This window comes from Thermoplasmata archaeon, assembly GCA_038851035.1.
GTDB lineage: Archaea > Thermoplasmatota > DTKX01 > VGTL01 > VGTL01 > JAWCLH01.
Genome location: JAWCLH010000010.1, coordinates 45,279 through 86,752, shown reverse-complemented (window position 1 = coordinate 86,752; position 41,474 = coordinate 45,279). Strand labels below are relative to the sequence as shown.

Sequence of the window (41,474 nt, the reverse complement as noted above, 5' to 3'; positions counted from 1 at the left end):
ACTCCGTTCTGGCGCTCCGGGGGGACGCAATAACAAATGCCACAAGTGAGGGAATCAGGTTCGAGGACACGAGGGCCTGCATGGCCGGCGTGAGCTTTGAGGAGGTCTCATCTCCAAAAGTGGAGCTCGAGAGCAGCAACATCACCTCCGTGGGCTGCGCCCTGCTCGGAAGCGAGGTAGGCGTGGACTCAACATCCATAATCCACATGAGGAACTATCTCGAGGTGAATTTAAAGGACAGGAGCGGAAGCTTTATTAGCGGCGGGAGCGCAATAATAAAGGAGGACGGCGGTCTGGAAGTGCTCGAACGGACCCTTGATTCGGGCCATGCGCTGATTCAGGCCAGGTACTGCACGAAGGACAGCTCGGGGACCGTCAATCACACGCCGCACAATGTAACTGCACAAAAGCTAAACATAACGAAATCCGAAGAAAGAACGATGAACCAGAGCCAGCTCGTCTATTTCGAGTTCCCGAGCCTGGACCTGAGGCTGATACACCTCGATGTGTCCGATGATTACCCGCTGGTCAGCAGCATAATCACCATAAACGCTACCATCTACAATGATGGATACGAAAACGCGAACTCAACATTCACCGTCAGTTTCTATCTTAACAACACCGAGAGCGAGACTCTGATAGAGAACCGGACAGTGGGCGGCCTGGGTGCATGGGGCGAAACGGGCCTCCAGGACGTTAATACGACTTTAAACGAGACAGGATATCAATATCTCGTTATAAAAATTGATTTGGGCGAAAATATCACCGAGGACAATGAGACCAATAATATCGTCCATCACAAGATACTGGTGTGTGACGAGAGGAAGGAGGACTGGAGCGTTGGAGCGGAAACGGAATACGATGGCAAGGTTGTCGTTGCCGACAGCCTCTCCGTTTCATCGAGCCTGACCTTCGACAACGGAATTCTGGAGGTTGTCGAGGGAGAGATTATCATTTCATCCGAGGGCGCTCTGGAGACATACAACACAACTATGACGGGAAATGATTTGGAGGTGGATGGCTGCCTTAATATTATAGTTACTTACCTAAATATCACAGGTAATCTATCTATAAATGGAGATATAAGCGCCGACAATGTCACCGTTCAGGTCAACAGCGAATGGACGGGCGAGCATGGAATATCGCTGGCGCAGGGCTCCACGGCCGCGATCAACAATACCCTTTTCTTCTCCGGTGTAGAGAACAGGTACTTCGACATAAATATCCTCGGCACGGCCACAATCACGAATACCACATTCGCCCACATGAACAATGGATTATTAATTAATTCGCCGAATGTGGAAATCTCAGACATCGGAATTCACTACTGCAATGAGTACGGGATGCAGATAATCTCATCCGAAATATCAATCACAGATTCAATAATCATTAACAACAATGGCGCTGACATCAGGATTGAGGGGTCCAATGTCGTCATGGCGGACTGCGACTTCAACCGCTCGAAGGTGGAGGTTGTTGACGGAACACTGAGCGCCCGAGGGAATATGGTCATCCGGGTTATCAATGAGAATTCGGAGAATGTCTCTGATGCTCAGGTTCTTGTGAAGGACCTCGAGCAGAGCCTGATTTATTCCGGAGCAACTGATGCCAATGGTATTGTGACGATGGAAGGCAAGATATTCGAAATGGTTGCCGAGGGGGGCGAGACCGGGACATTCTTCAAGACGCCCTACACAATCATCGTTAAAAAGGATGGCCTCTCGAATGTTTCGAAGCTGAGGAACATCGGTCCGGACATGGCCCGCGAGGAGCATGTGATCATGCTCAGGGAGGAGAGCGAGTGGGACCATGTCTGGATGACCGATTTCAGGATGAGGGTCCCGGAGGGGATTGCGGGGGCGTTCTCGTCGGGCCCCCATCAGGACGGGATGAGCTTCTGTGTACATATTTTCAATGAGGAGGAGGGGGCAATAGATTTCTTGCTGCGGAGCTACGACCAGGTGTCAATGGAGAATGACAATGACGATTTGTTCTACGACGCCTATATTTACGACGAGAGCGGAAACTCGATGGGAGGTCCGTGGGCCGAGTGGGGCGCGCTGGAGATTGAATCCTCGCAGCTTCCGGCGGGTCATTACGATTTCGTCTGGAAATATTATAATGACGCCGACGGGAGCGGGGTATTGATAAATAGTAGTATCCATAAAATTGTGTATATATCTACAGATGCCGCCAATGTTAATCTTGATGTAATTGATTATCCCAGGGTTGGGACTTATCTTGTTAATATCAATTTTAATTGGAATAGCCCCCAAGACATTTTTTTAAGAGGATATGCGGAATCTATAGACTATACATTTCAAGATATAAGTCATCTTAATAATTTACATAATTTAACCGGGAGCCCGATTAACACAACAACTGAGAATGGAAATTATCTTTATTCAAATTCATATTTTGGATATTATTTAGGTAATGAGTCTATAAATAAAGAAATTCAATTTTATTTATGTATTGAATCGGTTAATTCTAGTGAAATCTATTCTCCAATGACATTCAATATAGCCCTAACGAGTTATGGATGGATTGACCCGAAGTTGAATGATATGGATTGTGATGGTATACCTGATTATTACGAATCTAATACTATCGACTCTATTGATGAATCCAACAAAAAAGGTGGCGCATCGAGTCGAACATTTTTACCAAATATTTACTCAAAATATAAAAATAATTTTAATACAAGAAAGTATGATTGCTGGGATGGCGAGGGTTATGCGTTAAATAACATTATAGTTGTGCGGAGAAATATTAATAGCGATATATCTACGGAAATTTATACAAAAAATGTAGAGAATATTTTTACCATAACTCTTTATGGTATTGATTATTATAAAGGAAACATGATATCTATTCAAAAACAAAAACAAGATAATTATATAATAACATGGTCAGTAACTATTAAACAAAATATACCTATTGGAACCTGGTCTATATGTTTTTTTTATTGGAAAACATTTACATTTTCTGGTGGAAAATTCTTCCCTGATATCACAATTACATTATTATTTTATCTTGGATATATGAATATTTGCACAATATTTGAGATACCTCAAACCTATGGTTCCGATTCCTTAATTGGACTTACTAACCAAGCGATTCAACAATTTCTTTATCATACTGAAAATGATGGAAAAGAAAGCAATATTGATCAAAGAGGACCGTTTTATAGAACATCTTCAGATTCGACTTTATATTTCTATGGGGGTCCTAAACCGAGTCAGGGTGAGTATGATGGAAAAAATGGTGGTATAAATCAATTTAATAGTAATGTATATCTTAAGGCATGTATAATTGCGAAAGGGGCTACAGATCATAAATCTGCCTCATCAAGAATAAAATACTTTACAAACTATCTTATTAAATATTCTGTTACAGATGTGGGACTATCATCATGTCCAATTGATTATATATTGAGAATGACAGGAAGTAAGTCAGATTTAAAATATAATGAATTAATTAATCCAGAGAAATTGTCAGCTCGACAGATACATTATGGGCAATGTTATGATTTTACACATTACTGTATTGCATTTATGAGAGCAATTGGGATACCTGCAAGGGCTGTAACAGGTCAGAATTGGACCGGCGGATCAAACAATTGGAATTACCATATTTGGACCGAAGCATGGATTCCATCAATGAATACATGGTATGTTTTTGATGCGACTGGGATTAAATTTGATTCGGTTAATAATACAAGCGTTGATGATAATTCTAGATCAAGAGAAGCTACTCGCAAAGATTATTATTCAGGAAATGATAAGTCTGATACGGTATCTATATATGGAAAACCTCAGCATATATGCTATTACGATTATTACTCAAATTCAAAAGTAGATTTAATTAATCAATATAGTGGATAAATATGGAAGGTAGAGTTAGTGTTCAATTAAAAAAAGCTCAATCATTATTACATTCCTCATATATTTTAATCATTATCTTCTTTATCATTAATATTTCAATTATCTCGCTGGCCACCCTAAACATATCCAGAGATAGAAATCAGAAAATCAATACATATTATATACATTACCCTATTAAAACAATTACTTTCGATGGAATAAATACAAATAATGAGTGGAACAACATCCAATATGCACTAGTAGAAAATATTCTAGCCCGAAACACTTCAAATCCAAAAGAAACTATCAATTTATCAATTCAAATGAAAATGTGCCATAATGACACCGACTTAATTTTATTCATTATACTATCATCTAGGGATATTAATAATGGTCTATTGTTAGATAATTTTTTATTGGGTTCGTATGATCTAAAACTCCGATTTACTTTTCCGGAATTTGGCTTGTTATCCACACAACCATTCTTACGGCTCACGATATATGAAAGTCATTGGATAGATTCTATTATGGGTTGGTCAAAAAAAGGGGTCAGGTTAATTGATGAAATTCGTTTCAACTCGGACTGGGGCCCCGGAGCAGATTCTGATTTAGGTATTCTATATGCAATGATTTTAGATAACTGTATCGGAATAGAAATTCAACTTAATAAAGAAAATGTTATACATATTCTCGGTAACTCGTATCCAAGTAGTATCCCAATTTCGTTGGAGACCCTTAAAAAAATGATGTTCAACAAAATATTATACAACTTTTCGACAATAAAAACATGGAAGCCATCAAAATTTGATGATGAATTATTTTCTCAATTCCATATTTCTGAATATTGCTACAATTTCGATCTAGTTCTACAAGGTCCGAGTAAAGTATATACTCCATCTAAAAAAGAAGCCATAATACCATTAACAATATTGAACTGGAAATTGACCTCTATTAATGTTACAATTCTCATCGAGTGCGATTTATATATAACCTATATTAATATTTCATCGTATGATTTAGATAACGCTAGTCTATATAATCTCAATCTTAAATTTAGGGATCAAAATCAATTATCACATATTTGTTTATTAACTATTGACCCTGATAATTATTTTAATGAAATAAATGAGAATAATAATAATCTTGCCGTCACCGTAATAATAGATTTGCCAAAGATAATAGTATGGCCAGATAATGCACTGACAATTGAACCAATTACTTTTCAAGGTATCACTATTTTTAACGAACTTTTTTTCGATTTTGGCGATGGAAATAATTCAAATTGGATTAACGACAAATCGATTAAACATTTATATCATAAGATGGGTAACTATATAGCAAAATTAAAAGTCCGTGACGAATATGGGTTAACAAGCAATTGGTGCTATATTAATTTAACAATCAACAATAGACCCCCAGTAATTGAAAGTAGCTCCTTATTCTTTATTTATTTAACTAATGAACCCATTTATTTTAATATTTCTGTATATGACATTGACGGTTTCATTACTAAAATATATTGGAACTTTGGTAATGGAAATATCAATGATATACCCAACCCTGTCCACAGCTACTCCAAGGCGGGAATATATACCGTCCATTTCACCACCTGGGACGACGATGGCGCGTCCAACTCGACCGAGTTCAAGATTTATGTCATGAATCGCGGCCCCCTGGCCGACTTCAATATGTCCCTGACGACCGCCACCATTCTCGACGACATCGCCTTCACGCCCGAGGCCTTCGACATGGACGGGGCAATATCGCGGTACTTCTGGGACTTTGGAGACGGCTCCACGAGCGATGAGCCCAACCCGACCCACCGCTACCGGACCAAAGGCACATTCTGGCCCACGCTCTATGTCGTAGATGATGACAGCGCGGCGAGCAACATCGCCAGAAAGCAGATTATCGTCGAAAACATCCCGCCGCAGGGCGCGATAAACGCCTCCTCCACCTCCCCCCTCACACTCGAGAAAATCAATCTCACCGCTTCGGGGAGCGACGCGGACGGTACCGTAAAGCTCTATATATGGGACTTTAGCGATGGAACCACTGCGGTGGGCGAAAACGTGAGCCACGAGTACAGGGACGACGGGACCTATGAAGTAAAACTGAGAGTCATAGACGATGATTTTGATGAGAACGTGACCAACATAACGATAAATGTGCGGAACAGAGGCCCTGTGATTGGGCTCAAATACGAACAAAAGCTCATGGCCGACGAGAGAGCATTTCTAGACGCCTCAGGCTCCTTCGACCTGGACGGCTGCGTCGTGTCTGTGAGCTGGCTGATTGAGAACAGGACCATCCACGGCACAGTTATCAATTATACTTTCACAAAGCCGGGGAAATATCTGGTCAGGGTGGCGGTGCGCGACGACGACGGCGCTCTGGCCGAGAAGAGCTTTGAAATAACCGTGCAGGCCGTTAGAATCTCGCGCGAAACATTTCTTTTCTGGATGTGGGCGGTGGTTATTCTCGCCACCGTCGCTCTGACTATTGCGTGGAAAAGGCGCACGACAAGGTAATCGAGCGGGAGTTTTACAGCGCCCTCTTCCTGCTCATACATGAAGATGCGGGCACCCAATCAGCTTTATTCCCCCCGGCGCATACCCCCATCGATGGCCACCGTCATAATCGGCTCCGGGGCCGCCGGCATGGCCGCGGCCGCCCGCCTCCGCAAACTTGGAGAGGAGGTCGTGCTGGTCAGCAGGGAGAGGGCTGTTTACTCTCTCTGCGCCCTGCCCTACGTCCTCTCGGGCGAGGTGGACGAGGAGCGCATCATCACCCACGACGAGGCTGCCTTGCGGAAGATGGGAGTGACTCCCCACCTCGGCGCGGAGGCGAGAGCCATCGACCCGGCGCGGAGGCGCGTCATTCTTGCTGACGGAAAGGAGCTCGAGTACGACATCCTCCTCCTGGCCACGGGCTCCGTGCCCTTCAGGCCCCCGCCGCTCGGTGGCGAACTGCCCGGTGTCCACACCTTCAACTCGCTTCAGGACACCCGGGAGCTGATCTCGGCCGCGGCCGTCTCAAGGAGCGCCGTCGTCCTCGGCGCCGGCCTCACCGGTCTGGAGTGCGCCTGCGCGCTGAGGAGGAGGGGGCTTGAGGTGACCGTGGTTGAAATGGAGGACCGCGTCCTCCCGCGAGCCCTCGACAGGGACATGTCCCCGCCGGTCGAGGAGGCCCTTGCAAAGGGAGGCGTCGGCCTGAAGCTGGGGACGAGGGTAACCGGTCTGTCCCGCGCCGGAGGCCGTAGCGCAGTCAGAATTCAGGGACCTGGGGGTAAAGAGGGGACCCTCGAGGCCGACATGGTCGTTCTGTGCCTCGGTGTGAGGCCGGAGCTCTCCCTCGCCAGCTCCGCCGGCCTGAGAACAAACAGGGGCGTCATCGTCGGGCCTGACATGCGGACCTCCGACCCGCACATATTCGCGGCCGGGGACATCGCCGAGTTCGAGGGTGTCATTCCAGCGACCTGGCCCACCGCTGTGAAGCAGGGCGAGATCGCTGCCGTGAATATGGTCGGCGAGATGGCCTCGTTTACGCATTTCGACAATGTAAACGTCGCGACGATATTCGGTCTACCCGTCTTCAGCATTGGCAAGACGGCCTCGCAGCTCGAGGGCTCGCCCGTAGAGTGCGAACTCTGGAGGGAGGGTGGCGTATGGCGGAAGCTAGTGACTATCAATGGTGCAGTTGCCGGCTATCAGTCCGTCGGCAGCCATGATGTGTACGGCGTCCCCTCAATTCTCCAGAGAACAGCCGGACCGCTCATGAAGCGCTTCTTGCGATTCGGAGCCTCGCATCCTCTTCTTGCCAGCGGTGCGCTCGAGGCAGCGGGTTCGAATGGGCCAAGGGTCCGGAAACGCAAGAGCTGAAGCCGCGCTGGTCGATAGGGAGCGGAAAGGTCCAGCCGCGGCACGAGGCGGGGAAAGCTAGGGCTTCTAAACGAGGTCCAGCCCGAGCCCCGCGGCGAATTGATGGGCCTCGAGAAACTCTTTCATGCTCAAATGGCGTGAGAGCTCCGGGTACTTCCTCCTGTCTTGGAGAACAATGTGGTCCGGCCGGTACTGGTCCATGACATTGACCCTGAGCACATTGCGCGGGATGTTCTCCGAGACCCACTTCAGCACAGGCTTCGTGCAGCACTCGATGTGCCCCGGCATGACGAGGTGCCTGAGGAGAATCTCACACTGCCTAGCAGCAAGGAGGTGGTTCCTGCTGACGACCTCGAAGTACCTCTCCACCTTCGACAGGCGCCTCGCGCAGGCGTCGTTTCCGTACTTGAAGTCGCTCAGGTAGACGTCTATTACACCGTCCAGAATTTTCATCGCCTCCTCGCTCAGGTACATGTTGGAGTTCCAGACCTGCGCGATGTTCACCTCAAGCCTCTGAAGCTCCCTCATTACCTTGAGGATGTAGACGAGGTTGGAGGTTGGGTCACCCCCGACCCAGTTCACATTGATTCCGCCGCTCGTCTGGATTACCCGCGCCAGCTCCTCTGGGGGAACCTCCCGACCGCGGTCCGGGAACTGGCTGATGTCCCAGTTCTGGCAGAAGACGCACTTGAAGGTGCAGCCGGCGAAAAAAATCGTGTGGGAGGGAACGAGCTCGGGCTCCTCGCCGAAGTGGAGGAACTCAGAAGCCACCCTCGCGGCCCCGACGCCGCATACACCTCTCCCCCCACCCTTCCTGTCCACGCCGCAGGCCCTCTCGCAAAGCCGGCAGGGGGACGAGAGCCCCTCGGCCTGTGCTATTCTGTCGTCGAGGTCCACTTCCAAGAAGCGCGCCCTGGCTCTCCCTCTCACGATTTCTTTATAGCGCTCCAACTCCGCGGCCACGAGGCTCGATAGGCTCTTCCTCCATATATATAATTCCGTAGGAATGTATTAATACCGCAAAAGCGATGAACTCACTTATGGGAGAGCTGACGGAGGGAACCGTGGAGGAAACACCCCAGATGGAGGACAGTGCAGACCCTCACAGGCATCTGGTAGTTTTATATATTATCACTATAATCGTCAGCGTGGCCACGGCGTTTGCTTTTCGCTGATGGGGGAGGAGATGGATGGCTGATACAAAAGGCAGCAAACTCCAAGAAGTGTGGAAGTACGCCACTGGAGGACACGTCTGGGGCGTGGCTCTCTCCAGAAGCGGTGACATCGTCTACTCCGGCTCAGCCGACGGTGGGATATACTGCTTCGCCAGCGACGGCAGGCTGCTTTGGAAGTTCGAGACCAGTGGACCGGTATTCCGCGTCGCCGCCACAGCCTTCGGGGACCTCGTCGTGGCCGGCTCCAAGGATGGCACAGTCTATGCACTAGACAACAATGGCCTCCTTCTCTGGACATCGCCTACCGGCGGCTCGGTGCTCTCGGTGGCAATGGTGCCCGACGGGAGCCTCATTCTGGCTGGCTCCACAGACAAATACGTCTATGCTTTCGACCGGGAGGGCACGATGCTCTGGAGATGCGACATGAAGAGCCCGGTGAGGTCCGTGTCGGTCTCGGACGACCAGGACATCATCGTCATCTCCTCCTACAACAACCTCCTAACCTGCCTGAACAAGTGGGGCGATTACCAATGGCACATCGAGACCGGCCGCTATCCCTATAGGACCGCGGTCTCGCCCGACGGTGCCTACATCGCCGCAGGCTCCGAAGAGAGGATGGTCACCCTACTCGACAGGACGGGAAGGATACTCTGGCAGTTCCCGACCGGTGGCGCCGTGACCGGTCTGGCATTTACAACCGATGGCCAGAGCGTTCTCGTCGGCTCGGAGGACATGATGCTCTACCTAATTGATCTCCACGGGAAGCCGGTATGGACGATGAAACTCCCGAGCGAGATCGTGAGCGTGGCCCTCGCCCCTGACCTCAGGAGGGTCGTGGTCGGCACGATGGACAGCCGGGTCACCCTCTTCGAGATGGCCTCAGCTGACTTCGGGCTCATAGGAGAACTCGAAAGAGAGCTAGCGCGGGCGAAGAGCGCAGGCGTCGCTGTGAACGAGGTCGAGTACCTCCTCCAGTCGTCAAAGCTCCTGAGCAGCGTTGGCGACCGGAAGAAGGCTGAGGAGTTCCTCCAGCTTGCGCGCGCGGAGCTCTCGAGCGCAACTGAGAGGCACAGAAAGCTCTCCCAGCCCGTCGTGAACTACACGGAGGGCTTTCAGACCGCGCTCGACTCCTTGGAGCGCTGCATTGCAGGAATAAAGAAAGAGATTAAGGATGGGAGGTTCGACCTCGCCCTCCAGCTCGAGAGAAACGCCAGTGACCAGCTCAAGACCCTAGACAAGTACCTGACTGGCGCAATGGAGCAGCACGAGAGGGTGCATTCGGTCTACGCCGACTTTGAGAAAATGGTCAGGGACGTTCGGGCCGAGGGAATCAGCGTGGCGGAGGCCGAGAGGATGCTTGCAGCCGCTCTCAGCGCCATCAAGCTGGGAGACTATGTCGGCGCCGTGGAGAACTTGAGGAGGACCGAGGCCTCCATAATATCCAAGCGGACCCAGTTCAGAGAGGCTATGGAGATAATGGGGCCGGTCAGGGCCCACATGAAGAACGCCGAGCACTTCATCGATATCAGCGACGCCAAAAAGCTTCTGGAGGAGGCCGAGAAGGCCCTCAACGCCGACGACGCGGAGAGGGCGAGAGAGTGCGCCGGGCTGATAATGGATATTATAGAGAAGGTAAAAGAGGAGGCCTTGCCCTCACTCTCCCTGCGAGCGGGCTCAAGCGAGGGCCTCACTGTGAATAGGAGCAAGTTCAACCTCTCCATCACCAACATCGGGAAGGCGCACGCATCAAACATCCGGATCGAGGTCATCGGACCGATAAAGGAGTTCAGCGCCACCCCCCCCGGCATAGACTTTCTAAAGGCTGGCGAGAAGGCCGTTGTTACAATCGAAGTCACGGCCGACGAGCATGACATCCCCCTCGATGCCTACATTACGGTCAAGCTGAGCTTTAAGCGAGCCCTCGACGGTAAGGAGGGCAGGGCACAGGAGAGAGCGAGGATAATCATCGGACCGATGATAGAGGACGTCTTTTTGATGTACCGCGACGGACGCCTGATAACGCACAACACGCGGAGGCTGAGGCCGGACGTCGACGGGGACATCCTCAGCGGGATGCTGACCGCCGTCACGGCATTTGTCAAGGAATCGTTTAGGGAGGCCGAGTCGGAGGAGCTGAATGAGCTGCGCTACGGCAAGACCAAAATTCTTATCGAGAGGGGAGAGTACATCTGCCTGGCCGTCGTGGTCTCGGGCGTCGCCTCGCCCAAGATGCGCGATAAGATGAGGGAGACCGTCAGGCAGATCAGCCAGACCTACGCCGATGTTCTGGAGAACTGGGACGGCTCCGTCAGCAAGCTCAAGGACATAAACCAGATGATAGAGAGGTTGATAGCCTCGACATACACCTGAGCCGAGGGTCGGAGCGGCCGGCCTTCTCCGCGAGCGAGGGCACTAACAACCGGGAAATTCGCGCCCGGCAAAAACATTATCCCATCGGAGAGCCTACCGGTGCCCGGTGTTCAGTGTGTCCGCCGCAGTGCCCGTCATCGTCGTAAACTTCAAGGTCTACCCAGAAGCCATCGGTTCCGAGGGACTGGCGCTCGCCAGACTGTGCGACGAGGTCGCCCGGGAGAACGGTGTATCGATTGTTGTCTGCCCCCCTGCCACGGAGCTCGCGCGGGTGAGGGCCGAGGTCCGAATTCCTGTCTGGGGCCAGGCCGCGGACGCTGTCGAGCCCGGGGGGCGGACGGGCCATATAACGCTCGAGATGCTCAGGGAGGTCGGGGCCTCCGGCCTCCTCATCAACCACTCCGAGAGGAGGCTCCAGCTAGCCGACATCGAGTGGCTCGTGGCCCGGGCCCGCGCCTTGGGCATTGAGAGCTGCGTCTGCACAAACAATACTGCCGTCAGCAGGGCCTGCGCCGCCCTCGGCCCCGATTTCGTCGCGGTCGAGCCCCCGGAGCTGATTGGAGGGGACGTATCCGTCACGAGCTCGAGCCCGGAGGTCGTTAGGGGCAGCGTTGAGGAGGTGCGGAGAGTCAATCCCCAGGTCAAGGTGCTCTGCGGCGCGGGCGTGAAGAGCGGAAAGGACGTGCGCAGGGCGCTCGAGCTCGGTGCGATGGGAGTCCTGCTGGCCTCGGGCGTCGTCAAAGCGAAGGACAGGAGGGCATCGCTGCTCGAGCTAGTGAGCGGTCTGAAATAGGTCGGATGTCAGTCGCGCGCCATCGCGCCTTATTTCATTTTTCTGACCACCATCTCCGCAAGCTCAATGAGCCTGTGAGAGTAGCCCCACTCGTTGTCGTACCACGCGAGCACCTTGACCATCGTGTCCCCTATGACGATGGTCTGCTCCGCGTCCACAATTGCCGACGCTCGGTTCCCTTTGAAGTCCACAGAGACCAGAGGCTCCTCACAGAACTCGAGGTAGCCCTTGAGTTTTCCGTTTGCGGCGGCCCTGAACGCGGCGTTGACCTGCTCCGCCGTGGCGGGCCTCGCGAGCTCTGCCGTCAGGTCGACGACGGAGACGGTTTCAACGGGCACGCGAATCGCAACACCGTGGAACTTTCCCTTGAGCTCTGGAATAACTAGTGAGACCGCCTTTGCGGCACCAGTGCTCGTCGGAATCATCGAGCGGGCCGCCGCCCTCGCCCTCCGCAGGTCCTTGTGCGGAGCGTCCTGGAGCCTCTGGTCCATCGTGTAGGCGTGGATGGTTGTCATTAGGGCCTTATTTATACCGAAGGAGTCGTTAAGCACCTTCGCCACGGGCGCGAGACAGTTCGTTGTGCAGGAGGCATTGGAGATGATATTGTGCTTTGCGGGGTCGTATTTATCCTCATTCACACCGAGCACGATGGTTATATCCTCCCCCTTCGCAGGTGCGGAAATTATCACCTTCTTTGCACCCGCAGCGATGTGCGCCCTCGCCTTCTCCGCCTCGGTGAATAGGCCGGTGGATTCTATCACCACCTCAACCCCGAGCGCCTTCCATGGGAGCTGGGCAGGGTCCTTCACCATTAGCGCTTTGACTGGCTTTCCGTTAATGATAATGCTATTCCCTTTAGCTTCTACGGTGCCGGGAAAGATGCCGTAGGTCGAGTCGTATTTGAAGAGATGGGCGAGTGTCTTTGCATCAGTGATGTCGTTCACCGCCACGATTTCCACACTCGGGTGCTCGACCGCGGCGCGCATCGCCAGCCTACCGATTCTTCCGAACCCGTTTATCCCCACCTTGACCATACCGGTGCCTCCGTTCCCGGGATGGCCGTTCAGGGCTAAAAAGATTGGCAGAGGAGCCAATGCAGGCGCGAGTCACACGGACAGAATTCCACCCTCGCTCCTCCGCACGGCTGCTCTGGCAATCGGAATCGCACAGAAATTATACAGAATTCACAGCCGGGGCGGAGCCCCGCATCGTCAGCCGCTCTGTGAGCTATTTCCTCAGCGTCCCTTCGAATCCACACCCGGGGCATTTGATTCTCAGGGGCCTCTCTGGACTTGAGACGGGAATCTGGGTCCTGCACTTCGTGCATCTGACCCGCTTCATGGTAGCCCCCGTCTCCGGGGGCGCTTTGGGAGCGGGCGCCGCAGAGGATCGGAAAGAAGGTGCCGGGGCGGGGGCGGGGGGACTGGATGAAGGAACTGGAGGCTGTGGGGGAGCCTCTGGGGTCTGGGTGGGAGGGGCAGGCTGGTAGGGAGGGGGAACACTGGGCTGCTCAAGGGCCGGAGCTGGCTTCATTGCGGGAAGAGGGGGTTGAGGCTGGGTGGGGACCGGTGCTGGCTCTCTTGCGGAATGAGGCTGCGGAGGAGAAGGCGACGGGGCAGGCCGTAGGGGAGGGGCGGCGGGGGTGGCGGGAGGGGTCGCCATCGTGTCGGCCTTTATTGTTTTCTCTGAGGCTGCCGGCCCTTTCATCGTGACATCGCCGGAGGCCACGAGTTCAGCCAGAATGGCATCGTGGTCGGCGTCCGTGATTCCGAGGGACTCCCTCTGCACCCTGAGCAGCGCGGCCTCGTCTTCGGTTAGCTTTCCATCTTTGTAGGCCTGCACGAGAGCCCTCCTGTAGGAGTCGAACTCCCTGTCCCTGAGAATTCTCTCGACGTCCACGGGCCGCCTGTGCATCTCGAGGAGGCGCTGCTGGCTCGCCGGCTCCCTCACCGTCTGCCTGAGAATTAGCTCGTGCTCCTCCCACGAGAGCTTGAGTAACTGCCTCTCCCGCGCGAGCAGCTCAGCCTCGTCCTTCGTGACCTTGCCGTCGGCGTGGACCTGCGCGAGTAAAGCTGCGTATCGTTTGTAGTTCTCTAGTTTCGCATTGTCAGAGACGACGAGCCGGGCGAAGACATAGGCCAGAACCGAGCCGGCGAGGGAAAGAATCAGCCCGTACTGGGGCACCATTCTCAGGTTCTTCCACTCGAGAATTTTGTCGCGCTGCTCCTTGAGCTTCAGGGCCTCGGAGTAGAGCTCGCTGCCCCTCGCGGGGTCCGTGGCGTTGAGGGCCTCGATTTCGGCCACCTTGTCGGGAGTCAGGGGGTCATCGGGGACTGGGATGCCCTGCTGTACATAGGGCAGGAGAGCGACCATGAAGACGACGAAGAAGGCGCTCGAGCCGAGGAGGAAGTACCCGAGGCCGATGCCGTTCCTCCCAGCGGCAATGGCGAAGACGCCGAATGTGGCAAATATCACCATCCCGAAAACGGCGAAAAATATTGCGCCCCCGATATTCAGCTTCCCGCCGACCATCTGCTGCTCGTAGGCAAGCGCCCAGCCGGTCGGGGTTTCCCCGGCTCTAAAGGGGCCGATTCTGCCGTCAGTTATGTTGGCCCACGGCAGGAATATTCCCAGAAGCACGAGACCGGCGCCGAGCGCGCCGAGGGCTCTGTAGGCATAGGTATACTTAGTAGTCAGCACGGTCCACTTCATCTGCGTCCGGAGATAAATAGTTCACCAACTGAGGCCTACAGCCTCTCCCTTCAGTGCGGGCACCTCTCAAGCTCCGGCGCGACCTCCCTGCCGCAGCCGCTACATAGTGCCTTCGACTCAATGGGAAGGAAGTCCCTGGCCCAGCTTTCGCAATCCCCCTCGCCGGGCGAGACCGAGAGCGCTCGCCGGAGCTCCGGGAGCCCCCACTCCCTCGGGAAAACTATCTGGCCTATCACCCTCGACCAGAGCCCGAGTCTGTAGCTCCCGGACTGGCTTGTTCGAAATCTATATATCGCCCCCTGAGGAGCCGGTATAACCGTCCCTACTTTCCACCTGCCTCCTGTTGCGGTAGAGGTTGAGCTCAATATTGTCATCGGTATGGGTAGCTCCGGCATGGACCGTCAGGTCGTCGACAAGGGGCTCGCACATCGAGTTCGCATCTGAGACGGAACCGGTGGTGGCCGGGCGAGCACTCCGAGCTGGATGGTGGAGGATTGAGAGAGATTGATATTCAATTGCTAAGCAATTGGTAAAAGGGGTGGTTAAATAGTCTCCCGGGGACGCGGAAGGACAGCCGCGCCGTTATATATTCGTCCCTCCCATTATCCCTCGATGAGCTTCGAGCCGACAGAGGAGATTCTTGCCGTCGCCCGCTCCCTGCCTCAAGGCCTCTGCGACCATTGCTTGGGCAGGCGCTTCGCCCGCGTCCAGCAGGCGACGAATTCGGAGAGGGGCCGCGCTATTCGCTTGGCGCTGGCCGCCGCAGGTGCGCGGAGCGAGCCCGCCGTGTTCTGCCCCATCTGCGACAATATCTTCGACGAGCTCGACGGAATTGCCCGCGCCGCCGCGCGAAAAATGGCGCCGTATGAGTTCTCCACATTCCTCGTGGGCTCGAAGCAAGAGGCCTCTACTCTCGAGCTCGAGGAGCGGCTCGGATACCCAGAGCACCTCAAGCAAGAGGTCAACCGCGAGCTCGGGAAGAGGCTGGAGGCGCTCACTGGAAAAACGGTGGACTTCGATAGCCCGGATGTGACGATTATCGTGGACATAGCTTTCGGGAGTGTCGAGATACAGCTCGCGCCCCTCTTCATCTACGGCCGATACAGGAAGCTCGAGAGGGGGATACCGCAGACTCGGTGGCCCTGCCGAGCCTGCCGGGGGAAGGGCTGCGCGCGGTGTGGCGGAACTGGAAGGATGTACCAGACCTCCGTCGAGGAGCTGATCGCGGGCCCCGTGATGAGGGCCGCCGGGGGAAGCTCCCACGCCCTCCACGGGATGGGCAGGGAGGACATCGACGCCCGGATGCTCGGCGGGGGCAGGCCATTCGTACTCGAGGTCCGGGAGCCTGTGAGGAGAGCTCTCGACCTAGTTGCCCTCCAGGAAGAGATCAACCGCCTCGCGGCCGGCCGCGTGGAGGTCTCGGGCCTCCGCCCGTCCTCGATGGAGGAGGTCAGGGGGCTGAAGGAATCGCGGGTCCCGAAGTGCTATCTGGCTACGGTCGAATTCTCCTCTCCAGTGCCCGAGGAAAAGCTTAAATTACTGGAGAGGACTTTCACCGGCCTGGAGGTCCAGCAGAGGACGCCCTTGAGGGTCTCCCACAGGCGCGCTGATCTCACCCGCGTGCGGAGGGTGCTGGAGTTCCGGGTCGAGGGCCCGGACAGGTTCCGCATAACGGCAGAGGCCGGGCTCTACATCAAAGAGCTCATCAGCGGCGACGGGGGGAGGACCCGGCCCAGCGTCTCGGAGGCGCTCGGGGTCGGGTGCTTAGTGAGGGAGCTGGACGTGCTCAGTACCGGAGGCAGTGGGGATGGTGAAGGCGTCGAAGGGCTTCAGGGTGAAGACGAGGAGGACCCTGAGGGTTAAACCGAGGAGCAGGGGGATGCCCCCGGTGACCCGTTCTCTCCAAGAGCTGGAGGTCGGCGACAGGGCCTCGATTCACTTAGACGGGAGAGTCCATGACGGTATGCCCCACCCGAGGTACCAGGGCAAGACGGGGAGGGTCGTGGGGAGGCAGGGAAGGGCTTATCTTGTGGAGATTATCGAAGGAAGGAAGCGGAAGACCCTTTTGGCTGGACCGGAGCACCTGAGGAAGTGCTGAGGGGGCGGGGAATTGACGGAAGAGGGAAGATTTATTTCGCTGGCAGAAGCGCTGCGGATGCTTGAGGAGGAGAGCAAGAAGAGAGAGCTCGGCTACGAGCAAAAGCTCGCGCTGAGCCACGCGCAGCTCTTCTCCAAGCTCAGCGTAGAGGACTCCGAGAAGTTGAAGGCGGAGCTCTGCAAGAACCCGCACATCTCCGAGGCCCTCGCCTACAAAATCATCGAGATTCTTCCCGCCACCCCGGACGATGTGAGGGTGATTTTTGCCAAGGAGAGGCACCCCCTCACCCCAGAAGAGACCAACGCAATTCTGGAGGCTGTAAAGAAATTTGTTTGAACCCCGGAGGGACCTCCTTGGAAGACTACGCTTATGTATTAGATTATTTAGCACAGGGCCATCCCGACGCCCGGAAGTTCAAGCGCGAGCCCCTAGCTTACGCTCTGGGGGAGAACGAGTTCAAGATTCTAGAGCTCGCCATTAAGCCCGACGTGACCCTGAACATCGGCGACTACATCTACATCGGCAAAGACCTCGAGAAGCGCGACAAGATTCTCCATGTGAAAAGGAGGGTATCCTATTCGGAAATCACCAATACCGCCCAGAGTGAGCTGCCCTTCATCATAGCCGAAATCGTTAAAAAGCAGGAGCCGCGCTTCGTGCGCTTCTACAACGAATCGCAGCCGATCAGCACCAGATTCCACATGCTCGAGCTCCTTCCCGGCTTGGGCAAGAAGATGATGTGGGCCATTCTCGAAGAGAGGAAGAAAAAGCCCTTCGAGAGCTTCGAGGATATAAAGAAAAGGATACCGGCACTTCATCACCCAGAGAAGCACATTGTGCGAAGAATCGAGCTCGAGCTCTCTGACCCGAACCAGAAGTACCATCTTTTCGTGGCCAAATAGTCGGACCCGCGCCGGGCCCACAGCCTTCACCAGACGGAGGTGTGGGGGTTGGAGAATCCCAGCCGGACCTAGCTCGGCCTCCCGCCCTCCAGCTTTCCCTGCGGTCTCGCTTTGCCACCACGCCCTTTCGGGTGTCTGAATCTGAGTGCCAGAAATGCACCGATGACTGCGAGTAGCGAGATGCCGGCGACGATCGCGGGCATATTCAGCAGCCTGACCTCGCCCTCACTCCGGGGTTGGGGCTCGGTGGGGGGGACCACCGGGAGCTGTGCTGTCAACCCGACCTCGATGGTCGCCGTATCCTGGTCGCTGTCCGAGGGCAGGCCCTGAATCGTCGCGGTCGCCCTCACCGTCAGAACGGCGCTCCTGTTCTGGGTTCCCCCGGGAACCGTAACATTCACTGTGAAGGGGAGGGAGCCCGGAGCGTTGAAGCTCATCTCAGTCGGCTGAACCGCTGACGGCCAACCGAGGTCCACGGAGCTCCTCAGCGAGACGCTGACAGCTAGAACATTAATGTAGTCAACCGTTACCTTTCCGGTCAGGACCACGAGCTGGTCCGCGGCGCTCGCGTTCAGCGACACCGATGATTCGGTGATGTTGCAGTGTAGGAATATTGCCAGCGTGCCTCCGGGGCTGCTGGTCTCCGAGTCGTGCGAGGGGGGACCAAATTCCTCTCCACACCCCCTCACCCCGACCGCTTCCCCCGCTTGCGCGTGCCCTTCGCTACACTTCCGGGGTGCCGACCAGTGCGTCGTCAATTCTCGGGTGGGCAGCGCGCCCGCGCACGTGAGCGCAAGCGCGATGATAACCGACAGTGCGAAGACCGATTTCCTCACGAACTCTCAATCGTGTTTGTTATTGATAAATATTTATCAAACTAAATGGATATACTCACTGGCCGGGGTGGGAGGTTGGAGAAGCCGGAGATGCTCGCGACCATCAAGGAAAAGGGTGTGGAGCTTGTCAGACTTCAGTTCACGGATATCAACGGCCTCATAAAATGTGTGGAGATTCCGGCGGAGAGGCTCGCCGACGCCCTTGAGACTGGTGTGTGCCTCGACCTCTCCTCGATACAGGGTGGGGCCCGCACGATGGAGAGCGACGCCCGCCTTTTCCCCGACCCAGCCACATTCGCGATAGTGCCCTACCACCCGACCACCGCCCGGCTCATCTGCTATATACACGGCCACGACCTCAAACCCTTCCCTGGAGACCCGCGCTTGATTCTCAGGAAGGAGCTCGAGAGGGCGGCGGAGCTCGGCTACAGGTATTTTGTCGGTCCGGAGATCGAGTTCTTCATATTCAAGAACAGCCCCAGCGGAATTGACTTTTTGGACAGGGGCGGCTACTTCGACAACGTGGTCAAGGACCTTGCCTCCGACATCCGCGCCGAGATCATCAGGCTCCTGCGCGGCTACGGAATCGCATGCGAGGCAGGCCACCACGAGGTCGCGGCCAGCCAGCACGAGATAGACATCAAGTATGCTGAAGCCCTGACTACGGCAGACAACGTCATCACAGCCAAGGAGATAATCAAAATCGCAGCGGGACAGAAGGGGCTCATCGCGACCTTCATGCCCAAGCCCGTGGAGGGGATGAACGGCTCCGGGATGCACTGCCACCAGAGCCTCTGGTCAACCGACGGAGAGTACCTTTTTTACGACGCCTCCCACCCCTACAGGCTATCGAAAATCGCGCGCTGGTTTATCGGGGGACAGTTGCACTATATAGACGAAATAATCGCCCTTCTCGCGCCGACCATCAACTCCTACAAGCGGCTGATACCGGGCTTCGAGGCGCCCAACCTGAAGTGCTGGGGCTCCCTGAACAGATCCGCCCTAATCAGGGTTCCACAGTTCACGCCCGGGCGGGAGGCCTCGACGAGATGCGAGCTCCGCTGCCCCGACCCGACCTGCAACCCATACTTCGCCTTCGCCGTCATGCTCGAGGCTGGCCTGAGGGGTATCGAGGAAAAAATAGAACCCCCTGAGCCGATAGAGAAGGACGCCTTCAAACTCACGCCCGAGGAAATCGAGAAGTACGGAATCAGCGCCCTGCCCGGCTCTCTCGGCGATGCCCTACGCGCGATGGAAAAAGGCACGATCGCGAGGAAGGTGCTCGGTGAGCATGCGTTCAATAAATTTTTAGAGTCTAAGAAGGCAGAGTGGACCGAGTTCAGGAGGGTCGTGCACTCTTGGGAGAGGGAAACCTATCTAGAGAGATTTTAAAGAGGAGTTTCCCAGCCCCCGGTGCCAAGAATTTCCAAGAATTTAAATAATTATGAAAATAATTGTGTGTCCGGTCAAGGTATATGTCTCCACGCCCCTGTGCTGCAACAGGAGCAATAATGATAGTTGCGGTGATGCTTACGGCTCTTGTGCCTTCCCCGAGCGGAGGCAAAACCGAGAGCCAGAAGAGGGTCGAGCTGAAGACATTCTCCGACGGCTCGAGTGAGGCAAATTTGGTATTCTCGCTGCCGGGGGACCAGCGGATCTCGCTCCGTCTCCCTAAGAGGATATCCATCCTCAGCGCGGAGATGGACGTGAGCGGCGGCCCCAATACGTAGAATGAGAGCTTCGTCCATACGGAGAAAGCCGATTTTGAGGAGTTCAGCCCCATTTACCGCCTGGATATCAACACCACGCCGGGGAACGTAACTCTAGCAAAGCCCTACGACGACGGCTTCGATGTAGGGGAGCTGGACCAGAGGTGGAGGTGGCTCAACCCACCCGCACCGTACGACGTGGGCAATCAGGTCCCCGGCCACCTCAGGGTGGTCGCCAGCAGCAACACCACATTCTGGGGAAGCCAGACAAACGGGAGCCTCCTCTGGCAGAACATGTCGGGCGGCTATGGCTGGAGGGTCATCACCAGGCTCACCAGCGCCCCCTCGCACCCCCTACAGAGAGCGGGCATCGTGGTGTTCACCAGGAGCATAGAGTGGATAGAATTCTCATACGGAATGCTCCCCGAGGGCCCCGGGATAATTAGGGTGAGCACGACCGGGGGGGTGTCCACACAGGTCAACACATCGCTCAGCAACGTGAGCGTATGGCTCCAGATAGAGAAAATCGGCTCCGGAACCTGGCGATTCCACTATTCAGTGAACGGCGAAAACTGGACGCTCTTCAGTGCCGCAAATCTGAGCAAGACCTTCTCCGGCTCACCGCCCCTTCAGGTGGGGCTGGCAGTGATGGATGGGAACTCAGGGAGGGGCCACACCGCGGACTTTGACTTTTTCTGGACTGACCAGTACTATCCCAACGGCTACATGACATCGCCCGTGATGAGATTCGGCGGCGTGGTGCAGTCCGCGGCGCTGAGGTGGAACTTCAGTATCCCCAGGACCGGTTTCAATGTGACCATCGGCGCAAGGCTCGCTTCCGGCCAGCAGACCTTCTCGCAGCTATCCAACGGCGCCCCGCTCAACTTCACTGGAGAGGACTCGAGCCTGATTTATAACGTAAGCTTCGTGGCACCAACCTCGGCCCCCAACGGGACTCCCGTGCTCACGGACATTAGTGGCGATGTCACCGTCTGGCACAATCCTGAGAACTGCTCCGTGGACATCGGGGCCGACGGGACGGCCGAGTGGAGGCTTAACGGGACCCTCGGTGCAGCCCCGTGCCGTGTCTGCTTTACAGACGCTCTGAGCGCGGCGGTCGAGGCCGCCAAGAGCGATGCGCAGGGGCTGGTTGAGATTCCGATCAGAGTGAGGTCTAAGGCGAAGGGCGTAGTCCAGCTGAGCAACCTCACGATCGCCTATGTTTTCAACTCCCCTCCGCTGGCCCCGAACCTCCTTTCTCCAGAGAATTGCATATACATTACCACCCCTACTCCCACATTCACGCTGCGTACCACGGACCCAGACGGGGGAACGATATGGTTCGAGCTCGAGGTATACTATAAGGGAGCTACCGCCCCCATCCACAGGACGCACCAGTTCGCAAATGCGGCGGGCTGGACCGCTATCAATTACACCTCCGGAGAGGAGGCGAGCTACACGGTCCCTGTCCCCTACAAGCTTGCGAGCGAGAAAACATATCTGTGGAGGGCGAAGGCGAACGACGACTGGGCCTGGGGCCCATGGTCGGAATTCATGGAGTTCACCGTTGACACCACTCCCCCTGTAGGTCTGGTAATCGACGACGGTGCCGAGACCTCGGACACGACCAGCCTCTACGCCATTCTGGCCTTCACCGATGAGGAGTCATGGGTGATAAAATACGAGTATGGTCTAGGGACATCAAAGAATTCACCAAGCATAGTTCCCTTCACGGAGACCAGCGAGAGCAGCGTCACGGTGCGCAACCTGACGCTCATTTATGTGCTCAAGTACTACTTCATCGCCAGGGCCATGAATGGCACGGGCCTCTGGTCGGACTACGTCACCTCCGACGGATTCTCTCTGAGAAGAGGGGCTGTGAACTACCCCCCTAGGGTCTCCATAAACCATCTTGCGGAGGGAGAGACCCTCTCGGGCATGGTCACCATCTCGGGCAATGCCAGCGATATAGAGTTCCTGGACACCATCACCGTTTTTGTTCAGATAGACGGCGGGGAGTGGCTCGAGGCTGACGTAAACCAATCTTGTAGCCTCAGGATAGACACCACGTGCTTCGATGACGGACCCTACAAAATTATTGCGAGGGCGTGGGACGGGAAATCCTACTCCGAGCTCGCGATGGGAAACGTGAGCTTCAGGAACAGGTACGGGATCGAGCTCGTTTCCGTGGAGCCAGCCGCCCGAATTCAGCTCGCGGAGAACTCCAGCCTGACCTTCGCGATAGAGGTTCGCGACCCCCTCAAGCGCCCCTTGGAGTATCGATGGCTCCTCGATGGCGCTCTACGGGCCGGGGAGGAAGGCTCCTCTTTCACCTTCCAGCCCTCCTACACGGACGCGGGGGAGCACAATGTGACGGTCTCGATGCACACTACTGGTGCCGAGCTCAACTACACTTGGATCGTGACAGTGCTGAACCAGAATAGGCCCCCGAGCGCCTGCATTTCCCTCCCCATCCACCAGGAGCGTTTCAGGGTGAGGGAAAATGTGACTTTTGACGCCACTGGCTCCTCTGACCCCGACCCCGACGATAACCTGAGCTACCACTGGGAGTTCGGGGACGGCACGGGCGCAGACAGCCCGAGAGCCACGCATAAATACCTGAAAGCGGGGAAATACATCGTGACGCTCCGCGTCAGTGACTTCTACACCTCTGACAATCAGACGGTGGAGATCAGAATTCTGGAGAGGTCCGTGGCCACGACGGGCTGGTTCTCCGATTACGGTCCCCTCGTCGGTGCGGCAGTGCTCCTTCTCCTCTGCCTCACCCTCGTATTGGCCGTCCTGGGCTGGGGGAGGTTCGAGAGAGCGAGGGGCAGGGCACCGGAAGGAGGCGCCCAGTTACCTCTTTCCCCCGCGGGGGAGGTCCATACAGCGTCGAGCCCTGTGGAACACCGTGGAGTGGCGCTCTCGCCTGTGGAAAGAAAGGCGGTAAGAACCACAGGCGCGATGGGATTCGTCGTTGAGGAGGTTTTCCTTGTCTATCGCGATGGTCGCCTCATCGCTCATGACACTCGCCGAATCTCGCCGAGGGTCCCGGAGCTGCTCATAGGAATGTTGACGGCGATTCAGCACTTCGTGAAAGAGTCGCTGGCGGAGGAGGGCGAGCTGGGGAGCCTGCAGTATGGGGACGTTGAAATCATACTCGAGAGGGGGAAGAAAATATTCCTGGCAGTTGTGGTCAAGGGCCACCCCCCGGGCGAATATCGCGAAATCATGAGGGATGTCCTCCGGAACATCGAGGCTCAGTACTCTGCCCTGGTCGAAACATGGGACGGCGTCCTGGCGCCCTTCACAGGTGTGAAGAAAATGCTCCTGCCCCTCTTCGACGCGGTCTCGGAGCTCGCACCGCCATCCAGAAAGGAGACGATCGAGATGCACTCCGCGGTGGAGTTCTTCCAGGGATACATCAAGGTTAAGGTTGCAGTAAGGAACGCATCGAGCTCAGTCATCACCGGTGTGGAGTTCGAACCCATTTATGATGAAAATGTTTTCAGGCTAGTTAAGGTTGAGCCGGAGTACCCGATGAAGAAGGGAAAGTTCGACTTCGGGCTCGTGAACCCGGGCGTGAAAAAACGGTTGCGCTCTATCTGGAGCCACTGATATGCACCGAGGGCTTCATTGAGGGGGTGGTGCGCTATAAGGACGCGGAAGGGAACCTCCAGTCCGATCTCCTGAAAAAGAAGAAGGTTGAGGTGATCTGTCCCCTTTTCTACACTGACGAGAACATCAACACAGCCATGCTGCGCCGGCTCATCAGCGAAGAGCTGACGCAGCAGGACAGCAAAATCTATTATGTCCGGAATATAGAGCGGTCCTATGCCATAGCGAAGGAAGTGTTTCGCGAGAGGCTGCTAAGACCCGTTCGTGAATTCGTCGACGATACTGGGACCATACGCGAGGCCTGGTTCTACGGCGTCACGCAGGAGGGGAGGAGGCGTACAGTCATCAAAGTCTCGGCGAACCACACGAAAAATATACTGGAGATATTCGTTGCGGCGCCCGGGAAGCTCCTCCTGACGGGCTGCCTCGCCGAGATAGGATGGGAGGTCTCGGCCAGGCTCGAGAGGGATGGTCTCATCACAGGTGCGCTCATGGATATGGCTAAGAAGGAGGAGGTGCTGCGGGAGACAATCTCTTTAATTGAGAAATACTCGGAGGCAGAGCTGGAAGCCGGGGATACAGAGCAGTGGGGCAAGGATAGCGAAGGGACCGAATGTCCCGGCGAGGGGGAGTGAGGAATTGCGAGTTGGCGGTGGCGCCGGCCGCGGGGAGGGTGGGGGAGCGAGGGCATTGCTCTGGTATAGAGAGCTCGCCTTCCGGTGAGCCCCGCGCGGGCATAAGGGCGGCTGCGATTGGAACAAGCCGGCAACTTCCGGGGTGCGCCTCACTGGGAAATTACGGGATAGTAAACACCCTGATAGTTTAATTAACTCCAAAGTCTTTACCCAAAATTAATGCGCAAAGCAACAGTCATCATCATCTCCGTCGCGCTCGCGCTACTGGTGGTGGCCTCGCTGGCGCCTCAGATGGCGCCGAAGTCCGACAACCCCTGCGCCGAGTGCCACGGCGGCGGTTACTGGCAGTACTTGGACATCGTCGAGGGCGCCGCTGAGGAATCGATTCCCTCCAGCCTCGACGCTAGCAGTCCGCGCAACGTGACCATTGTCATAAGGAACGAGTGCAGCAAGGCCGAGTACGGGACCCTGGAGGGCGTCTCCGCGACCCTCCGCTCGAGGGACGGGAGGTTCAGGGTAGCGGTCCCTACGGTCGAGCTCGGGAGCCTCGCGCGCGGGGCCACCGCGAAGGCTTCGTGGGAAATCACCGCTGCAAAGAGCGGGACGGACGCCTTTATCATCACCGCGCAGGCCGTGAACCCTCACTTCGAATGTCGCTTCACAGACTCATATTCCCCACCGCCTGAAATCGTCGTGGAGGCTCCCGCACAAAACTCTCCGCCCTCAATTGCGCTTGGGGCGGAGCTCGAGGGGAGAAGGCTGAGCGGGGGGAGCGCCTGGACCGTCACATGGAACTGCAGTGACGAGGAGTTGGAGGGGTGCACGGTGCAAATCTTTTTCTCAACCGACGGCTTCGTTCACTCCAACGAGAGTATCGGCTCCGCCCCCGCCCTCCAGCGCAGCCTTGTTTGGACCCTACCCCGAATCAACGCGGAGGCCGCGAGGCTCAGGGCTTTCATAAAGGACAGGGAGGGGCTTGGCTTCTGGAGCCCGCCGGGAGGACCCTTCGCAATCGACTCCACGCCACCGTCGGTGCTCGATGTTCTGCCACCCGACGGCGCAGTCAACGTCAGCGCGGGCTCGCCGCTCATCGTCCGATTCTCCGAGCCGGTGCACCGCGCGAGCGCCGAGCTTGCGCTCAAGACGCTACCAAGCCCGGGCGGAATGTCCTTCTCGTGGAGCCCGGACAGCATTACAATGAGCGTCGCCCACGAGCCTCTGCACCCCGAGACGCTGTATGAGTGCGAGCTGGGCACTGAAGTCAAGGATCTCTCGGAGCCCGGAAACTACATGGCTAGAACCTTTGCGTGGTCATTCACAACCGGAGCCACCGGAGGCGTTAGGCCCGAAATCGCCCTGCTCTCTCCCTCGAGCTGGGAGAGGTATTACTGGAGCGACACAATCAACGTCAGCTGGAGCGCCTGGGGCGGGGAGGGGAATCTGAGCACGTCGCTATCCATCTCCGGCAACGGCACAGAAGGGCCGTTTCAGGAGCTGGTGTCGGGCCTCCCAGCCTCCGGCACTCTCGAGCTACCCGCTCCAGAGCTCGTGTCTGATACATGCGTGCTGTGCGCCACGGTAATGGATGGCGCTGGCCGGAGCGCGAGCTCTTTGTCCTCGCCATTCTCAATTGCGCCGCCCCTTTCTCTCGCGGCCTCCTTTCCCCCCGAGGGCAGCGAGCTCGAGGAGGGGGACGTGGTGGAGCTCTCATGGAGTGCGTCCGGAGGGCATGGGAAAGTGACGGTTCGAATCGATTTCAGGCCCTCGCCGGGCGCGGGCGAGGAGCCCGTTGCTGCAGGGCTCGAGCCCAACGGGAGCTATCTATGGACTGTCCCCGGGGTCCACGCTGGGGCGGCGGTCCTGATAATCAGGGCCTCCGACGATTGGAACGGGACCGTGGAGCAGGTCTCTCCCCCCTTCAAAATTTACTTAGAGGAGCCGCCACCCACGCCCGCCAACCTGCCCCCCGTGGCGGCGTTCTTTATAGAAGGAAACAGGGTTGTTGCAGGGAGGGAGGCGACCTTTAACGCGGGGCCCTCCTGGGACCCAGAGGGTGACCCTCTGAGCTTTCTCTGGAGCTTCGGAGACGGCTCCGCGACCCTCCTCACGACCGACCCAATCGTCAGGCACACATACGCAAGGACCGGGGCCTATATCGTCACCCTGACCGTCAGCGACGGGGCCCGTGAGGCCCGTGTCGCCGTGACCATTCTCGTGGAGGCCTCCGCCGCCTCGACAGCGGCCCAGGAAGTGGGGGCTCCTCCCGCCCTCGTTGGACTTGCCATTCTCTTCGCCGGCTCCCTCGGAATCGTTTACGCGCTCGCGGGCGGGCGCGAGCGGCCCGCGCGCGCCGGTGAAAAGGAAAGGAAAAAGCGGAAGGGGAAGCCAGAGGAGAGGATGGAGAGAAGAGTGGAAGAGGAAAAGGGGGAGAAGCGGGAGGTGGGCTGATGCGATGGCCGAACGCCGGAATTCTCGCCGTCGCCGCGGGCCTCCTCCTAAGCGCCATTGCAGCCTCCGCCTTCTCGCCGGCCGCGACGAGGTGCGGGAGCTGCCACTCGGGCGGCAGCCCGGCCGGGGGCTACGTCCTGACACCGCCCGGAGTTGAAATAGAGTGCCCCCCTGTATGGCCCCCGGGGAGCCATTTCACGGTGAACCTGACTGTCTCCCATGCCGGGGGCTACGAGCTCAGGGGAGCGAAGGCGGCGGTCTCTCTCTCCGGCCCCGGTGGGCTAGGCACCGGCGAATTCCCCCAGCTCTCCCTCGGAGGCCTCAACGACACCGGCGGGCGGCTCCGGGCAAGTTGGCGCGTCGACACTGGAAATGAGACCGGAGTGCTGATGGTCAATGTGACCTTCCTCTGCCGGCTCCATTACACCCACATCGACGTCGGCTCGGGCGACGAGGGCCTCTGGGCGGTCGTCGAGCCACGCGCCGTCTCCGTGAGACCGGTCTCTCTCGTCGCTTCATGTGGGGAGCTCAAGCTCGAGGCTGGCTCGAAGGCCCTGAGGGAGCTGAGACTCAGGGCCCTCTCGCCTGTCACAGAACTCAAGGTGACCCTGCCCCCAGGTCTCGAGAGAGTGGTGGATATTGAATTCTCGCCCGGGGCGCTCGACGCAGGGGAGGAGGCGGTGCTGGGCGCTAGAGCGTTGCGGGGCGGCGGGACGATGGGCAACGGTCTTCTCACCCTCTCATGGAAGAACGCCACGGGCTCGCCTGATGCGATGGGGATAGCGGTGAGGGTGGTCCCACCCCCCTCCGGCCCCGGAGGCTCAGGGAGCCCCCTCAGGCTCGCGGGCAGGGCGACGGGAATTCTCTCGCTTCTGCTCCTGATTGCGTCGCTCGCCCTCGGCTTCGTCAGGAGGGGCGGGAGGGTGAGGGTGAGGCTGCACTGCGCGATATCCTTATTCCTTCTAGCGCTAGCAGTTTACCATGGTGCGCTACTCGTCCTTGGACCCTACAGCTCAGTTTCATGGAACTTCTACATTCTGCTAGGCTGGGCATCCGCGATATGGATGGGCGTGGCCTCGGTCAACGGGCTGCTGAGGAGATGGATGACCAGAATACTCGGGGCGGGGGGCTGGCGCTGGATTCACAGAATCGCCACGCTCGTGGCGCTCGTAATGGTGATAATCCACGCCATCAGCATCGGGACCGATTTCAGATTCCTCCGGGGCCTCATGGGCCATGAGGGCGGAAGCGGATGGAGGGGAGGGGGCTGAGGTTGCCGCACGAGCTCGACTCGGTTATGCTCTTCGTGCACCCGCCCATAGCGATTGCGGGCCATGTGATGACCTTCGCATATACCGTCCTACTTTTCCTCAAAATACCCCGGAGGCGCGCCGTTCTCGCCGGGGTGGCGGCTTGGTTGCTGGTCCTTCTTGGCCTCGTGACTGGTATGCTCTGGGCCTGGTCGGCCTGGGGCTCGCCCTGGTCCTGGGACCCCAAAGAGACCGCAATGCTCCTTCTCTTTCTGGCGCTGACGGGCGCGCTCGGGGCGCGAATCGAGGGGAGGAAGACGCTGGCGCGGTGGCTGGCATTGACCGCCTGCCTACTTAGTATATGTACTGTTCTGGTCTCTTTCCTCCCCGCCGGTCTCCACTCCTTTGTAGGGGGGTAAAAGTATGATAGAACATAAGGCGGTTGCAAGCCGTGTTGAGCCCGCTTCGAGAGAGGAGCGAGGATGTTTGGGGAGTGATACCGGAGAAAAAATGACATCGGAGGTGGTGACCTGGGTATACTGAATTTTCTCGGAAGAAAGGACGACTTTTCAACGGTGAAAAAACAAAGGGGTGCCCCCACGGGTCCCACTAGCGCTGCGTCACCGACGACTTTGAAAGAGTAAAACGCTCAATCGAGGAAATTCTAGAGAGCGGGGGGAAGAGCCCAGGAAGGGTCAGGTAGTTCGGGTACAACATCGAGCACCGGCGGAGGATGGAGAACGACACTTGGGGAATAATATCTGAGGGCGACACGGGTAGGACGATGACCATTTGGGTCAATGCCTCCCTATGGACGGCCTTCCCCCTCCCCGATATATATTCCGCCTCAAAGGCGACGATAACCGAGATAAATCAGTGGAAGAACCTGATCGAGGGCTGGCTCCGCTTGAATCTGAAGGACATGAGTCTCACCGTCTTCGACCCCTTCTTCTATCTTCATAGAGGGAGGATAAAGAAGGAGTCGAACCTTCACTTCTCTGCGCTGGCCTACACCATCCAGCCAGTCAAGGAAGTTTTACTTCGCCTCTCCGAGGAGGGGAGGAGGGAGCTGGGTATTCCGCATGACTATATCACGACAAAAGAGGCCTCAATTATTTTTCCGCTCAAGGGCGCGGCAATAGACGACTATGCGGGTCTGATGCCGGTTGTGGAAAGAAGAGAGGTGGAAATATGGGGAGAGAGGGGCCATGTCTTCGCCGGGCCTCTGATAAATTCCAGCCCTCCCCTCATGCCCCCTATCGTAGCCACTCGGAGGGTCATTCAGGGAAGGGTTCCGGAGGTTGGTGAGGAGCTTTTCGCCTATGTATGGTTGATAGGTGCCGCGGAAAAGGGGGATTTCGAAATCAATGGAACCCTGGTCGAAGGTAGCAGCGGGCTAGATGGGTGAAGCACTCCGTCTTTGACTGAAGATGGGGAATTCCAAGCCCGGATTTTATAGTCAAGTAATTCACTCATGCTTCCAGAGAGGCGATTCTAGGCCCAGAAGCTCCCGGCAGGAAAAGCTCCACGACAGTGGAGGCCTGCCGAAGGTGGTCAGGAGAACCGGGACAATGGCCGGCCGGTGGGGGACCAGGAGGGGTGACACCGTCGTCATTCCCGCCCCCATCAAAGTGGACGAGCTCATGAAGAGGGTTCCTGAGGGAAAGCTCGCCACCATCAACCAGCTCAGAGCCGCGCTCCCGAACAAGCGCGGGGCCACAATCGGCGGCCTCATAACCGCAGGCATATTCGCGCGCATCGCAACGGAGGCAGCGGCCGAGCTCGCCTCGCCCTGGAAATGTAGCAATCCCCTACTTTCGCACCCCGAAGCCGGGCGACGAAATCGACAAGAAATATCCTGGGGACTTTAGGGGGCAGGGGGGGCTGCTAATGGCCGAGGGCTCTGGAGTGCTCCGGAGGGGCGGGAGGCTCTTCGTTGCCGATTTCGAACGGCATCTTGCGGAGTTCTGAGCCCGGGCGCAGACCTCCGGGGGCGTCCTGGAACACCGCTCCTACTAGGGCGCCAGGGGCAGGCGGGCGCCGAGGCGCCGAATTCCAATTATTTATATAGGATGAACAGGCTAAGCTATACGGGAGGAAAATGGCCGGGTCGAAAGAGAGCGAGAGCGGCGCTGACAGCAAACCCCCACCGCCATTTCTCATCTATAGAAATAAGCTCTATGTTCTCTCTAAGAAGCCTCCCTCGTTGAACCACATCGAAGCCGAGGAGGAGAGGAGGGCCATTAGGGAAGAGGAGCTCCATATCGGTGGCCCAAGACGGGATGTGGTTGCGCGCCCGCGAACGCCGAGGCGTCTATGCAGAGCGGCGAGGCCCCGGCCCTATGTAAAAGGATGTCTGAGGCACATTGAAAAGCCGCACCCCCACCTCTGCCCGGCGCCGCCGAGGAAAAGGGTTAGGAGGCTCCTTCCCCGGAGCATCGAGTGAAAACCCCTGAGCTGAGTCTATTTATTACTGGACGGACTCAGAAAAGAGTGTGTTGTTCGGGGCCTGGTATTCTCCACATGCCCTTCTCTAAAGGGATATCTAAAGAAATTCAGTGATGAGAATCACAAGGTCACAAGGCGCCGGTGGGAAGGGTGGGGGGAGGGAGGGCGCTCCAGCCCAGGCCCGGCTAGAGGGATATCCTCCCCCTCTTCATGAGTTGCTCGAACGCTTCCTCCCTCTTCTTCTCAACACGCTCCGGGTCGAGGAGCGCCTCTCTCGCGAGTCTGTTCTGCTCCTCGATTATTCGCCGGGCCTCGCGCGCCTGCAGCCTCCTCTCGCTTCTCAGGCTCAGGATTTTCTCTCTCATCTCCACAGCCTTTTTGTGGAGTGCGTCCGCTCTCTCCTTCATCTCAAGGAATAATTTATGCTTCTTGTCGGCCTCGTTGTGAAGGGCGGAGCAGTCCTCTATGAGCTTTATCATCCTCTCGTGGAGCTGCTGCGCCTCACCGTAGTGCTTGACGACCAGCGCGTGCTCTTCGTCAGCTTTCTTGAAAAGCTCGTCGAGGTTGGCGTCCATCTCACCCAGCTCCACCCTCACCCTGTCCTGCTGCTGGAGCTCGACCTCGAGTCTGCGGAGCTCCTCCATCCTTTTTTTTATGTCCTTTATGAGCTCCTTCTCCTCCTCCAGCGTGAGAACCTGGGTCTGCTGCTTTAGGTCCAGAATCTCGATCTCGGCCTTCTTCGCGGCCGCCTCCCGAGGCAGGTCCGGATAGACCTTTCCCCCGCGAGCCCTCTTCTGCTTCAGCAGCTCCCTGGCCTCCTCGTGCAGCCTGTCCCTGAGCCTCTTGTGCTCTCTGAGGAGCCTGACATGCTCGTCCCTCTCCTGCTTCAGCTTTTGGACCAGGTCCAGTAGCTCCCGCTTACGCTTGTTGAGGGCGTTCCTCTCCTCCCTCGCCACCTCCGCCAGCCTATTGAACTCGTCCCTCTTCGCCACTAGCTCCCCGAACTTCCTCTCCGCGCTCTCGAGCTCAGCCCTGCGCGCCTTCGCCCTAGCCTGCTCGTCATCCCGCATTTAGGAACCCCCTTCCTCGACCCATTTCTTCTCTTTTTTTCCGAACCTCCTCGGGTCCCGCCGCCCGCCCGAGCGTGCCGAGCTTGTCCGGCCACGCCGCTCCGAATCTATTTCACTGCCCCTTCCACCTCCCCCGCTGGCCCCTCTCCCCCGCCCTCTCACACGGGCTATCTGGGAAGCAACCGCCCCGGCGATGAAGCCCGCGTCTATATTCACAACAACAAGGGGAGCGCAGGACTGGAGCATCGCGTAGAGAGCAGACCTACCTCCCCTAGCAATACCGTACCCCGTCGAGACCGGAACCCCTATAACGGGTGCGTCGACCATGCCCGCGACAAGTGTTGGAAGGGCCCCCTCCCTCCCCGCGACCACAACATAGACGTCCACCCCCTCCCTCCTCATCTTTTCCAGAGCCTCGAACGCTCTGTGGACGCCCGCGACGCCGACATCGTGGGCCACGACCACTCTGCACCCCAGCTCCTGTGCAATGACCCGGGCCTCCTCCGCGACCCTAAAGTCGGAGGTGCCCGCGGAGAGAACACCGACGACCCCAGCCTTCTTTGGTGGCTTGAACCCATCTCTCTTCAGGACTACCACCTGAGCGGCCTCGTGGACCTCGCAAGCTCCTGAGATGCCGCCCCGGAGAGTCATCTTTCTTAGGTATCTAATCACGGCAGGGGACGCCCTTGTGACTATGGCCCTCCCGGTTCTCTCCAGCATTGCCCTAGCGATCGAAGCCACCTGCTCAACGCTCTTCCCCTCCGCCAAGACCACCTCCGGCACGCCGGTCCTCTCCTCGCGTGAAGGGTCTATGCAGGCAAAGTCCCCAACCCTCATCCAGACAACACAACACCGAACCCCCCATTAAATCTTTTGAGAGGTGGGAGGCCCCAGCCGGGCTCGTCAATGTACCAGGACCATCCATTGCCCATTCCCGAATTCCTTTTAAATTCTGCTCCACTGTTTCAATTATACAAGAATATATTCATAGAAAGGGATTTATATTGATTGTTGTGTATATAAAGCCGGGACGCACCGGAGTGGAGACTGCATGTATGAAAGAAGCGTTGCGGCGATTTTGTGCATGGCTCTTGCGGGGCAGCTTCTTTTTCCATTCATAACGCCCGCGGCGCGTGGTGAAAGGGCAGCCCCGGACCTGACCCTGAGCGAGGAAGACATAGCATTCTCGAAGAACAAGCCCCTGCTCAACGAGACGATCCAGATAAACGCTACGGTCTGGAACATGGGCGGGGCCAATGCCACATCCGTTAGGGTTAGGTTCTACGACGGGGACCCCTCGGGCGGTGGCACGACCATAGGCTCTGACCAGATAATTGACAACGTCCCCTCCAACGGTTCCGGCGTTGCGAGGGTGAACTGGAGCACCGTCGGCGTCTCTAATGGATACCACTGGATATACGTGGTCGTCGACCCAACTAACTCGATATCGGAGGAGAACGAGACCAACAACTCCGCCCGGGCGCAGGTATTCATCAACCTTGCCCCCACGGCCAGAATCACCCTGCCGCAGAATGTAAGCGCCAGCGCCCTCACCTTCCAGGACATCACCTTCCTCGCCTACAACTCCAGCGACCCCGATGGCAATATCACAGCCTGCTTCTGGAGCTTCGACGACGGGAACGACTCGAGGGGCTGGGAGGCCAGCCACTTTTGGAGTAATGACGGGGTATATAATGTGACGCTCCTCGTCACGGACGACGCCGGCGGAACAGACACAGACGAAATTCAGATTACCATCTACAATAGAGCGCCCATTGCGGTCGCCTACGACCAGCTTGTCCAGACCCTCGACATCGTCACTCTCGACTCAGCAAACTCCACCGACCTCGACGGATACATCACCGCCGCCAAGTGGACTCTTCACAACGGGACCACGCTGAACGGCAAGAAGGTCACCACGGTCTACAAGCAGGATGGCATCTACCCCGTCCAGCTGACCGTGACCGACGACGACGGCGCGACCAACTCAACCACAATCTACATAACCGTCTTCAACAGGGAGCCCGTGGCGAAGATAAATGTCTCCACCAATCATATAAACACCTCCGAGAGCATCACCTTCGACGGCTACAAATCATATGATCTGGATGGCTATATCTCCAACTACACATGGATATTCCCCGGAGGGGGGAAGGAATACGGCGTGAAAACCACGCACAGGTTCGACGTAGCCAACGGCTCCTACGAGGTAACCCTCGTGGTCGTTGACGACGACGGGGCAATCGGCTCGGCAAAGACCACTGTTCGCGTCGGCAACATACCCCCCACCGCCGTCGCTGGACTGGATACAATCGTGCTCACGTACGAGAACATAACCTTCGACGCCACCCGGTCCTTCGACCCCGATGGCCTCATCGTGAATTATTCCTGGGACTTCGGCGATGGGGGCTTCTCGAGCAGCGCTTTCACCCACCACTTCTACACCAACAACGGCGTCTACAGGGTCGTCCTGATAGTGACGGACAACGACGGGGCCACCGCCCGCGACAGCTTCACCGTAACCGTCCTCAACCGCCCCCCCTACGCATTCTTCCCCGATATCATCGTGGACACCCTGCAGAACGTGAGCCTGAACGCGAGCCAGTGCCACGACATGGACGGCTATCTCGTCAACTTCACCTGGGAGCTCGGCGGGGGCCAGCTGCTCTTCGGCCCGGAGGTCATCATCTCGTGGACAAAGAGGGGAACCTACTCCGTGACCCTCACGGTCCGGGACGACGACGGCGCCACCGCGTCCCACACCTTCAACGTCACCGTCAGGAATACACCCCCGGTGGCCCTCTTCAGCTTCTCCCCACCCACCCCCTCCGAAGGCGAAACGGTGGTCTTCAACGCCAGCGGCTCCTACGATAGGGATGGTTCGATAACAACCTACAGCTGGAACTTCGGGGACGGCTCATTCGGGGAGGGCGAGGTGGTGGAGCACGTCTACACAGCCAACAACACATTCCGCGTCAGCCTCCTCGTGATAGACGACGATGGTGGCACGAACAGTTTCTTCCGTAATGTAACAGTGATCAAGTACAACCCGCCGCCAGTGGCCGAGTTCACGTACCAGCCCACCGAGCCCACGACATCGGACCACATCGAGTTCGACGCATCCGCGTCCTACGACCCGGCCCCCGGGTTCATCCGGAGGTACGAGTGGGTCTGGGGGGACGGGACCTCCTCCTATCTCTCCCTCGCGAGGACGAACCACCGCTATTCCGCCCCAGGGAGTTACACCGTAACACTGACGGTGGTGGACGACCTCGGGGCTAAAGCCTCGGTCTCGAAAGAGGTGACGGTGAGGCGGGGGGAGAATAAGCCTCCAGTAGCGGTCATCTACCCCTCCGCGAGCGTTCAGGAGAGCGGGAAACCCATCACGCTCGACGGTACTTCCTCCTACGACCCCGACGGCACTATAGTCAACTACACATGGGACTTCGGGGATGGCACGGGATCCTTCTCCCCACTGGTGACGCATGTCTACTCACACAAGGAAAAGAGCGCGAAGCTATTCATTGTGACGCTGACCGTCACGGATGACCAGGGGGCATTCTCGAGAGCCACCATCAACCTGACGATTACTCCAGAAATACCGCCCAACATTCGGCCTCGGGCGGTCCTCACAGCCGCCCCGACCACCGTGTTCACCAACCAGCTCGTCAGGCTTAGCGCCGCGGGCTCCTCGGACGTGGACGGGACAATCCCGGAGGACGGCTATACCTGGAGCTTTGGCGACGGGGAGCTAGGGAGCGGTCTTGAGGTCTTTCACAGGTACGCGCGGCCGGGGATATACGTCGTTCTGCTGACCGTCAGGGACAACCGGGGTGCCACGGGTAGCGCCACCGAGACGATCTATGTCCTGAACATACCGCCGACGGCCAGGACGGACGAGGACGTGACCACGGAGACGCTCGTGCCCGTCTGGCTGAGCGGGGCAGCCTCCTACGACGCCGACGGCGAGATTATCCTGTACACATGGGACTTTGGCGACGGGACACAGTCCTCAGGAGCCATAGTCTCCCACATCTTCTACCACCCGGGCGTATACACGGTCCGGCTGAGCGTAACTGACGACAACGGGGCCGTTTCATCAGCGACGCTCAATGTTACTGTCAACAACCGACCCCCGATCGCCACTCTCGTCAGCAACAATGCCACGGGCTACGTACTCGACACCCTCCTCTTCGACGGCTCCCGCTCCTCGGACGCCGACGGGAGAATTGTGAACTACACCTGGTTCTTCGGAGACGGGAACCAAGCCTTTGGTTCCATCGTAAACTACGCATTCCTAATCCCGGGCACTTACGTGGTGACGCTCAATGTGACAGACGACTCGGGCAGCAGCTCCGTGGCGAGCATGAATGTGACGATTATAAAAAGACCCCCGCCCGCGAAGCCCGGCGGCGCGCCGAAAGGTTTTATTCCTGGGTTTGAGACAGTTACACTAGCCGCTATTGGTGCTCCGCTCGCCCTCTGGCTAGGAGCCCGAAGAAGGAAAGGACCCGGAGTGCGGTCAGAATTGTAGTAGCTCGCGCTACAAAACCGTTAAGTAAAGACCACCCAATTCCCCTCCGGTGAACTTCAAATGATGATTAGGCCCACAACGCTCACGAGGGGCCTGCCCAAGGATACAAGCTCGATATGCCCCGAGTGCGGGAAGGTTATCCCAGCCAGGATAATCGAGAGGGGCGGAAAAGCTGTGATGGAGAAGAACTGCCCGGAGCACGGCCCCTTCTCGGACGTCGTCTGGTCAGACGCACGGATGTACCTGCAGGCCGAGCAATACGCTGTGGACGGTATCGGTGTCGAGAATCCCTTCATAACCAAAGAGAATCCGGTCTGCCCTGAGGACTGCGGCCTCTGCAAAATTCACCTAACCCACACAGTCCTTGCGAATCTCGACCTAACCAACAGGTGCAACCTGACCTGCCCCGTCTGCTTCGCAAACGCAAACGCGAGCGGGTACGTTTTCGAGCCCTCTTTCGACGAGGTCCACAAGATGATGCAGATTCTTAGAGCACAGAGGCCCTTGCCGTGCTCGGCCATACAGTTCGCCGGCGGGGAGCCGACGATACATCCTGACTTTCTCAAAATCGTGAGAGACGCTGCGGAGCTGGGCTTCGCGCAAATACAGGTCGCGACCAACGGAATAAAGATGGCCGAGAGCATGGAGTTCACGCAAGCCTGCCGGGATGCGGGCCTGCACACAGTATATCTCCAGTTCGATGGCATGAGCGACGACATTTACCGGAAGACTCGCGGGTGCGAGATGTTGGAAATCAAGAAGAAGGCCGTGGAGAACATTAGGGCGACTAAGGGCCGGAAAATGACAGTATGCCTCGTCCCCACAGTGATAAAGGGAGTGAATGATCACGACATCGGGAACATAGTCAGATATGCAATCGACAACATAGATATCGTTCACGCGGTCAACTTCCAGCCCGTAGCATTCAGTGGAAGAATCTCAAAGAAAGAACTTGAGAAGCAGAGATTCACCCTCCCAGACCTCGCGATAGCGCTCAAAGAGCAGCTTGGGATTATCGAGCCAGAAGACTTCTACACGGTCCCCGCGATGTCCTACCTATCGGAGCTGATATCGCTCATCAAAAACAAGCCCCGGATCACTTTCAGTGCCCACCCCCACTGCGGAATCGGCACATTTGTTTTCGTAGAGAAAAAAGACAAGACCAATATTGTTCCGATAACAAGGTTCGTCAGAGTGAAGGAGCTCCTGGCGGACGTCGCAAAGCTTGCATCTGAGTTGGAGACCAAAAAGGCATCCTTCATCACCCGAACGAAAGAGGCCATAAAATTCTACCAGAATCTCGAGAAAAAGTATGTGATTAAAGAGAAGGTGCCCGAAGGCCTCGATATTATCAAGCTATTAAAGCCGCTGTTCGCGTCGGGCGATAAGAAAGCATTGTCAAAATTCACATGGAATGCTCTGATGATCGGGGGAATGCATTTCCAAGACGCCTACAACTATGACATCGAGCGGGTTAGGAGGTGTTGCATCCACTACGTTGTTCCCGATGGAAGAATCATACCTTTCTGTGCCTACAACTCCGGCCCCATATATCGCACGGAAATCGAATCAAAATTCTCGGTCCCAGTAAAAGTGTGGTTGGAAAGGAATCCAGGACGCACAGTAGTAGAGCCATGTTCATTTGTAAAAAGAAAGAAGTGAAAAAATTTTAATTTATATTTATTAAAATTAAAAAAATTATAAAATAATTAATCATGATATTATTAATCATAATATTATATACCACTTTATTATATAATATGCCTTATACAATATTAAATTATTTATTTGATTTTTATTTTTTACTCTATATTTTTATTTTTTATTGCGTTCTTCTAATAACCTGGCTCTTTGTAACTGGGCCTTAAAACCATTCTCCTTAAGACAAAAAATTAATGAAAAGGGAGAAAGCCAAAAGTAAATTAATGTATTCAAATCGCGTTTAAAGCAAGAAAACATAATGCTTTTACTAACGTATATACATCCGTTAAAATAATCGACTTAAAGTAGTATATATAATGGAAACTGAAGAGAATGCACAAATGTCAAGTAAAAATTAGAGTAATAGAGTTCGGGAGGAAATATACATAATTTATCATTGGGAAATGCCCCGAATGAACGATAACCAGGGAGACTTGATCCAAACGTGAGGGGGAGGTAGCAATGGAAAAGCTCAACGCAATTTATTTAATATATAAACCACCCAACATTGATTCGCAAAATTCAAGGAAAAGGAGTGGGTGAATAACCCATCATCCATCAATTATTAAGATATCCTTAATTTACTTAATGCTATAAATTTATAGACTAAAAAAAATAAAGCTAGTCTTAATAATTTTTTCAAAATACACTTATGAGCCGCAGAGATGGGAATAAATGGCTCTATCATGTACTTTTAGCATAATTAAGGCCTTAAAACCATCAAGATAATGGATAAATATATATATAATAGAAACAATAAGGGCGTATAACTGGGATTATACGCCCATCGGGTCTTCTTATGGCCCCCTATCCTCAGGAACCTCAGGCGCCTTCATATCCTTCCGAGAGCGGAGACGGCTGTGCTGGCCCTGGACAGGGAATTCTTGAAGCCTTCAGGGATCATCTACTCACTGAGAAAAAATCTCGCTATACCATTAGGCAGTATCTATTCCATGTCAAAAATTTCCTCGAGTGGTCCAAGAAGACAGCTGAAGAACTTGACCTCGAGCAACTCGAGAGCTATAGGAGATATCTCTCGGTAGACAGAAGATATTCTAAAAATAGCCTCTATGTTGCCACGATTGCACTCCGGACATTTTTTAAGTTTCTAGGCAAGAATATTGGGGATAAGATAAAACCCCCTAGGCGGGGGCTCCCAATACCCAAATACCTCACGGAAGATGAGATGTCGTGCCTTCTTGCCGCAGCCCATGGGGATAAAAGGGATACGGCAATACTTCTGACTCTCGGCTACTCGGGCCTCCGGGTGGGAGAGCTGTGCGCCCTCGATGTGGAGGACATCGACTTCTCTGAAGGCGTGATAAACGTCAGATCCGGCAAGGGGGATAAGGGGAGGATAGCGCTCATCGACGAAAAAACCATCCAAGCTTTAAAAGACTACCTAGACACTAGAGCAGTCTCCACAGGCCCTCTCTTCATTTCCGCGCGAGGGAAGAGAATCACCGAGAGAAGGGTCGAAAAGCTGGTGAAAAAGTATGCCATGCTTGCAGGAATAAAAAAGACTGTCACGCCTCACGTCCTTCGTCACACCTTTGCAACGGCTCTGTTAAAGCGCGGAGCGGACATAAGAATAATACAGCAGCTACTGGGTCACGCCTCCGTTGCCACAACCCAAATCTATACACACATTGACGACAGAGCTTTGAGAGAGGCGTATAAAAAAGCAAAACCAAAATATTAAATGCAATAATATATATAATGATATTATTTAAAATGATTTATATAAACAAAGAATAATCAAATGAATAATATATTAATTAATATATTATATCAATTTAATTAGTTAATTGCATTTTATTTTTCCCACCATCCGAAAAAATGATATTCGAAAGTGATGTTCTTGGTCGCTCGCTGGAGGTCGGATGGAGAAGCTAAGAGAGGCTCTCGAGCAGCGCTTGGGAAGGGCGGAGCTCGAGTCGAGGCTTGAACTCCTGCGGAGGGAGACTGAGGGCCTCTTAGACGAGCCCGCCCTACTCAGTCTCATCGCAGATGAGGAGAGTTTGAACCGCCAGCCCTTCACCCCCCTCAGAGACCTCCGCCCCGGGACTCCAGTTTTTATCCGTTGCACCGTAGATGGTATCGGCCCGATAAGGGAGTATCGAAGTTCATCCGGTACGGGCCGTGTCCGGAAGCTCTCCGTATCTGACGAAACCGCCTCGCTCCAGCTGACCCTCTGGGGCGATGAGACTGAAATTGTCGAGCGGCTCGGAATAGCGCCCGGGGTCACCCTGCGTGTCCTTTCCGGAGTTTTCAAGGAAACGGCATTTGGCCCCGAAATCCATGTCGGGAGGAAAGGCTTCATTGTTGTGGAGCAGACGCCCGCCGCCCGACCCCCCTCACCCGCAACAATCGGCGGGCTCCGCAATCTGACCAATCCCGGGGACAGGGTCACGGTCCAGGGCGTTCTCACGTTTTTTTCTTCCACTGGCGGGGGGAGGGCCCGCACAGTGCTCGCGCGCCTCTTCGACGGCACGGGCGAGTGCGAGGTTGAGTTCTCTGGTCTCCCTCCAGAGAGTCTGAATGGTCTTGCCCCGGGCGTGGAGGTCGAGCTTTCCGGTGCATTCGTTAGCCACGACAAGCGATTTCCCTCTCTCATATGCACATCCGGAACAACCGTCAGAATTGTCCGATGAAGGCGCGACTGTGGAGTCCTGAATTAAGTTCCTCTCGTTGATTTGAGTTCATGTCCCAGACCCCCTCTCTACTGTGAATCCCTCTTCCAATAAGATAGGCAGGGGCATATCTGGCAACCATCTTGATGTTCTCCCTGATGAACGCCCTTCTCTTTACAGGCCACATCTTCCTGATGAACGCCTGGAACGGCGTCTCGCACTCCTCGAGCCTGAGGCTCCAGTGCGGCCTTCTGTAGTTATAGTAGCTTAATGCCCTCTCAAGCCTCCCGAAGTGCCGGATGAGCCTCATCATGGTTCCAGCCGCCTTCTTCACTTTCCCGTTGGATTGAGGATGCTTCACCCTGGCCTTCACATGTGCTATCCCATTCTCCTCGAGCCATTTCTGGAACTCGTTCAATCCCGGTTCCGCACAGCTCTCTCTTGGTAAGGATGTGAATTGTGTTCCATGGTCGGTCATGAGCTGTTTGGGCTTACCATATGCTGCCACCGCCTTTTTGAGGGCTCTTAGACTATTCTGAGCGGTGGCATTTTTATATGAGCCGGCGCCCACAAGCAGCCTTGAAGCGTCGTCCTCTATAAGAATTACATACGCACCCCCAATCTCGACCCAGTCAGGGTGCCAGAGAGAGTTGCTGTGCTTCCTCTCATACCGGACCCACTTCCGGCGTCTCTGCTTCCTGGGTTCATCTTTTGCCAGTCCATTCTCTTTAAGGATCCTGTGAATGCGGTTGTGTGGGATATGTATCCCCTCCTCACCCTCAATTGCCTTCT

Annotated in this window: 33 protein-coding genes; 24 read left to right on the top strand and 9 right to left on the bottom strand. The window is 55.8% G+C overall.

Translation table 11 applies throughout. The annotated features are described in order from the left end of the window. Positions 1-119: 119 nt before the first annotated feature. The 3 genes from QW379_04915 (at position 120) to QW379_04905 (ending at position 7,747) form a co-directional block, all read left to right on the top strand. Entirely contained in the window at positions 120-3,887 is a 3,768-nt protein-coding gene (locus tag QW379_04915; protein MEM2869747.1) for a transglutaminase domain-containing protein, read from the top strand. A gap of 1,637 nt (positions 3,888-5,524) precedes the next feature. After that, complete coding sequence (locus QW379_04910) at positions 5,525-6,397, top strand: PKD domain-containing protein (GenBank protein ID MEM2869746.1); 873 nt, start codon at positions 5,525-5,527, stop codon at positions 6,395-6,397. Positions 6,398-6,490: 93 nt separating this feature from the next. Further along, positions 6,491-7,747 (top strand): FAD-dependent oxidoreductase, encoded by a 1,257-nt coding sequence (locus tag QW379_04905; protein ID MEM2869745.1) that lies wholly within the window; start codon positions 6,491-6,493, stop codon positions 7,745-7,747. A gap of 66 nt (positions 7,748-7,813) precedes the next feature. Here QW379_04905 and QW379_04900 read toward each other — a convergent pair whose 3' ends face one another. Beyond that, positions 7,814-8,710 (bottom strand): radical SAM protein, encoded by an 897-nt coding sequence (locus QW379_04900; protein ID MEM2869744.1) that lies wholly within the window; start codon positions 8,708-8,710, stop codon positions 7,814-7,816. A gap of 77 nt (positions 8,711-8,787) precedes the next feature. Here QW379_04900 and QW379_04895 point away from each other — a divergent pair, with 77 nt between their 5' ends. The 3 genes from QW379_04895 to tpiA all read left to right on the top strand — a co-directional run bounded on the left by QW379_04895 (position 8,788) and on the right by tpiA (position 12,085). Further along, complete coding sequence (locus QW379_04895) at positions 8,788-8,922, top strand: hypothetical protein (protein MEM2869743.1); 135 nt, start codon at positions 8,788-8,790, stop codon at positions 8,920-8,922. Between the two features lie 15 nt (positions 8,923-8,937). After that, positions 8,938-11,292 (top strand): PQQ-binding-like beta-propeller repeat protein, encoded by a 2,355-nt coding sequence (locus QW379_04890; GenBank protein MEM2869742.1) that lies wholly within the window; start codon positions 8,938-8,940, stop codon positions 11,290-11,292. A gap of 115 nt (positions 11,293-11,407) precedes the next feature. After that, a complete protein-coding gene (tpiA, locus tag QW379_04885) occupies positions 11,408-12,085 on the top strand; it encodes a triose-phosphate isomerase (GenBank protein ID MEM2869741.1) in 678 nt (225 codons plus the stop codon). Positions 12,086-12,114: 29 nt separating this feature from the next. Here tpiA and gap read toward each other — a convergent pair whose 3' ends face one another. The 4 genes from gap to QW379_04865 form a co-directional block, all read right to left on the bottom strand. After that, positions 12,115-13,119: a type I glyceraldehyde-3-phosphate dehydrogenase gene (gene gap / locus QW379_04880; protein ID MEM2869740.1), complete on the bottom strand. Its 1,005-nt coding sequence runs from the start codon at positions 13,117-13,119 to the stop codon at positions 12,115-12,117. 193 nt (positions 13,120-13,312) lie between these two features. Continuing rightward, on the bottom strand, positions 13,313-14,797 hold the full coding sequence (locus QW379_04875; protein ID MEM2869739.1) for a hypothetical protein: 1,485 nt from the start codon (positions 14,795-14,797) through the stop codon (positions 13,313-13,315). A gap of 50 nt (positions 14,798-14,847) precedes the next feature. Beyond that, complete coding sequence (locus tag QW379_04870; protein ID MEM2869738.1) at positions 14,848-15,033, bottom strand: hypothetical protein; 186 nt, start codon at positions 15,031-15,033, stop codon at positions 14,848-14,850. 49 nt (positions 15,034-15,082) lie between these two features. Beyond that, positions 15,083-15,226 carry a hypothetical protein gene (locus tag QW379_04865; protein MEM2869737.1) on the bottom strand — a complete coding sequence of 48 codons (144 nt, stop codon included), beginning with the start codon at positions 15,224-15,226 and terminating at the stop codon, positions 15,083-15,085. 183 nt (positions 15,227-15,409) lie between these two features. On the opposite strand from QW379_04865, the gene QW379_04860 reads away from it, so the two are divergent. Genes QW379_04860 through QW379_04845 form a run of 4 tightly spaced genes read left to right on the top strand, consistent with a single transcriptional unit; the run spans position 15,410 to position 17,797 of the window. Then, a complete protein-coding gene (locus QW379_04860; GenBank protein ID MEM2869736.1) occupies positions 15,410-16,660 on the top strand; it encodes a tRNA pseudouridine(54/55) synthase Pus10 in 1,251 nt (416 codons plus the stop codon). Beyond that, complete coding sequence (locus QW379_04855; protein ID MEM2869735.1) at positions 16,605-16,895, top strand: 50S ribosomal protein L21e; 291 nt, start codon at positions 16,605-16,607, stop codon at positions 16,893-16,895. Before QW379_04860 ends, QW379_04855 begins: the two co-directional genes overlap by 56 nt. Positions 16,896-16,952: 57 nt before the next feature. After that, positions 16,953-17,231, top strand: coding sequence for an RNA polymerase Rpb4 family protein (locus QW379_04850; protein MEM2869734.1), 279 nt, complete (start codon positions 16,953-16,955; stop codon positions 17,229-17,231). 17 nt (positions 17,232-17,248) lie between these two features. Then, positions 17,249-17,797, top strand: a complete 549-nt coding sequence (locus QW379_04845) for a DUF655 domain-containing protein (GenBank protein ID MEM2869733.1) — start codon at positions 17,249-17,251, stop codon at positions 17,795-17,797. 68 nt (positions 17,798-17,865) lie between these two features. Here QW379_04845 and QW379_04840 read toward each other — a convergent pair whose 3' ends face one another. Further along, on the bottom strand, positions 17,866-18,633 hold the full coding sequence (locus tag QW379_04840) for a hypothetical protein (GenBank protein ID MEM2869732.1): 768 nt from the start codon (positions 18,631-18,633) through the stop codon (positions 17,866-17,868). Positions 18,634-18,678: 45 nt separating this feature from the next. Here QW379_04840 and QW379_04835 point away from each other — a divergent pair, with 45 nt between their 5' ends. The 10 genes from QW379_04835 to QW379_04790 all read left to right on the top strand — a co-directional run bounded on the left by QW379_04835 (position 18,679) and on the right by QW379_04790 (position 30,742). Continuing rightward, on the top strand, positions 18,679-20,025 hold the full coding sequence (locus tag QW379_04835; protein MEM2869731.1) for a glutamine synthetase family protein: 1,347 nt from the start codon (positions 18,679-18,681) through the stop codon (positions 20,023-20,025). A gap of 83 nt (positions 20,026-20,108) precedes the next feature. Next, positions 20,109-20,363 carry a hypothetical protein gene (locus QW379_04830; GenBank protein MEM2869730.1) on the top strand — a complete coding sequence of 85 codons (255 nt, stop codon included), beginning with the start codon at positions 20,109-20,111 and terminating at the stop codon, positions 20,361-20,363. Positions 20,364-20,414: 51 nt separating this feature from the next. After that, positions 20,415-23,963 (top strand): PKD domain-containing protein, encoded by a 3,549-nt coding sequence (locus QW379_04825; GenBank protein ID MEM2869729.1) that lies wholly within the window; start codon positions 20,415-20,417, stop codon positions 23,961-23,963. Positions 23,964-23,989: 26 nt separating this feature from the next. Next, entirely contained in the window at positions 23,990-24,598 is a 609-nt protein-coding gene (locus QW379_04820) for a hypothetical protein (protein MEM2869728.1), read from the top strand. Positions 24,599-24,817: 219 nt separating this feature from the next. After that, a complete protein-coding gene (locus tag QW379_04815; protein ID MEM2869727.1) occupies positions 24,818-27,046 on the top strand; it encodes a PKD domain-containing protein in 2,229 nt (742 codons plus the stop codon). Further along, complete coding sequence (locus QW379_04810) at positions 27,046-28,317, top strand: hypothetical protein (protein MEM2869726.1); 1,272 nt, start codon at positions 27,046-27,048, stop codon at positions 28,315-28,317. The genes QW379_04815 and QW379_04810 overlap by 1 nt, the downstream gene beginning before the upstream one ends. Then, positions 28,299-28,715 carry a cytochrome c biogenesis protein CcsA gene (ccsA, locus tag QW379_04805; GenBank protein MEM2869725.1) on the top strand — a complete coding sequence of 139 codons (417 nt, stop codon included), beginning with the start codon at positions 28,299-28,301 and terminating at the stop codon, positions 28,713-28,715. The genes QW379_04810 and ccsA overlap by 19 nt, the downstream gene beginning before the upstream one ends. A gap of 314 nt (positions 28,716-29,029) precedes the next feature. Then, on the top strand, positions 29,030-29,704 hold the full coding sequence (locus QW379_04800; GenBank protein ID MEM2869724.1) for a hypothetical protein: 675 nt from the start codon (positions 29,030-29,032) through the stop codon (positions 29,702-29,704). 142 nt (positions 29,705-29,846) lie between these two features. After that, positions 29,847-30,167 (top strand): hypothetical protein, encoded by a 321-nt coding sequence (locus QW379_04795; GenBank protein MEM2869723.1) that lies wholly within the window; start codon positions 29,847-29,849, stop codon positions 30,165-30,167. A gap of 230 nt (positions 30,168-30,397) precedes the next feature. Further along, positions 30,398-30,742: a hypothetical protein gene (locus QW379_04790; protein ID MEM2869722.1), complete on the top strand. Its 345-nt coding sequence runs from the start codon at positions 30,398-30,400 to the stop codon at positions 30,740-30,742. A gap of 187 nt (positions 30,743-30,929) precedes the next feature. On the opposite strand, the gene QW379_04785 is transcribed toward QW379_04790, so the two are convergent. Together QW379_04785 and larB are read right to left on the bottom strand one after the other, a co-directional pair. Beyond that, positions 30,930-31,814 carry a hypothetical protein gene (locus tag QW379_04785; protein MEM2869721.1) on the bottom strand — a complete coding sequence of 295 codons (885 nt, stop codon included), beginning with the start codon at positions 31,812-31,814 and terminating at the stop codon, positions 30,930-30,932. Further along, positions 31,815-32,651: a nickel pincer cofactor biosynthesis protein LarB gene (gene larB, locus QW379_04780; protein ID MEM2869720.1), complete on the bottom strand. Its 837-nt coding sequence runs from the start codon at positions 32,649-32,651 to the stop codon at positions 31,815-31,817. A gap of 214 nt (positions 32,652-32,865) precedes the next feature. Between larB and QW379_04775 the strand changes: the two genes are divergently transcribed. The 4 genes from QW379_04775 to QW379_04760 all read left to right on the top strand — a co-directional run bounded on the left by QW379_04775 (position 32,866) and on the right by QW379_04760 (position 40,703). Beyond that, positions 32,866-36,348: a PKD domain-containing protein gene (locus tag QW379_04775; protein MEM2869719.1), complete on the top strand. Its 3,483-nt coding sequence runs from the start codon at positions 32,866-32,868 to the stop codon at positions 36,346-36,348. A 60-nt stretch (positions 36,349-36,408) separates the two neighbouring features. Next, positions 36,409-38,010, top strand: a complete 1,602-nt coding sequence (locus tag QW379_04770; GenBank protein MEM2869718.1) for a radical SAM protein — start codon at positions 36,409-36,411, stop codon at positions 38,008-38,010. A gap of 838 nt (positions 38,011-38,848) precedes the next feature. Then, positions 38,849-39,751, top strand: a complete 903-nt coding sequence (locus QW379_04765; GenBank protein MEM2869717.1) for a tyrosine-type recombinase/integrase — start codon at positions 38,849-38,851, stop codon at positions 39,749-39,751. Between the two features lie 181 nt (positions 39,752-39,932). Continuing rightward, positions 39,933-40,703, top strand: a complete 771-nt coding sequence (locus tag QW379_04760) for a hypothetical protein (GenBank protein ID MEM2869716.1) — start codon at positions 39,933-39,935, stop codon at positions 40,701-40,703. On the opposite strand, the gene QW379_04755 is transcribed toward QW379_04760, so the two are convergent. Next, on the bottom strand, positions 40,687-41,474 hold a 788-nt coding region (locus QW379_04755; protein MEM2869715.1), incomplete at its 5' end, for a DDE-type integrase/transposase/recombinase. The two genes, QW379_04760 and QW379_04755, sit on opposite strands and share 17 nt — an antisense overlap.

What these genes read in the sequence shown, in the direction of transcription:
- QW379_04865 (MEM2869737.1), bottom strand. Translation starts at nt 15,226, where the DNA reads ATGTGCGAGCCCCTTGTCGACGACCTGACGGTCCATGCCGGAGCTACC.
- QW379_04765 (MEM2869717.1), top strand. Translation starts at nt 38,849, where the DNA reads ATGGCCCCCTATCCTCAGGAACCTCAGGCGCCTTCATATCCTTCCGAG.
- QW379_04910 (MEM2869746.1), top strand. Translation starts at nt 5,525, where the DNA reads ATGAATCGCGGCCCCCTGGCCGACTTCAATATGTCCCTGACGACCGCC.
- QW379_04855 (MEM2869735.1), top strand. Translation starts at nt 16,605, where the DNA reads ATGGTGAAGGCGTCGAAGGGCTTCAGGGTGAAGACGAGGAGGACCCTG.
- QW379_04835 (MEM2869731.1), top strand. Translation starts at nt 18,679, where the DNA reads ATGGATATACTCACTGGCCGGGGTGGGAGGTTGGAGAAGCCGGAGATG.
- QW379_04810 (MEM2869726.1), top strand. Translation starts at nt 27,046, where the DNA reads ATGCGATGGCCGAACGCCGGAATTCTCGCCGTCGCCGCGGGCCTCCTC.
- QW379_04800 (MEM2869724.1), top strand. Translation starts at nt 29,030, where the DNA reads ATGGAGAACGACACTTGGGGAATAATATCTGAGGGCGACACGGGTAGG.
- QW379_04785 (MEM2869721.1), bottom strand. Translation starts at nt 31,814, where the DNA reads ATGCGGGATGACGAGCAGGCTAGGGCGAAGGCGCGCAGGGCTGAGCTC.
- QW379_04790 (MEM2869722.1), top strand. Translation starts at nt 30,398, where the DNA reads ATGGCCGGGTCGAAAGAGAGCGAGAGCGGCGCTGACAGCAAACCCCCA.
- QW379_04760 (MEM2869716.1), top strand. Translation starts at nt 39,933, where the DNA reads ATGGAGAAGCTAAGAGAGGCTCTCGAGCAGCGCTTGGGAAGGGCGGAG.
- QW379_04890 (MEM2869742.1), top strand. Translation starts at nt 8,938, where the DNA reads ATGGCTGATACAAAAGGCAGCAAACTCCAAGAAGTGTGGAAGTACGCC.
- QW379_04850 (MEM2869734.1), top strand. Translation starts at nt 16,953, where the DNA reads ATGCTTGAGGAGGAGAGCAAGAAGAGAGAGCTCGGCTACGAGCAAAAG.
- QW379_04875 (MEM2869739.1), bottom strand. Translation starts at nt 14,797, where the DNA reads ATGAAGTGGACCGTGCTGACTACTAAGTATACCTATGCCTACAGAGCC.
- gap (MEM2869740.1), bottom strand. Translation starts at nt 13,119, where the DNA reads ATGGTCAAGGTGGGGATAAACGGGTTCGGAAGAATCGGTAGGCTGGCG.
- larB (MEM2869720.1), bottom strand. Translation starts at nt 32,651, where the DNA reads ATGAGGGTTGGGGACTTTGCCTGCATAGACCCTTCACGCGAGGAGAGG.
- QW379_04860 (MEM2869736.1), top strand. Translation starts at nt 15,410, where the DNA reads ATGAGCTTCGAGCCGACAGAGGAGATTCTTGCCGTCGCCCGCTCCCTG.
- ccsA (MEM2869725.1), top strand. Translation starts at nt 28,299, where the DNA reads ATGGAGGGGAGGGGGCTGAGGTTGCCGCACGAGCTCGACTCGGTTATG.
- QW379_04905 (MEM2869745.1), top strand. Translation starts at nt 6,491, where the DNA reads ATGGCCACCGTCATAATCGGCTCCGGGGCCGCCGGCATGGCCGCGGCC.
- QW379_04895 (MEM2869743.1), top strand. Translation starts at nt 8,788, where the DNA reads ATGGGAGAGCTGACGGAGGGAACCGTGGAGGAAACACCCCAGATGGAG.
- QW379_04830 (MEM2869730.1), top strand. Translation starts at nt 20,109, where the DNA reads ATGTCTCCACGCCCCTGTGCTGCAACAGGAGCAATAATGATAGTTGCG.
- QW379_04770 (MEM2869718.1), top strand. Translation starts at nt 36,409, where the DNA reads ATGATGATTAGGCCCACAACGCTCACGAGGGGCCTGCCCAAGGATACA.
- QW379_04815 (MEM2869727.1), top strand. Translation starts at nt 24,818, where the DNA reads ATGCGCAAAGCAACAGTCATCATCATCTCCGTCGCGCTCGCGCTACTG.
- QW379_04775 (MEM2869719.1), top strand. Translation starts at nt 32,866, where the DNA reads ATGTATGAAAGAAGCGTTGCGGCGATTTTGTGCATGGCTCTTGCGGGG.